The sequence below is a fragment of the Streptomyces sp. DSM 120436 genome (assembly GCF_055778765.1).
In genome coordinates, this window is record NZ_JBSKBS010000001.1 from 1 (window position 1) to 55,552 (window position 55,552).

Here is a 55,552-nt window from a genome sequence, read left to right on the forward strand (position 1 = left end):
CGCGCCCCGTCCCTTCCCCTCCCCCGGCCTGTCCGCGTCCGTGCGGGCAGGCCCTCGCGCATTCCCGGTCATCACGGAGCACGGTGTGTGTACCGCGGTCCAGGGTGGGCAGGCGCATCCGCAGCGCAGCAGTACCGTGCGCAGCCTCTCGTGCGGGCGCCGGCGGCGGCCGGGGCCGCCGGGACGACCGGGCCACCCACGAGCACCGACAGGGCGGTGACATGACTTCCGCGGCATCGTTCCCCCCGGGGAGGCAGGACACCTTGGTCATCAGCGGTCGCATGGACGCGGACCGGGCGCTGCTCACCCCGCGCGGGGAACTGGTCCGCGGCTGCGACCGGACACTGGCCGAGAAGCTGGCCCAGCTGCCCGCCGGCACGGCGCGGGTCGACCTGGACATGAGCGGCGTGCACTTCATGGACACCGCGGGGCTGGAGTTCCTGGAGGTGCTGCGCGACCACGCCCGCCGGCGTGCCATGCCGGTCACCACGGCCCGCTGGAGCGGCCAGCCGCGCCGCATCCTGGAGCTGGCCGGGCTGGACACCACGGACCCGCTGCGCTCCCCCGCCCCGCGCCCGTCGCCCGCGGGGTCGGCGGTGGCGCTGGAACGCCAGGAACGGCTGCACCTGCTCCAGGAGGAGATCGAGCAGCTGCGGCAGGCCATCGCCTCCCGCCCGGTCATCGACCAGGCGCGCGGCATCCTGATGGCGACGCACGGCTGCACCTCGGACGAGGCCTGGCACATCCTGCGGGAGGCGTCCCAGCTGTCCAACACCAAGCTGCGCGTCGTCGCCGAGTCGCTGACGGCCTGCGCGGAGGCGGAGGGCACTCCCCCGCCCCCGGAGGTGCGCACGGCGCTGGCCCGCGCCCTCGCCCGCCGCGCGGCACGGTGACATCGCCGCACGCGGGGTACCCGTGTCGCCGGACGGACGGGACCCGCGACAGGAAGGCGGCACGATGAGCGAGCACACTCCGTCCCAGGCCGAGGGCGACCGGGACGACAGCGAATGGACCACCCCCGACGTGGTGCACACCACGCCCTCGCAGGCGGAAGGGGAACGCGACCCGTCGGACGCGCCGACGCAGTCCGACGACAACGCCGTGGAGGGGGCCCCCGGAGCCGGATGACCCCGGCTCGGGGGCGGCCGGTCCCGGGGGGACCGTGAGGGGTGGGGCGGGTGGGACTCGAACCCACGGCCGACGGATTATGAGTCCGTTGCTCTAACCGGCTGAGCTACCGCCCCATGGCGGCGTGTCGCGTACATGTGTGCGCGCCGTCTGCCGCAGCATAGCCGCTCATACGATCTCCTGCTTCGGATGGTCGGCTGCGTACGGCCCTGTTGACCATGAAGACCGCGCCGCGCCGCGCGCGGTTCCCCCGGACATGAAAAAGGACCCCTACGGGGTCCTCGTTCAGCATGCTCCCCCGACTGGACTCGAACCAGTAACCTGCCGGTTAACAGCCGGCTGCTCTGCCAATTGAGCTACGGAGGACCGAGCTCCCCCGACTGGACTCGAACCAGTAACCTGCCGGTTAACAGCCGGCTGCTCTGCCAATTGAGCTACGGAGGAATGCCTCGTTCTGCATCGAACGCACCTGCCTGGGTATCCGCCAGGGGGCGCGCGCTCGCTGCGACACATACATTAGCGCAAGCAGGGGGGTGCTCCGCCAATCGGTACTCCCCGGCCCGTCGCCGCGCCGGATACCCATGCAGACTGGAACAACGGGAAGGGTGGCCGCCAATGCGTTACCGGCTCACGTTCGTCGCCGGAGCAGCCCTTGGTTACGTGCTGGGCACGAAAGCCGGGCACGAGCGCTACGAGCAGATGAAGAGGTCCGCGCTGCGGCTGGCGCAGAACCCCGCGGTCCGCAACACCGCCGAGACCGCGGCCCAGCAGAGCCGTGAGTTCGCCGACAAGGCCTACCACGTGGTGAGCGACAAGGTCGGCGACCGCATGCCCGACTCCGTCGCCCAGCGCGTCCACGCCCTGCGCGAGCGCTCCGCCCACGGCCCGGCCGAGGACGACTGGGGCACGAGCAACACCTGACGCACACCTCACCCCTCCCCATGCGGCAAAATCGCCGTATGGGGATAGTCGCCGGGCTGGACAGTGCGCCCGATTTCACTCGCATCGTCGTCTGCGACACGGACACCGGGGCCGTGCTCAGGCAGGGGTACGCCCCGCACCCGGTGCAGGGTCCCGACGGTGGCCGCTCCCCGGACGTCGACCCGCAGGCCTGGCTGCTGTCGCTCGGCGAGGCCGCGGGCGGCGGGCTGCTGGAAGGCGTGCAGGCCATCGGCGTGTCGGCACAGGCGGGCGCGCTGGTCCCGCTGGACGCGCAGGGCGGCACGGTCCGCCCGGCGATGACCGGGGGCGACAAGCGCGCCCAGGTCGCGGCGGCCGACCTGGTCGACGCGTTCGGCGGGCGGGAGGCGTGGGCGCAGGCCGTGGGCTGCGTGCCGGGCGCCGCGCAGCCGGTGACCAAGCTGCGCTGGATGGCCCGTACCGAACCGGAGAACGCCGCCCGGACGGCCGTGCTGCTGCAGGCGCACGACTGGCTGGTGTGGCAGCTGCTGGGCCGGCCGGTGCGCCGGACCACCGACCGGGGCGGCGCCTCCGGCACCGGCTACTGGGCGGCGGCCACCGGCGGTTACCGGCCCGACCTGGTGGAGCTGGCGCTCGGGCACCAGGCGATGCTGCCCGAGGTGATCGGCCCGGCGGACGCGGCCGGCACCACCCCCGAGGGGCTGATGATCTCCGCCGGCACGGCGGACACGATGGCGGCGGCGTTCGGCCTCGGCATCGGGCTCGGCGACGCGGTGGTGTCGCTGGGCGCGTCCGGCTCGGTGATGGCCGTGCACCCCGAGGCGCTCGTCGACCGCACCGGCATGATCACCTCGCTGGCCGACGCCACCGGCATGCACCTGCCCGTCGTCACCACGCTGAACGCGGTGCGGGCGCTGCGCGGCACCGCGGAACTGCTCGGGCTGCCGGACCTGGAGAGCCTGTCCGACCTGGCGATGAAGTCGACGCCGGGTGCGCACGGGCTGGTGCTGCTGCCGTACCTGGAGGGCGAGCGCACCCCGAACCTGCCGCACACCGCCGGGACCCTGGCCGGGCTGCGGCGGGAGTCGATGAAGCCGGAGCACCTGGCGCGGGCGGCGTTCGAGGGGATGCTGTGCGGCCTCGCGGACGCGCTGGACGTGCTGCGCGGCCGGGGGGTGGAGGTGCGGCGGGTGTTCCTGCTCGGCCCCGCCGCCGAACTGCCCGCCGTGCAGGCGGCGGCGCCCGCGCTGTTCGGCGCGCAGGTCGTCGTGGTGCAGCCCGCGGACTACGCGGCGACGGGCGCGGCCCGGCAGGCGGCCTGGGCGCTCGGGGTGTCGCAGGGCGCCCTCGACCCGCGGACCCCGCCGGTCTGGCCGGGTCCGGTGGCGCAGGTGCTGGACCCGGGCGAGGAGCTGGCGGTGGGTCAGGCCGTGCGCCAGCAGTACGTGGCGGTGCGCGAGCAGACCCACCCGGGGGCGTTCTCGCTCTAGGCGGCCGCGCGGAGGGGCGGCGCGCCGGGGACCGTAAATGGGTTGAGGCAACGCCGGTGGAGTGTCCGACGATAGGGGCCACGGGCAACCGCACGGCCCCGCCGTCCACTCCGAGAGAAGCAGCGTGCTCATACGACTTCTGCGTGACCGTTTACGCCCCTACACCAGACCCCTCGCTCTCCTGGTGGCCCTGCAGTTGCTGCAGACCTGCGCCACGCTCTACCTGCCCACGCTGAACGCGGACATCATCGACAACGGCGTCGTCCGAGGTGACACGGGTTACATCCTGGGCCACGGCGGCCTGATGACCGGCATCTCGCTGGCGCAGGTCGTCTGCAACGTCGGCGCCGTGTACTACGGGGCCCGGACCGCGGCGGCCCTGGGTCGGGACGTGCGCGCCGCGGTCTTCGACCGGGTGCAGTCCTTCTCCGCCCGCGAGGTGGGGCACTTCGGCGCGCCGTCGCTGATCACCCGGACGACGAACGACGTCCAGCAGATCCAGATGCTCGCCCTGATGACGTTCACCCTGATGGTGTCGGCGCCGATCATGTGCGTGGGCGGCGTGGTGCTGGCGCTCGGACTCGACGTGCCGCTGTCCGGGGTGCTGGTCGCGGTGGTGCCGGTGCTGGGCGTCTGCGTGACGCTGCTCGTGCGCCGGCTGCGGCCGCTGTTCCGCACCGTGCAGGAGCGGCTGGACACGGTGAACCGGGTGCTGCGCGAGCAGATCACCGGCAACCGGGTCATCCGCGCGTTCGTGCGGGACGCCCACGAGCAGCGGCGGTTCCACGGGGCCAACACCGAGCTGACCGACGTGTCGCTGCGCACCGGCAATCTGCTCGCGCTGATGTTCCCGGTGGTCATGACGGTGGTGAACCTGTCGTCGATCGCGGTGGTGTGGTTCGGCGCGCACCGCATCGACAGCGGCGGGATGCAGATCGGCGACCTGACGGCGTTCCTCGCCTACCTGATGCAGATCGTCATGTCCGTGATGATGGCCACCTTCATGCTCATGATGGTGCCGCGCGCCGAGGTGTGCGCCGAGCGCATCCAGGAGGTGCTGGACACCTCCTCGAGCGTGGTGCCGCCCTCCGCGCCCGTCACCGAGCTGCGCCGGCACGGGCATCTGGAGATCCGGGGCGCGGGCTTTTGCTACCCGGGCGCCGAGGAGCCGGTGCTGCGGGCGGTCGACCTGGTGGCACGGCCCGGCGAGGTCACCGCCGTGATCGGCTCCACCGGCAGCGGCAAGTCCACGCTGCTGGGGCTGGTGCCGCGGCTGTTCGACGCGACCGGCGGCGAGGTGCTGGTCGGCGGGGTGCCGGTGACGGACATCGACCCGGCGCTGCTCGCCCGTACCGTCGGACTGGTGCCGCAGAAGCCGTACCTGTTCGCGGGCACGGTGGCGACCAATCTGCGCTACGGCAACCCGGACGCCACGGACGAGGAGCTGTGGCACGCGCTGGAGGTGGCGCAGGGCAGGGACTTCGTGGAGCGGCTGGAGGGCGGGCTCGACGCGCCGGTCGCGCAGGGCGGGACGAACGTCTCCGGCGGCCAGCGCCAGCGTCTGGCGATCGCCCGGACGCTGGTACGGCGCCCGGAGATCTACCTCTTCGACGACTCCTTCTCCGCGCTCGACTACGCCACCGACGCGGCCCTGCGCGCGGCGCTCGCGCGGGAGACGGCCGAGGCGACGGTGGTGATCGTCGCCCAGCGGGTGGCGACCATCCGCGACGCCGACCGGATCGTGGTGCTGGAGGAGGGCCGGGTCGTCGGCACCGGGCGGCACCACGAACTGATGGCGGACAACGAGACCTACCGGGAGATCGTGCTCTCCCAGCTGACGGAAGCGGAGGCGGCCTGATGGCGGGGCCAGGGGGCCGGACGGCGGCCGGGACCGACCCCGGCCGGCGGTCGATCGACTTCACGGGGTCCGGCAAGCGGCTGCTCGCCCGCTTCGGACCGGAACGCCTCACCCTGTACGGGCTGCTGGCCTGTGTCGTGGTGAGCGTGGCGCTCAGCGTGGTCGGGCCGAAGATCCTGGGCCGGGCCACCGACCTGGTGTTCGCGGGCATCGTCGGCCGCGACATGCCGGAGAGCGCCACCAAGGAGCAGGTGCTGGAGTCGATGCGGGAGCGCGGCGACGGCGACGTCGCCGACATGCTCCGTTCCACGGACTTCACACCGGGTCAGGGCATCGACTTCACCGCGGTGGGGAACGTCCTGCTGCTCGCGCTGGCGGTGTTCGGTGCGGCCGGGCTGCTGATGGCGGTGGCGACCCGGCTGGTGAACCGGGCCGTGAACCGCACCATGTTCCGGATGCGCGAGGACGTGCAGACGAAGCTGTCGCGGCTGCCGCTGTCGTACTTCGACCAGCGGCAGCGCGGGGAGGTGCTGAGCCGGGCGACGAACGACATCGACAACATCGGGCAGACGCTCCAGCAGTCGATGGGCCAGCTGATCAACTCGCTGCTCACCATCCTCGGCGTGCTCGCGATGATGTTCTACGTCTCCTGGATCCTGGCGCTGGTCGCCCTGGTGACGGTGCCGCTGTCGTTCGTCGTCGCCACCCGGGTCGGCAAGCGGTCGCAGCCGCACTTCGTGCAGCAGTGGCGCTCCACCGGCACGCTCAACGCGCACGTCGAGGAGATGTACACCGGGCACGCCCTGGTGAAGGTGTTCGGACGGCAGGAGGAGTCGGCCGGCACGTTCGCCGAGGAGAACGAGGCGCTCTACGAGGCCGGGTTCAGGGCGCAGTTCACCAGCGGGATCATGCAGCCGCTGATGATGTTCGTGTCGAACCTCAACTACGTGCTGGTCGCGGTCGTCGGCGGCCTGCGGGTCGCCTCCGGGGCGCTGTCCATCGGGGACGTGCAGGCGTTCATCCAGTACTCGCGGCAGTTCTCGATGCCGCTGACGCAGGTCGCGTCGATGGCGAACCTGGTGCAGTCGGGCGTCGCCTCCGCCGAGCGGGTCTTCGAGGTGCTCGACGCCGAGGAGCAGCAGGCCGACCCGTCGCCCGCCGAGCGGCCGGAGCGACTGCGCGGACGGGTGGCGCTGGAGCACGTGTCGTTCCGCTACGACCCGGAGAAGCCGCTGATCGAGGACCTGTCGCTGACGGTCGAGCCGGGCCGCACGGTGGCCATCGTCGGACCGACCGGCGCCGGCAAGACCACGCTGGTCAACCTGTTGATGCGGTTCTACGAGGTGTCCGGCGGGCGGATCACCCTGGACGGCGTGGACATCGCGCGGATGACGCGGGACGAGCTGCGCTCCGGGATCGGCATGGTGCTGCAGGACACGTGGCTGTTCGGCGGCACCATCGCGGAGAACATCGCGTACGGCGCGTCCCGTGAGGTCACCCGGGAGGAGATCGAGGAGGCGGCCCGGGCGGCGCACGCCGACCGGTTCGTCCGCACCCTGCCCGACGGGTACGACACCGTCATCGACGACGAGGGCAGCGGGGTCAGCGCGGGCGAGAAGCAGCTCGTCACGATCGCGCGGGCGTTCCTGTCCGACCCGGTGATCCTGGTCCTGGACGAGGCGACGAGTTCCGTGGACACCCGTACCGAGGTGCTGATCCAGAAGGCGATGGCCGAGCTGGCGCACGGGCGGACGTCCTTCGTCATCGCCCACCGGCTGTCGACGATCCGCGACGCGGACACCATCCTGGTGATGGAGAACGGCGCGATCGTCGAACAGGGCGCGCACGACAAGCTGCTGGCGGCGGACGGCGCGTACGCCCGGCTGTACCAGGCACAGTTCGCGCAGGCGGTCGCCGAGGTCGACTGACGCCCGGGTGCCGGAGGGACCGTGAGCCGGTCCCTCCGGCACCCGGGCGATCAGTCGAGGTACCCGCGCAGCTGGTCCGCGTAGGCGTGGTCCCGGAGCTTGCTGAGCGTCTTGGACTCGATCTGGCGTATGCGTTCCCGCGTCACGCCGAAGAGGCGGCCGATCTCCTCCAGCGTGCGGGGCCGCCCGTCGACCAGTCCGTAGCGCAGCTGCACCACCTCGCGCTCGCGCTCCCCCAGCGTGGACAGCACCGCCTCCAGGTGCTGCCGCAGCAGCAGGAACGCCGCCGACTCCACGGGGCTGGCGGCGTCCCCGTCCTCGATGAGGTCGCCGAGCGCGACGTCGTCCTCCTCGCCCACGGGCGCGTGCAGCGACACCGGCTCCTGGGCCAGCCGCAGCACCTCGCCCACCCGCTCGGGCGGCAGGTCCAGGTGGGCGGCGACCTCCTGCGGCGTCGGCTCGTGGCCGCGCTCCTGGAGCATCCGCCGCTGCACGCGCACCACGCGGTTGATCAGCTCCACGACGTGCACCGGCACGCGGATGGTGCGGGCCTGGTCGGCGAGCGCCCGGGACATGGCCTGCCGGATCCACCAGGTCGCGTACGTGGAGAACTTGAAGCCGCGCGCGTAGTCGAACTTCTCCACGGCCCGGATCAGGCCGAGGTTGCCCTCCTGGACCAGGTCGAGCATGGTCAGCCCGCGGCCCACGTACCGCTTGGCCACGGAGACGACCAGCCGCAGGTTCGCCTCGATCAGGCGGCGCTTGGCCATGCGGCCCGAGACGACGAGCCGGTCCAGGTCGTGCGCGAGCCGGCTGTCCAGGTCGGGGGTGAGGCGCAGCTTCTCCTCGGCGAACAGGCCGGCCTCGACCCGGCGGGCGAGTTCCACCTCCTCGGCGGCGGTGAGCAGCGGGATGCGGCCGATCTCCCGCAGGTACTGGCGGAACAGGTCGGAGGAGGGGGCCCCGGTCTCGGGCCGCACCTGCGGACCGACCGGCTCGGCCGGCTCCACGACGTCCGGCGGCCCGGTCTCGGCGGGGTCCTCCGCGGACCGGGGCTCCACCGGCGCGAGCGGCTCCGGCCCGGTCTCGGGGCGGAGCCCGGCGCGGCTCTGCGCGGGCATCGCGACCAGCAGATCCGCGTCCGGCGCGGCGCCGGCTACGTCGGTGCCGGTCTGGGCGAGGGGCTGGGCGAGGGTCTGGGTCTGCACGGGGGCGACCTCCAGGATGATCGCTGCCTGGGGGTGGGGCAGCGGTACGTCAGGGGCGGAGTCGACGGCCTCGCCGCTGTCCGTCCCGTACCGGGGACGGAACCGCGGGGGTGTGCGACCCGTCACCGACGGGCCGGCCGCGCTCCGAGGACTCAGGCACCGCCTCCAGTGTGGCGTACGGCACATCGTCCCCACGAGGGGCGTGCGGTGACTTTTTGCGTCCACGCCGTCACCCCCCGGTCATCCCGGAGGCCGACGGCCCTGACACGCGGGCGCGTTCGCGGAGGAACGCGGGGACTACAGGGCCGCCGCGCCGTGTTCGCGCAGGGCCTGGTCGTACTGCTGGAGGACCCACAACTCGTTCTGCACGGCGGCGAGTTCGCTCGGATCGCCGTGGTTGGCGAGGCGGGTGAGGCGGCTGGTGATGTCGCGGATGCGGCGTTCGACGGCGCGGCGGCGGACGGTGACGAGCTGGGCGCCCGCGTAGGTCTCGTCGACGTCCTTGACGCCCCGGTGCAGCATGATCGCCTCGACCGCCAGCTCCGTGACCATGGCGCGGACCGTGTCGTCGGGGGCCGCGTCGCGGACCCGGATCAGATACTCCTGCGGGTCCTGGACGCCGTGCTCGGCGCCGCCCGCATCGAGGATCGCCTGGCGCACGGCCGCGTAGGGCGGGGCGGTGAACTCGTCGACGCCGTACGCGTCGAAGGCGGGCGAGACCAGCTCCGGGCGCTGGAGGGCGAGCTTGAGCAGTTCGCGCTCGGTGGCGAAGACCGGGTTGCGGAGGTTCAGGGCGGGGCCGCGCGGGGCGGCCGGCGCGGCGGCGTACTGCTGCGGGGGGCCGCCGGCGGGACGGCCGCGCTCCGGGGCCGGGCCCTTGCCGCCGCGGTCGCGGGCCCAGCGGGCGAGCTGGGCGACCCGCTTCACGACGAACTGCGTGTCGAGGATGCCGAGCATCCCGGCGAGCTGGACGGCGACCTCGTGCTGGGCACCGCTGTTCTTGATCCGGGCGACGACCGGGGCGGCCTCGTCCAGGGCGGCGGCGCGGCCGGCCGGGGTGTCCAGGTCGTAGCGGCCGACGATCTGGCGGAGCGCGAACTCGAACAGCGGGGTGCGCGGCTCGACCAGGTCGGCGACCGCCTCGTCGCCCTTGGCGAGCCGCAGGTCGCAGGGGTCCATGCCGTCGGGCGCGATGGCGATGTACGTCTCGGCGGCGAACTTCTGGTCGTCCTCGAAGGCGCGCAGGGCGGCCTTCTGCCCGGCCGCGTCGCCGTCGAAGGTGAAGATGACGCGCGCCGAGCCGTTGTCCATCAGCAGGCGGCGCAGGATCTTGATGTGGTCGCCGCCGAAGGCGGTGCCGCAGGTGGCGATGGCCGTCGTCACGCCCGCGAGGTGGCAGGCCATGACGTCGGTGTAGCCCTCGACGACGACCGCGCGGGAGGACTTCGCGATGTCCTTCTTCGCCAGGTCGATGCCGTAGAGGACCTGGGACTTCTTGTAGATCGCCGTCTCGGGCGTGTTCAGGTACTTGGGGCCGTTGTCCGCGTCGTGGAGCTTGCGGGCGCCGAAGCCGACGACGTCACCGCCGATGTCGCGGATGGGCCACATCAGCCGGCCGCGGAAGCGGTCGATGGGACCTCGGCGGCCCTCCTGGGCGAGCCCGGAGAGCACCAGCTCCTTGTCGCTGAAGCCCTTGCCGCGCAGGAAGCGGGTGAGGTGGTCCCAGCCCTGGGGGCTGTAGCCGACGCCGAAGTGCACGGCGGCGGCCTGGTCGAAGCCGCGCTCGGCGAGGAAGAGACGGCCGGTCTCCGCCTCGGGGCTGGTCGCGAGCTGCTCCGCGTACCACTCGGCGGCCAGCTTGTGCGCCTCGACCAGCCGGATGCGTTCCCCGCGCTGGTGGGCCGGGTTGTACCCGCCCTCCTCGTAGCGCAGGGTGATGCCGGCCTGACCGGCCAGGCGCTCGACCGCCTCCGAGAAGGAGAGGTGGTCGATCTTCATCACGAAGGTGAGGGTGTCGCCGCCCTCCTGGCAGCCGAAGCAGTGGAAGAGTCCCTTGCTCGGGCTGACCTGGAAGGACGGCGACTTCTCGTCGTGGAACGGGCAGAGGCCCTTCAGGTTCCCGCCGCCCGCGTTGCGCAGCTGGAGGTACTCGGACACCACGGCGTCGATCGGGACCGCGTCCCGTACCGCCTTCACGTCCTCGTCATTGATCCGTCCTGCCACGCGTAGATTCTACGGGTGCGCCATGACATCCCCGGGGCGTGGAGCGCCCCGGAAGGGGACCGGCGCTGTGACATGCGCGGCACGCCCTCACCGGGCGGAGGCTCGACGCCCTCGCGGGCGGTGCGGTGCCGGATGCCCCGCTCGCGCAGCCGTCGTCGTCGCGGGTCGGTCAGGGGCGGGCGCGGGCGGCCGGGGCGTTCAGGCAGAGGGCGATGTTCCGGACCGCGGCGGTGAGTTCCTCGATCACCCGGGCTGCCTGCTCCGCGTTGTGGAAGGCCGGGTTCCCGGCCAGGGACTGGTGCAGTTCCTCCGCCGCCCGGAGGGCCGGATCGACGGCCTCGGCGGGGGGAGGGGCAGGAACGGGCGCGGACGCCTCGGCCGTGGCGGGCGGGAGCGGAGTCTGCGGGGCGGTCCGGGACGGCACGGCCGGGTCCGCCCCGGCGGCGCCGGACGCCACGGGTCCGCCGGAGGGGCCGGGGGCCGGCCGGGGCGCGGGTCCGGGGGCGGCCGGAGCCGGGGGGCCGGCCGGCGCCGTGCCGTCCTCCCTTTCCCTCGGGCCTTCTCCGGGGGACCCCTCGGACTCCCGCCGGTACTCCCTGAGCGGGGTGCGGAAGACGCCGGAGACACCGGTCACGGAGAAGCAGCCCTCCTGTCCCGGCCGCGACGGCGCCGCCGGGACAGGAGGGGCGGCGGGGGCGGGGGCGGACGGGGACGGGCGGGAGTCCTGGGGGAGCCGCTCGACGTGCGGGGCGCGATCGCGGTCCGGCGCGCTGCGCGTCCGGGGCAGCACGATGTGCTCGAAACCCGGGAACGCCAGGCTGGTGGAGCGCGTGGCGGGGCGCGCGTCGTACTCGGTCTGCCACTCCGCGCGGTAGCAGTCGACCTGGTCGGCGCAGGCGGCGCGGGCGTGGAAGACCGCCGTGTCCTCCCCCAGGTTCGGGTACCAGAGGTTCGGCCCGGGGAAGCGCACGGTGCGCATCCGCGGCCTGATCGGCTCGGCGCACCCCATGCAGCAGCCCTCCGGGACCATGAGGGGGATGCCGGCGTTCTGTTCCGGCCGGCGGGGACCGCCCTCCCAGCGGTACTCCCCGTGGTGGCAGGGCGGCAGTTCACCACAGGCGCGGCAGACCGCGTAGTGCTCCGGGAGGACCTGCCAGTCGTGGCTGGCGGGAGCGCACCAGTGCTTCGGCGTGGAGCGGGGCAGGTTCTCGTCGCGCAGCACGAGGACCACCGGGCGCTTGTAGAACTCGGACCGCTCGGGGGCCGGTTTGGCCGCCCGGTTGTTGGCCCGCAGCAGTCCGTTGGCGTGCCACCACAGTTCCACGTGGTCGCGCCAGGCCTTCTCGTAGCAGTCCGGCCACCGGTCGCCCGGGTAGCCGTTGATCTCCAGGATCCGCCATGCCTGACGGTCCAGTACCACGATGGAGCCGGCCCGCAGTCGCATGTACGTGCCGTCGTCGCCCTCGTCCGGCCAGTCGTGCCGGCCGATACGAGTGGGCTGGTCTGGGAGCCACCTGCGAACCTGCATGTCATGCTCCTCGGTACGAAACGTCACAGTTTCAACTGGGGCAGTTGACGACATTCTGAACAATCAGGACGTTTACCTCGGTGTAGACACGCGCGCCGTCGGGGTAAGTCGTCCGGAAGCGCCCTTCCGCATACCGGCCCCTTCCGGAAACACCACCGGACCGGGGCTTTTCACGCCCCGAGTCACTCCCCGGGCCGGCCCTGGAGCACGCGGACCACCCGTCCGGCGGCCGTCCGGCGGTCCGCGGCACGTCCGGCACGTCCGGCACGGACGAACGCCGCACCGGCGCGGGCTCGTCATGGTCGCGGGAGGACCCGTGCGGGTGGATTCCGGCCTCCCGCCGCCGTTCCAGCGCCTGGGCGGCGGCGGTGTCCTGCCGGCCCCGCGAACGCATGCTCCGCTCATCGGCCGTACCGTCCCGGCGCATTCAGGCCTTCCGGCCTCAACTCCCTCTCTCCGCAGAAGACTTGCGCTGTAACGGGACCGTCGGCGAACCCGCCGGGCGGATCGTGACCCCCTAGGCGAGCAGGCTCTCCAGCGGCACGTGCGGATCCGCCAGCGCCTCCGTGTCCACCGCCTCCCGGGACCGGATCAGCCGCTGGACCGTGTCCGTGACCTCCCACACGTTCACGTTCATCCCGGCCAGCACGCGTCCCTCGCGCACCCAGAACGCGATGAACTCCCGCTTGCCCGCGTCGCCCCGGACGACCACCTGGTCGTAGGACCCGGGCGGCGCCCAGCCGGAGTACTCCATGCCGAGGTCGTACTGGTCGGTGAAGAAGTACGGGACACGGTCGTAGACCTCGTCGCGGCCGAGCATGGCGCGGGCCGCCGCCGGGCCGCCGTTGAGCGCGTTGGCCCAGTGCTCCACCCGCAGCCGGGTGCCGGACAGGCCGTGCGGGAAGGACGCGACGTCGCCGGCCGCGTAGATGTCCGGGTCGGACGTGCACAGCCGTTCGTCGACGAGGACGCCCCCGCCGGACGCCGCGTCGGCGATCACCAGGCCCGCCGCCTCCGCGAGGGAGGTCCGCGGGGCCGCGCCGATCGCGGCGAGCACGGCGTGCGCCGGGTGCTCCTCGCCGTCGTCGGTGCGGGCGGCGAGGACCATGCCGTCCTGGCCGGTGATCTCGGTGAGCGTGGCGCCGAAGTGGAAGCGCACGCCGTGCTCGCTGTGCAGCTCGGCGAAGAGCTGCCCCAGTTCGGGGCCGAGGACCGAGTGCAGCGGGGCCTGCCCCCGGTGGACGACGGTGACCTCCGCGCCGTAACTCCGGGCCGCCGCCGCGACCTCCAGGCCGATCCAGCCCGCGCCGGCGATCACCAGGTGGCCGTTGTCCCGGCCGAGGGCGGTGAGGACGCCCTTGAGGCGCTCGGAGTGGGCGAGGCGGCGCAGGTGGTGGACGCCCGCCAGGTCGGTGCCCGGGACGTCGAGCCGGCGGGGCTCGGCGCCGGTGGCGAGCAGCAGCTTGTCGTAGCGGACGGTGGTGCCGTCCTCGCCGAAGCGGACGGTCTTCGCGGCGCGGTCCACGGCGGCGACGGTCTGCCCCAGGTGCAGTTCGACGTCGTGCCGCGCGTACCAGCCGGGCTCGTGCACGAAGACGCTGTCGCGCTCCGCCGGGCCGAGGAGGTACCCCTTGGACAGCGGCGGACGCTCGTAGGGGCGGTCGTGCTCGTCGCAGATCAGTATCACGCGGCCGGTGAAGCCCTCCGCTCTCAGCGTCTCGGCCGCCTTCGCGCCCGCCAGGCCGCCTCCGACGATGACGAAAGTCTGATCCGCGTCGACCACGTGATGCCTCCTTCGAGCGTTGCCATCAGCGAGCCTCCCGCAAGCGGAAGGCCGCGGGAAGGGGGAGTGACCCGATCAGGCCACCTGTTTCACGTCCGGCCGGTGAGCCGGGCGTGCAGGAAGCGGGCCGAGGCGTCCGTCAGGGACGCGATCTGGTCCACGACGACCCGCTTGCGGGCGCGGTCGTCCGGCGCCCGGTCGAACAGGCTGCGGAACTGCGGGTCCAGCCCGTCGGGTGCGCGGGCGGTCAGCGCCTGCGCCAGCTCCAGCACGACGACGCGCTGGTCGGCGCGGAGCCGCTCCTGCTCGGCGCGCTGCATGACGTACCGGTCGGCGACCGCCTTGAGGACCGCGCACTCCATGCGCGTGGAGCGCGGGACGACCAGCTCGGCCCCGTACCGGGTGAGGCGGCCGCCGCCCCAGGCCTGCCGGGTGGCGCTCTCGGCGGCGAGGCAGAAACGGCCGATGAGCTGGCTGGTGGCGTCCTTGAGGCGGGCCTGGGCGACGGCGGTGCCGTCGTAGCCGTGCGGCCACCACTCCTGGGCGAGCAGCCGGTCGAGGGCCTCGGCGAGCTCGGCGGGGTCGGTGTCCGCCGGGACGTACCGGCGGGCGGCGACCGCGAAGACGGCCTCCCGCTCCGGGTCGGCGTGCAGGCAGTTGGGGTCGATGTGCCCCGCGTGCAGGCCGTCCTCCACGTCGTGGACCGAGTACGCCACGTCGTCCGCCCAGTCCATGACCTGCGCCTCGAAGCAGGTGCGGGTGCCCGGGGCGTCCTTGCGGAGCCACTCGAAGACCGGCCGGTCGTCGTCGTAGACGCCGAACTTCACCGACGCCGGGTCGGTGGGGTGGGCGCCGCGCGGCCAGGGGTACTTGGTGGCCGCGTCGAGGGCCGCCCGGGTGAGGTTGAGGCCGACGGAGCCCTCGGGGGTGAACCGCTTGGGCTCGATGCGGGTGAGCAGCCGCAGCGACTGCGCGTTGCCCTCGAAGCCGCCGCAGTCCTCGGCGAACTCGTTCAGCGCCTGTTCGCCGTTGTGCCCGAACGGCGGGTGGCCGAGGTCGTGGGAGAGGCAGGCGGCCTCCACCAGGTCGGGGTCGCAGCCGAGGGCGGCGCCCAGCTCCCGGCCCACCTGGGCGCATTCGAGGGAGTGGGTGAGGCGGGTGCGGGGGCTGGCGTCCCACACCTGGCTGTGCGCGCCGGGGGTGACGACCTGCGTCTTGCCGGCGAGGCGGCGCAGCGCGGCGGAGTGCAGCACGCGCGCCCGGTCGCGCTGGAAGGCCGTGCGGCCCGGCCGCTTGTCGGGCTCGGCGGCCCAGCGTTCGACGGCCGACGGGTCGTACCCGGCGGGCGGGAGGTGGTGCGCGGACGGGTCGGGCGTGCCGGACGTGATGCCTTCCATGATCCGACAGTAGCCCCGGCCGGTGACATCCCGGACACCGGTGGTCGTGTCACGCGAGGGTGAGGGCGGTCCCTCCGGCGGCCGGGGCCGCGGTGCGCAGCGCCCGGTCGTAGCGGTGGAGGAGCAGGCGGGCCAGCGCGGGGTGGGCGCCGAGCGGGCCGGCGACGGCGCCGGGCGCCTCCTTTGCGCACGCGGCGGCGAACCGGCCGGGCGCGGTGAAGCAGGAGGCGACGGCGACCCGGGTGCGGCCGCGGGCGGCGAGGGCGCGCACCGCCTCGGGCACGGTGGGCGCGGCGGCGGAGGCGTAGGCGGGGACGACGGGCACGCCGAGCCGGGCGGCGAGCAGCCCGGCGATGCGCTCGGTGTCGGCGCGGGAGGCGGGCGCGCGGGACCCGGCGGCGGCCAGCACCACGGCGCCGGTGCGGCGGTCCTCCGCGTCCCGGGGGGCCTGCCAGCCCGCCTCGGTGAGCCGTGCGTGCAGGGCGTCCACGAGCAGGGAGTGCGCTCCGAGCGGGCCGGCGACCCGGGTGGGCAGCGGCGCCGCCGCAGCGGCGCCGGGGATGTCCCGGGTGACGTGGTGGCCGCGACCGAACAACAGCGGGACGAGCACGGCGGACCCGGCGCCGTTCGCGGCCAGCTCGTCGAGGGCGTCGGGCAGCAGGGGGGCGTTCAGCTCGATGTGGCCGAGGCGCACCGGCAGGCCGGGGCGCAGCGCGCGGACCCGTTCCAGGAGCCGCCGCACGGTGGCCGGGGCGCGCGGGTCGCGGCTGCCGTGGGCCACCACGACGAGGGCGGGGGACGGGGCGGCCGGGCGGGGCCGGGCGCCGGGGTGGGTCGGATACGCCGTCATGCGGCGAGCGTGACCGCAGGAGGTTGCCCTGCCGTTGCGCCGGGGTCACGCGTGTTTGCGGGGTGTTCACGCGGGGGCGGGGGGTGGTGTGAGGCGACGGCTCCCTCTCGTGGCACCGTGAGCCCGGTCACACGGCGCGAACCGCGGGCCCCGGCGGGGCGTCTACCGGATCAGCGACCGACCCGGGGGAGGCCGTCCGATGCGCCGTTTCGCGTTTCACCGCCCGCGGCTGCCGCGCACCCGCGCGGGGCAGCGGCGGCTGGTGCGGGCCGTGGTGGCGGTGTGCGTGCTGGCACTGCTGCCGGCGACCTGGCTGCGGCTGAGCACCGGCGACCGGCTGCGCACCGTCGCCGACGTGCCGCACACCGAGGTGGCCGTGGTGTTCGGCGCGGGGCTGTGGGACGGGGAGCCGTCGCCGTACCTCGCGCACCGGCTGGACGCGGCGGCGGAGCTGTACCGCGCGGGGCGGATCCAGGTGGTGCTGGTCACCGGCGACAACAGCCGGGAGGAGTACGACGAGCCGGACGCGATGCGCGCCTACCTGACCCGGCACGGGGTGCCCGACGCGCGGATCGTGAGCGACTACGCGGGCTTCGACACCTGGGACTCCTGCGTCCGCGCCCGGAAGATCTTCGGCGTGGACCGGGCGGTGCTGATCAGCCAGGGCTTCCACATCCGGCGGGCGGTGGCGCTGTGCGAGGCGGCGGGCGTCGCGTCGTACGGCGTCGGCGTGGCCGACCGCCACGACGTCACCTGGTACTACGGCGGCGCCCGGGAGGTCCTCGCGGCCGGGAAGGCGGCCCTGGACGCGGTGTTCCGGCCGGACCCGCACTTCCTCGGGCCCGAGGAGCCGGGGGTGCGGCGGGCGCTGGCGGACGCCCGAGGGTCCGGCGGGCCGGACTGACGACCCGAGCGCGCATACTCGAGTATGCTCCTATCCATGGCGGATACGACGCGCATCACGGTGACCCTCCCGACCGAGCAGGTCGCCGAGCTGAAAAAGCTCACCGACAACGTCTCCGGCTACGTCGCCGAAGCTGTGGCGCGTCAGCTGCGGCACCAGCTGCTCGGGGCCGATCTGCTGTCCCATCAGGAGGAGTACGGCGCCTTCACCGAGGAGGAACTGGCGGAGGCCCGCTCCCGGATCTTCGGGGACACCGAGGCCGGCGGCTCGGCGAGCGCGGCGTGAGCGGGCACGTCGAGACGGTCGTCCTGGACTCCGAGGGCCTCTCCGCCTGGATCGCACAGGACCGCAGGACCGCCGCGATGTTCCAGGTGTTCCACGCGGCGGGTGCCGACTTCGTCGTCGGGGCCAACACCATCGTCGAGGTGAGTCACGCGCGGGTGAACACGGCCCGGCTGCGGTGGGCGCTGTCCCGCGTCAGGGTCGAGCCGGTGACCGAGCAGGCGGCGAAAGCCGCGGCGGGGCTGCTCAAGGCCACCGGCCTGCACGGACACAAGTACGCGATCGACGCGACGGTGGCCGAGATGGCGCTGCGCCAGCCGGGCCCGGTGGTCATACTGACGTCCGACCTCGACGACATGGCGCGGCTGTGCGGCGACCGTGTCCGGCTCGTCGGCGTCTGAGCGGGACGCGTCCACGCCTCACCGCGCGCCCCGGCCGGCGGAGAGGGCGCCGTGCCCGGGGTGTAACAGCGGCCGGTGCGGTGCGTAACACCGGCGGCGCAGCCTGGTCCGTATGCGAAGCACCGTGACGCCCACGCACTGCCCCTACTGCGCGCTGCAGTGCGGCATGAACCTGACGCCGGCCGCCGACGGGCGGAGCGTCGAGGTGAGCGAGCGCACGGACTTCCCGGTGAACCGGGGGGCGCTGTGCGGGAAGGGGCGGACCGCTCCGGCCGTGCTGTCCCCGGCCGTGCGGCTGACCTCGCCGCTGGTGCGGTCGGCGGCGGGCACGCTGGAGCCGGCCTCCTGGGAGGAGGCGCTGGACCGGGTCGCCGAGGGGATCGGAAGCGCTCGCGCGCACCACGGCGCGGACGCGGTCGGGGTGTTCGGCGGGGGCGGGCTCACCAACGAGAAGGCGTACTCCCTGGGGAAGTTCGCGCGGGTGGTGCTGGGCACCTCGCAGATCGACTACAACGGACGGTTCTGCATGTCGTCAGCCGCCGCCGCGGGAGGCAGGGCGTTCGGCCTCGACCGGGGCCTGCCGTTCCCGCTGGAGGACATCCCGAGGACCGGCTGTGTGATCCTCGTCGGCGCCAACCCCGCCGAGACCATGCCCCCGGCCCTGCGCTACTTCACCGAGCTGAAGGAGAACGGCGGCACCCTGATCGTCGTCGACCCGCGCCGCACCCGCACCGCCGAGCAGGCCGACCTGCACCTGGCGCCGCGCCCCGGCACCGACCTCGCGCTGGCCCTGGGCCTGCTGCACCTGGTCGTCGCCGAGGGGCGCACCGACGAGGAGTACATCCGGGAGCGCACGGCCGGCTGGGAGGAGACCCGGGCCGCCGCGATGGCGCACTGGCCGGAGTACGTGGAACGGATCACCGGCGTGCCCGTGCCGCGGCTCCGTGAGGCCGTACGGCTGTTCTGCGAGCCCGAGTCCGCGATGGTGCTCACCGCGCGGGGCCCGGAGCAGCAGTCCAAGGGCACCGACACGGTGAGCGCGTGGATCAACCTGGCCCTGGCGACCGGCCGGCCCGGCCGCCCGCTGTCCGGGTACGGCTGCCTGACCGGGCAGGGCAACGGGCAGGGCGGGCGCGAACACGGCCAGAAGGCGGACCAGTTGCCCGGCTACCGCAAGCTGACCGACCCGGCGGCGCGGGCGCACGTGGCGGAGGTCTGGGGCGTCGCCCCGGACAGCCTGCCCGGGCCGGGCCGCAGCGCGTACGAGCTGCTGGACGCGCTGGGCACGGACATCCGCGCGCTGCTGCTGATGGGCTCCAACCCGGTGGTGTCGGCGCCGCGCGCCGCGCACGTCGAGGAGCGCGTCCGCTCGCTGGACTTCCTGGCGGTGTGCGACGTGGTGCTGTCGGAGACGGCCGAACTCGCCGACGTCGTGCTGCCGGTGACGCAGTGGGCGGAGGAGACGGGCACCACCACCAGCCTGGAGGGCAGGGTGCTGCTGCGCCGCCGGGCCGTCACCCCGCCGGCGGGCGTGCGCGGCGACCTGGAGGTGCTGCACGAGCTCGCCGCGCGGCTGGGCGGCGAGGGCAGCCCGGAGAAGCGCTTCCCGACCGACCCCGAGGAGGTCTTCGAGGAGCTGCGCCGGGCCAGCGCGGGCGGCCCCGCGGACTACTCGGGGATCACCTACCGGCGGCTGGCCGAGGGCAGCGGCGTGTTCTGGCCGTGCCCCTCCCCCGAGGCTCGGGGCGAGGACGCCGGGACCGTCCATCCCGGCACCCCCCGCCTCTTCCTGGACCGGTTCGCCACCGAGGACGGCCGGGCACGGTTCGTCCCGGTGTCGCACCGGGCGATCGCCGAGGAGCCCGACGAGGAGTACCCGGTGCTGCTCACCACCGGGCGGGTCGTGGCGCAGTACCAGTCCGGCGCGCAGACACGGCGCGTGGACGAGCTGAACGCCGCCGCGCCCGGCCCGTTCGTGGAGCTGCACCCCCGGCTCGCGCAGCGGCTCGGCGCCCGCGAGGGCGACCCGGTGGCCGTGGTGTCCCGGCGCGGCCGGGCGGTCGCCCCGGCCCGGATCACCACCGCGATCCGCCCCGACACGGTGTTCATGCCGTTCCACTGGGCCGGTGAGGGCCGCGCCAACACCCTCACCAACCCGGCCCTGGACCCGACGTCCCGGATGCCGGAGTTCAAGGCGTGCGCGGTACGGCTCGAGGCGGTGCGTCCCTGAGCGCACCGCCTCGTGAGCGCCGTGAGCGCCGTGCGGGCGGCCGGCCCACGCCCACCGTGCTCCGGGCGGTCCCTGGGGCGCGGGACGTCCCGGCCGAAGCGGCTGTCCCCGTCGGCCCCGCCCGGCGTCCGCGTCCCGCCCGCACCCGGCGCCCCGAGGGGCGCCCTCGCCCGGTCAGCCCTTCGCAGCCCCGCCCGGCCCAATGCGGCCGCACGCCGCTCGCCCGCTCACGTCCGCGTCGGTGACCTGCTGAAACGCGGGACGGGCCCAGGGCTGCCGGGGTCGCCCGACACCCGTTCAGCCGCTGCCCTGACGCCCTCTCAGGGAGCGGTGGCGGCCCGGGGCGACTTACCTCGGAGGGGCAGGGACGCGGTCGACGGCGGCACATGGGGGTGCCGCGGGCCGGGTCCCCTCCGTGAGCTCGAGGGAGCATCGATGCGACGTACCGCCCGGCTGCTGACCGGCACGACCGGCACCGCGCTCGCCGTGGCCACCGCGGGGCTGCTCGCCGTCCCCGCGTACGCCGGGGAGGCCCCCGGCCCGTCGACCGCCGGCCTGCGCATGTACCCGTCGTCCGTCGCCCCGGGCGCACTGGTCTCCGCGAACACCGCGGCGTGCGGTGAGGAGGGGACGGCGGCGGGCGACGCCTCCGCGGTCGGCGCCGGCCGGTTCACGCTGGCGCCGAGCACGCACCAGGGGGAGGCGATCGGGCAGTTCCAGGTGCCGCCGAGCGCGCAGCCGGGGACGTACGAGATCGTCGTCGCCTGCGCCGGGGGCGGGCGCCGGGTGACCGGGGACCTCGTGGTGACGCTGACGCCCGAGGCGGAGCAGGTGGTTCCCCGGGGAAGCGTGAAGACGGGGGTCGGTGGCGCGCTGGGCCCCGACCCCGTGCAGACCGCGGCCGGCGTGACGGCCCTCGCCGTCGCCGCCGCGGGCGGTACCTGGTTCCTGCATCGCCGGGCGAGAGGCGACGGGATCTGACGGGCGTCCTCCGCTGCCCGTCCCCCAGGTACCGCACGTCCCCTCCCCCTCCGGGCCCGACGCCCCTCGCGGCCCGGAGGGGGGCACGGGGCCGACTCGAGGTGAGGTCACCCCATGCGCCGCAGGTTCCGCCGGCCCCGGAGGCCGGGCAACGCGGCGATGGCCGCCGTCACGGTGTGCGCCCTGTGCACGGGGGCCGTGCTGCTGCGGGACGGCGGGGGCGGCGCCCCGCCGCAGCCGTCCGCCGCGCAGGCGCACTCCGCACGCGACGCGCACGGCCCGGCGCGGTCCGCGGCCCCCGCGCTGCCGCCGTCGCCGCCCGACCGGGTGCGCATCCCGGCGATCGGCGTGGACGCGCCGCTGACCGGCCTGGGGCTGACCCCGGCCGGCTCCCTCGACGTGCCGCCCGCCGACCGCCCGGACCTGGCCGGCTGGTACGAGGCCGGCACCACCCCCGGCGAGCGGGGCACGGCGATCGTCGCGGGCCACGTCGACAACGCCGACGGCCCGGCCGTCTTCTACTCGCTCGGCGCCCTGCGCAAGGGCAGCACGGTCGAGGTGGCCCGGCGCGACGGCACGGTCGCCGTGTTCACGGTGGACGCCGTCGAGGCGTACGACGCCCGGGACTTCCCCGACGAGAAGGTCTACGGCCCGGCCGACCGCCCGGAGCTCCGCGTCATCACCTGCGGCGCCGGCTACTCCCCCGCCACCGGCTACCGCGGCAACGTGGTCGTCTACGCCCACCTGACGGGGACCCGCTGACGGGAGCCGGTCCCGCGGGCAGCCGCCGCCCCGGGGTCCGGCCCCATGAGGCCGGCCGCCGCCCGGACCACGAGGTCCGTGGCGTCCGCCCCCTCAAGGTGCTCCGCGCCCCGTGTCAGAACACGGGGGACGACCGCCGCCGGGGAAGCGGGCGGAGCCGGCCGGTCAGCTCTGCCAGAGGAACGCGCCTTCCGCGCACGGCACACACGCGAAGGCGTACCCGCAGCCGCCACCGCCGAAGTTCATCGCGGTCCCCTCGTCACGGCCCTCCTCGAGCTGGGCGACGAAGCTCATCGCCCGCGCGCACGACGGGCACGCCGGCGTCTCGTCGCCCTGGAGCCACGCGGGAGCGCCGCCCAGGCCGCCGAGGACGTCCCGCACGGGACGGCCGCTCGCCCGCGCCCAGGCGTCCCGTGCCTCGGAGTAGGAGACCGCGTCGACCGCCGTGCGGTCGACGCCGCAGGTCTCCGGCAGCAGGGTCTCGCCCTCCTCCGGCACCGGGGCGGGCGTGAGTCCGGCGCGGGGGAACACCAGCGCCCGGTTGCCGCCCGCCGCCGGATCCCACTCGTCGCACAGCCCCGGGTCGTTCTGGCACATGAAGACGGAGACGACGTACGCGTCCCCCTCGGCGCCGGGGGCGTCCGCCGGCACCTGCGCGAGGAACTGCATCGGCCCCTCGCACTCCGCACACCGCGGCCAGGTGAACCCGGCCGGGACCAGCGGCACGCCGCCGGTGCGGGTCACCGGCGCGTCGTCGTCGACCGGACCGGCGTACGTCATCAAGGTGGTGGTCACGGTCGGGAAGCCTAGAGCAGCCCTCCGTGTCCCGTCCGCCGGGGCCTACGCCACCCACTGCTCGTACGCCAGGTTCGCCACCAGGGCGAAGACCACCGTCAGCAGGACCACGCGGACGAAGCCGCTGCCGCGCTTCAGGGCCGTGTGGGCGCCGAGCGTGCCGCCCGCCAGGTTGAAGACCGCCATCAGGGCCGCGAGCTGCCACAGGACCGCGCCCTGCCAGGCGAAGGTGGCGAGGGCGCCCGCGTTGGTGCAGCAGTTGACGATCTTGGCGGTGGCCGAGGCGGTGACCAGGTCGAGGTGGAGCAGGGCGGTGAGCGCCAGGACGAGGAACGTCCCGGTGCCGGGGCCGATCAGGCCGTCGTAGAAGCCGATGCCGAGGCCGGCCAGGCCGATCGCGGCGAGGATCTGCCGGCGGGTGGCCGGGCCCGACGCGGGGGCGGTGCCGAAGGCGGGCCGCAGGATGACGAAGGCGGCCACCGCGAGCAGCACCACCATGATGACCGGCTTGAGCACCTCGGTGCTCATCCCGGCCGCGAGGAACGCACCGCCGGACGACCCGGCGAGGGCGGCCAGCCCGATCCGCACCGCTGTCCGCACGTCCACCGGCGCCTTGCGGGCGTACGTCACCGCCGCGCCCGTGGTGCCCACGATCGCGACCGCCTTGTTGGTGCCCAGCGCGTGCGCGGCCGGGGTGCCGGCGGGCAGGCCGAGCAGCAGCGCCGGCAGGAGCAGCAGCCCGCCGCCGCCCACCACGGCGTCGATCCAGCCGGCGACGAGCGCGGCCACGCAGAGCAGGACGACCGTGGTCAGCGAGATGTCGGGCATGGCCGCGAGCCTACGAAGGCGAAAGATGCCCCGTCCATCAAGATGAGCGTTTGTTGAGGTTGGCCTCCTCACACCCGCCCCGCGGCCGCCCGCGGAAGCCTCACACCCGCCCCGCGGCCGCCCCCGGAAGCCTCACACCCGGCGCCCGCGCCCACTGAGGGCAGCGTTCCGCGCGGGAAACAGCGGGGATGCCACCGGGTAACACCCGCCCCGCACGCTCGGGACATGACCTCGAACGAGCGTGTGGTGGTGATCGGCTCCGGCCTCGCGGGCGTACGTCTCGCCCGGCGGCTCGGCGAGCTGGGCACGCCCGTGACGCTGATCGGCGAGGAGGAGCACCCGCCGTACAACCGGGTGCTGCTCGCCGAGGTGCTCGCCGGGCGCTACCGGCCCGAGGTGATCGCCCTGCCCGCCCCCGCGGAGCTGGTCCGCGCCCGGGTCACCGGCATCGACCGGGACCGGCGGACCGTCGTCCACGCGGACGGCTCGGAGACCGCCTACGGGCGGCTGGTGCTGGCCACCGGCTCCAACCCCGTCCTGCCGCCGCTGCGCGGCCTGTTCACGGAGGACCGCGAGCTGCCCCGGGGCGTGCACGCCTTCCGCACCCTGGACGACTGCCTGGGCCTGTCCGCCGAGGTGCGGCCGGGCGTGCGGGCGGTGGTGATCGGCGGCGGGCTGCTCGGCGTGTCCGCGGCCCGCGCGCTGGCCGTGCGCGGCGCGCGGGTGGTCCTCGCCCAGCAGTCCGAGCGGCTCATGGAGCGCCAGCTCGACCCGGCCGCCTCCGCGCTGGTCCGGCGCCATCTGACCGGGCTCGGCGTGGAGGTGCACACCGAGTGCCGGGTGCGGGACGTGCGCTGCGTCGGCGGCGCGGTCCGCTCGGTGGAGCTGGCCGACGGCTACGCCCTGGACGCCGACCTGGTGGTGCCGGCCTGCGGGGTGCGCCCGAGGGTCTCCCTCGCCCGGACCGCCGGGCTGGACGTGGCCGAGGGCGTCGTCGTGGACGACGAGCTGCGCACCTCCGACCCGTACGTCCACGCGGTCGGCGACTGCGCCCAGCACGCCGGCACCGTGTACGGGCTGGCCGCGCCGGCCCTGGAACAGGCCGACGCGCTCGCCGCGCTGCTCGCCGGGGACGCCGCCGCCCGCTACACCGGCACCCGCTCGCTCACCCGGCTCACCCTGACCGGCCCGGACAGCCCCTTCGACCTGGCCGCGTTCGGCGATACCGAGGGCCTGCCGGGCGACGACGTCGTACGGCTCGCCGACGCCACCCGCGGCACCTACCGCAAGGTCGTGGTCCGCGGCGACCGCCTGGTCGGCGGCGTGCTGGTCGGCGAACTCGGCACCGTCGGCGCCCTCGCGCGCGCCTGGGAGGGAGCGGAGCCGCTCCCGCCCGACGGCGGGCCCCCGCTCCACCTGCTCACCCACGACGGAGGCTCCTGATGCCCACGGACACCCCGACCATCGTGCTCGTCGGCCACGGCATGGTCGGCCAGCGCTTCCTGGAGGCGCTCGCCGAGCGCGGCCTGACCGCCACGCACCGCGTGGTCGTGCTGTGCGAGGAGCCGCGTCCGGCCTACGACCGCGTGCAGCTCACCTCGTACTTCTCGGGCCGGACGCCCGAGGACCTGTCGCTGACGGACCCGGCGTTCCTCGCGGACCACGGCATCGAGCTGCACGTCGGCGACCCGGCCGAGCGCGTGGACCGCGAGGCGCGCACGGTGACCGCCCGCTCCGGGCTGGTCGTCGGCTACGACGTGCTGGTGCTGGCGACCGGCTCCTACCCGTTCGTGCCGCCGGTGCCGAACAAGGACGCCGAGGGCTGCTTCGTCTACCGCACCGTCGAGGACCTGCTCGCCATCGAGGGGTACGCGCGGAGCCGGGCGAGGACGGGCGCGGTGGTCGGCGGCGGTCTGCTGGGGCTCGAGGCGGCCGGCGCACTCAAGGGCCTCGGACTCACCTCGCACATCGTGGAGTTCGCACCGCGGCTGATGCCGGCGCAGGTCGACGAGGGCGGCGGCGCGGCGCTGCTGCGCACCGTCGAGGACAGGGGACTGGCCGTCCGCACCGGCGTCGGCACCCAGGAGATCGTGGTCGACGAGACGGGCGCCGTCACCGGCATGAAGCTGTCCGACGGCTCCGAGATCGCCACCGACCTGGTGGTGTTCTCCGCCGGCGTCCGCCCCCGCGACCAGCTCGCCCGCGACTGCGGCCTGGCGGTCGGCGAGCGCGGCGGGATCGCCGTGGACGAGCAGTGCCGCACGGTCACCGACCCGCGCGTGTTCGCGGTCGGAGAGTGCGCGCTGGCCGCCGACGGCCGGGTGTACGGCCTGGTCGCACCGGGCTACGAGCAGGCGGAGACGGCCGCCGCGGCCATCGCCGGGGACGTGTCCTCCTTCACCGGCGCCGACCTGTCGACCAAGCTGAAGCTGCTCGGCGTGGACGTGGCGTCCTTCGGCGACGCGCACGGCACCGCGGAGGGCTGCCTGGACGTCGTGTACTCCGACTCCCGCGCGGGCCTGTACAAGAAGCTGGTGATCGGCCGGGACGGCACGCTGCTCGGCGGCATCCTGGTCGGCGACGCGGAGGCGTACGGCACGCTGCGGGCGTTCACCGGCTCGGTGCCGCCTCTCGCGCCGGAGACGCTGGTGCTGCCCGCCGGCGCCGGGGCCCCGGCCGCGCTCGGCCCGTCCGCGCTGCCGGACGACGCGGTGGTCTGCTCCTGCCACAACGTCACCAAGGGCGCCGTCCGCGGCGCGGTCGCCGACCACCGGTGCACCACCGTTCCCGAGGTGAAGAAGTGCACCAGGGCCGGTACGGGCTGCGGCAGTTGCGTGAAGGTGCTGGGTCAGCTCCTGGACGCCGAGCTGGAGGCGAACGGCGTCGAGGTCGACAAGGGCCTGTGCGGCTGCTTCTCCCGGACCCGCGAGGAGCTGTACGAGATCGTCCTCGCCCTGCGCATCACCTCCCACCGCGAACTGCTGGACCGGTACGGCCGCGAGGAGGCGCGCGGCGGCGACGGCTGCGAGGTGTGCAAGCCGGCCGTCGGCTCGATCGTCGCGTCCCTCGCGCCGACGATCGGCGCGAGCACCTATGTGCTGGACGGTGAGCAGGCGGCCCTCCAGGACACCAACGACCACTTCCTGGCCAACCTCCAGAGGAACGGCTCGTACTCGGTGGTGCCGCGCATCCCCGGCGGGGAGATCGCGCCGGAGAGACTGATCGTGATCGGGGAGATCGCCCGCGACTTCGGGCTCTACACGAAGATCACCGGCGGCCAGCGGATCGACATGTTCGGCGCGCGGGTCGAGCAGCTCCCCCTGATCTGGACCCGGCTGGTCGACGCCGGCTTCGAGTCGGGCCACGCCTACGGCAAGTCGCTGCGCACGGTGAAGTCCTGCGTCGGACAGACCTGGTGCCGCTACGGCGTCCAGGACTCCGTACGCATGGCGATCGACCTGGAACTGCGCTACCGGGGCCTGCGCTCCCCGCACAAGCTGAAGTCGGCGGTGTCCGGCTGCCAGCGCGAGTGCGCGGAGGCCCGGTCGAAGGACTTCGGCGTCATCGCCACCGCCCACGGCTGGAACCTCTACGTCGGCGGGAACGGCGGCGCCACCCCGCGCCACGCCGACCTGCTCGCGCAGGACCTCTCCGACGACGGGCTGGTCCGCCTGATCGACCGGTTCCTGATGTTCTACATCCGCACCGCGGACCCCCTCGAGCGCACCTCCGCCTGGCTGGAGCGCGTCCCCGGCGGCCTGGACCACGTACGGGACGTGGTGGTGCACGACTCGCTGGGCATCTGCGACGAACTGGAGGAGCTGATGGCCGCGCACGTCGCGCACTACCGCGACGAGTGGGCGGAGACCGTCGACGACCCGGAGAAGCTGGCCCGGTTCGTGTCCTTCGTGAACGCCCCGGACACCCCCGACCCGGTGGTCTCCTTCGTCCCCGAACGCGACCAGATCAAGCCCGACCTGCCCCTGCTGAACATCGGCCCGCGTCCCGCCGACGACGTCCTGGAAGGAAGCGCACAGCGATGACCCTGGCACTCGAGACGACCACCGGCCTGACCGTACGGCTCCGCCTGGCGGACGGCTGGTTCGAGGTCTGCCGCCTCGACCGGCTGGTCCCCGGCCGGGGCGTGGCCGCCCTGCTGCCCGACGGCCGGCAGGCCGCGGTGTTCACCGACCGCGCGGGCCGGCTGTACGCCATCGACAACCGCGACCCGTTCACGGGCGCGGCGGTCCTCTCCCGCGGCCTCACCGGCACCCACCGGGGCCGCCCGTTCGTCGCCTCCCCGCTCCTGAAGCAGCGCTTCGACCTGGAGACGGGCCGGTGCCTGGACGACGACACGGTCCGCGTGACGGCGTACGAGGTGGAGGCGGCCTGACGCCCGGACGGCTGTCGGCCTCCTGTCGGGTCGGGCCCGCCCCGTTCAGCGGGGCGGGCGGATGGGGTCACACCGGTTCCGTCGGCGTTCCCGGTTCCACCCGTCCGTCGACGACGTTCACCGTGGTGGCCGTCCCGCTGGAGGGGTACGGGCGGACGGACGGGCCGACCGGGCGGCCGTAGCGGAGAGCTACCCTCCGGTCACGTCACGTTCGCATCACGGGTGCTCCGTATCCCCGCCCCGTCCCCCGCGCCCCAGTAACTTCGGCAGTCTCGCACCGAGCACATGCTTTCGTCCGCACCTGGGGGGGCTCCTCATCATGATCCCGTTCCGCACCTCGGCCGCCGCGCTGCTCACCGCCGTCGCCCTGGCCGCCGTGCCGGCCACCGCCGTGGCCCACGACGGCAATCACCCGTTCGAGAACTGCACCGAGGCGTACGACAACGGGTACAAGAACATCCCCGAGGGGGACGAGCACTACGGCAAGCACCTCGACCGGGACGGCGACGGCGTCGGCTGCGACCAGCCGCCCGCGGACTTCGTGCCGCGCGACGAGAGCGACGACGACGCCGGGGCGGGCGCGGGCGCCGGGACCGACGGCGCCGAGGAGGGGAACGGCGGCGGCACCGACCTCGCCGAGACCGGCGGCAGCGACACCACCCCGTACATCGCGGCGGGCGGCGCGGCCGTCGTCCTCCTCGGCGGCGGCCTGGTGATCGCCGCCCGCAGGCGCCGCGAGGACCGCTGACACCTGCTCCCCTGAAGTGTTCACGCTTTTCGGTGAGGGTGTCGTTCATGGAGAGCGGCGACGAACGCGGTCCGTCTCCGGGCGCCGCGGGGTCACACCCCCGGCGCCCGGGGGCTCACAGCGACAGCAGCAGGGACCCCTCCTTGCCCTGCCGGCGGCGCACGTGCCCGCGCCAGCCCGCCACCGGCGCCATGAGCGTCCAGGCCGCGAGCCCGGCGACCGCCCCGCCGAGCCGTCCCTCCGGGTCCACCTCGTCCGCCCGCTCCATCGGCACCACGCCCTCCGGGTCGCGGACCACGTCGAGCCGCTCCCCCACCTGCGGACTCCACCCGCTCCCGTTGTAGGTCAGCCGCTCCTCCAGCTCCCGGCCGTCCTCGCCGCGCAGCGTGTACCGGTGGTTCTTGCCGTCCGTCCCCGCCGCGCTGTCCGCGACGATCACCACGCTCTCGCGCACACCCCGCACGTCCAGCGCCAGTTCGGGCGCGTACTGGACGGCCCCGACGAGGACGAACAGGCCGGGCGCCAGGGACAGCAGGGCGATCCAGCCCGCGCGGTGCAGCCACACCAGCAGCCCGGCGAACGTCAGACAGAGCAGCACGCCCACGACGATGGGCACGGCCACCCAGCGCAGCGCCAGGTAGGACACCCCGGCGGTGACCAGCGCGGCGGCCCATCCGCACAGCGTCACCCCCACCGTGCGCCGCACCGACCGCCACGGGGAGACGCCTTCCCCGCCCGGACTCCCGACCGCGCCGTCCGGGGTTCCGACCCCGCTGCCTCGTATCACCGGTGACACCGCTGCACCCTCCGCTCCCCCGCCGTGGCGGCGCTCGTCCGGCCCAGGACACTATCGGTTCCGCACCGGACGCTCGACGGGTGGCCGAAACCGGGCGGCGGCCACCCTCCAGACACGGGCTCTCGGCCCCCGAAGGAGTGAACGATCGCTTCCGTTCGTGGCGTTGCGCCACGACCCCGTCACATCACGTTCACATCACAGGTCGCTCGTAACCCTCTGCAGCGCCCCTGAACTGCCAGTAGCTTCATCACGCCGCACCCCGGCCATCCGCACCCGCACCACCGGACAGGGGGGCATTTATCATGCACCTGACACGTCACACCCTCATATTTCTCGCCACCCTCACCCTGGCCGCCCTCCCCGCCACCGCGTCGGCCCACGACGGGGACCACCCGTTCGCGAGCTGCCCGGAGGCGTACGACCACGGCTACGCGAGGATCTCCAGCGGGGACGACCACTACGGTCCCGAGCTGGACCCCGACGGCGACGGCATCGCCTGCGACGAACCGCCCGCCGGCTTCGTCCCGCGCGACGACACCGAGATCGACGGGGACACGACTCCCGTGGCCGACACCACCCGGGCCGCCACGAGCGACGGATCCGCCGGGCCGGACGACGACGTCACGACCTACGTGACCGTGGGCGTCGGTGCCGTGGTCCTCGCCGGAGGCACCGTGCTCCTCGCCTCCCGCCTGCGCCGCGGCCGCGGCTGACCGTCCCACCGGGCGCGTTCCGCGTACGCGTACGACGGGAGGGGCGGCGCCCCCGCACGGGTGCCGCCCCTCCTTCGTGATCCGGTGCCGTCGCCGATCGGTGAGGGTGGTCGGGTGACAGACGACGGCCCCGGGGTCCAGCGCGCCCCGGAGGGCTCAGCGGTGGTCGCTGCCCGCCGAGGTGACGGCCGCGCGGCCGGCCTCGAGACGGGCCACCGGGATGCGGAACGGGGAGCAGGAGACGTAGTCCAGTCCCACCTCGTGGAAGAAGTGCACCGACTCCGGGTCACCGCCGTGCTCGCCGCAGACGCCGAGCTTCAGGTCGGGCCGGGTGGCGCGGCCCGCCGCGGCGGCGGACTTCACCAGGGACCCCACGCCGTCCTTGTCGATCGTCTCGAACGGCGACACCCCGAAGATGCCCTTCTCCAGGTAGGCCGTGAAGAAGCTGGCCTCCACGTCGTCCCGGGAGAAGCCCCACACCGTCTGGGTGAGGTCGTTGGTGCCGAAGGAGAAGAACTCGGCGGCCTCCGCGATCTGGCCGGCGGTCAGCGCGGCGCGCGGCAGCTCGATCATCGTGCCGATCGCCAGCCTGAGCCGCGTGCCGGTGGACTCCTCGACCTCCGCGATGACCCGGTCGGCCTCCTCGCGGACGATCTCCAGCTCCTGGACCGTGCCGACCAGCGGGATCATGATCTCCGCGCGCGGGTCGCCCTTGGCGCTCCGGCGCTCGGCCGCGGCCTCCGCGATGGCCCGCACCTGCATGGTGAACAGGCCCGGGATGACCAGGCCGAGGCGGACCCCGCGCAGGCCCAGCATCGGGTTCTGCTCGTGCAGCCGGTGCACGGCCTGGAGCAGCCGCAGCTCGTTCTCGTGCGGCTCCTGCCGGGACTCGGCGAGGGCGACGCGGACCGACAGCTCGGTGATGTCGGGCAGGAACTCGTGCAGCGGCGGGTCGAGCAGGCGGATGGTGACGGGCAGCCCGTCCATCGCCTCGAACAGCTCGACGAAGTCCTGCTTCTGCAGCGGCAGCAGCGCCTTCAGCGACTCCTCGCGCTCGGTCTCGGTGTCGGCCAGGATCAGCCGTTCCACCAGCTCGCGCCGGTCGCCGAGGAACATGTGCTCGGTGCGGCACAGGCCGATGCCCTGGGCGCCGAAGCGGCGGGCGCGCAGCGCGTCCTCGGCGTTGTCGGCGTTGGCGCGCACCCGCAGCCGGCGCTTGCGGTCGGCGAAGGCCATCATCCGGTGCACGGCCTCGACGAGTTCGTCGGCGTCGTCGGCGCCCGGGTGCATCCGGCCCTCGAAGTACTCCACGACCGGCGACGGCACGACCGGGACCTCGCCCAGGTAGACCTTGCCGCTGGAGCCGTCGATGGAGACGATGTCGCCCTCCTCGACGACGTGCCCGCCGGGCACGGTCATCCGGCGGCGCTTGGTGTCGACCTCCAGCTCCTCGGCGCCGCAGACGCAGGTCTTGCCCATGCCGCGGGCGACGACGGCCGCGTGGGAGGTCTTGCCGCCGCGCGAGGTGAGGATGCCCTCGGCGGCGATCATGCCGTCCAGGTCGTCGGGGTTGGTCTCGCGGCGGATCAGGATGACCTTCTCGCCGGAGCGGGACCACTTCACGGCGGTGTAGGAGTCGAAGACCGCCTTGCCGACCGCGGCGCCCGGGGAGGCGGCGATGCCGCGTCCGACCTGCTCGACCCTGGCGTTCTCGTCGAAGCGCGGGAACATCAGCTGGGCGAGCTGGGCGCCGTTGACGCGGGTGAGCGCCTCGGCCTCGTCGATCAGGCCCTGGTCCACGAGCTGCGTGGCGATGCGGAAGGCCGCGCCCGCGGTGCGCTTGCCGACGCGGGTCTGCAGCATCCACAGCCGGCCGCGTTCGATGGTGAACTCGATGTCGCAGAGATCCTTGTAGTGGTTCTCCAGGGTCTCCATGATCTGCAGGAGCTGGTCGTAGGACTTCTTGTCGATCTGCTCCAGCTCCGCGAGCGGGATGGTGTTGCGGATGCCCGCGACGACGTCCTCGCCCTGTGCGTTCTGCAGGTAGTCGCCGTAGACGCCCTGGTGGCCGGAGGCGGGGTCGCGGGTGAAGGCGACGCCGGTGCCGGAGTCGGGGCCGAGGTTGCCGAAGACCATCGAGCAGACGTTGACGGCGGTGCCCAGGTCGTGCGGGATGCGCTCCTGGCGGCGGTAGAGCTTGGCCCTCTCGCCGTTCCAGGAGTCGAAGACGGCCTTGATGGCGAGGTCCATCTGCTCGCGCGGGTCCTGCGGGAAGTCCCGGCCGCACTCGGTCTTGACGATCTTCTTGAACCTGGTGACGAGCTTCTTGAGGTCGGCGGCCTCCAGTTCGGTGTCGACCGTGACCTTCTTGGCGGCCTTGGCCGCCTCGAGCGCGTCCTCGAACAGCTCGCCGTCCACGCCGAGGACGGTCTTGCCGAACATCTGGATCAGGCGCCGGTAGGAGTCCCACGCGAACCGGTCGTCGCCGGCCTGCTGGGCCAGGCCCCGCACGGACGCGTCGGACAGACCGATGTTGAGGACGGTGTCCATCATGCCCGGCATGGAGAACTTGGCGCCGGAACGGACCGACACGAGGAGGGGGTCGTCGGCCTGGCCGAGCTTCTTGCCCATCTTCCGCTCGAGCGCCTCGAGGTGCGCACTCACCTCGTCACGCAGTGCCGCGGGCTCCTCCCCGCTGTCCAGGTAGACCTTGCAGGCCTCCGTGGTGATGGTGAAGCCGGGTGGCACGGGGAGACCGAGGTTGGTCATCTCGGCGAGGTTGGCCCCCTTGCCGCCGAGCAGGTCCTTGAGGTCCTTGTTGCCCTCGGTGAAGTCGTAGACGAACTTCACGCTCTCAACGCTCGTGCCCGACCGAACGCCATGGTGATCTTTGTTTTCCGACACGGGTCTCGACTCCTCGAGGACGCGGTGGCTGCCCTGACGGCGAGGAATGTACCCAGATCAAAGGCGTCTGGGTACGTCCACTTGTGGGTCGTGCGCCTGTCACCGGCCGAGCGCCAGCGGATCGAAAGTCAAAGCTTGGCAAGCCGTCGGAGCCCGGTGTTTTCACTTCTTGAACGCGGAGCTCCTCCAACGACCGATCGAAATGCTCATCTGAGCATTGTGCACCACGTTTGATTTCGCCCGATGAACGATCATCGAATGGCACTGAGTGCCACCCTTTGAGAAGTGCAGCGTCCCATGATCTGCTCATCTGAGCGTAATCCCTATCAGGGGTGGTGAGAATCACGCTGCCATACGGTGCCGGGTTCCACCATGCGGACCGTCGGGATGAACGCTCGGGCCCGGCCGCCCGTACGGAAGGGAGGCGGATCCGGACCCCCACGCCGGGTCCGCCCCTCCCGCCTCACCGGTCTCGGTACGGAAGGAACCTCCGGGTTGCCCGTCTTCACTCGCGTCCTCACGCGCTTGCGCGCCCTCCGTGTTCTCCCGCGCCCGCAGGACGTCCGTCTCCTCGCGCGCCTGCGCCGCGCACGCGACGCACACCCCTCCGCCGACCGCGCCCTGCGTCTCACGGTGCACGTCCTCGCCACCGTCCTGGTGCTCGGCGCCCTGCTGATGCCGAACACCGCGCCGGGCCTGCGCCCCGACCGCTTCACCCGGATCCCCGCCGAGGCGATCGTCGGGGCGGCCTCGCTGCTCGCCCTGCCGCGCCGGCCGCGCGTGGTCCTCGCCGCGCTCTGCGGCACGGGCCTCGGCCTGCTGACCGTGCTCAACCTGCTGGACATCGGCTTCAGCGAGTACCTGGGCCGCGGCTTCAACCTGGTCCTCGACTGGGGCCTGCTGGACGACGCCCTGTCCTACGTGCGGGACTCCATGGGCGGCTTCGTCGCCACCGCCGCCGCCGTCGGCGCGGTCCTGCTCGCCGTGCTCGTGGTGGTCGTCATGGCGCTGGCCACGGTGCGGCTCGGCGACCTGCTGGCCCGGCACCGCTCCCGCGCGAGCCGGGGCGCCCTGATCGCGGGCGCCGTGTGGATCACCTGCGCCTCGCTGGGCCTGCAGATCTCGGGGCTGCCGGTCGCCTCCGACCGTGCGGCGGACACCCTGCGCGGGCAGACCCGGCGGGTGGTGGACACCCTGCGCGACGAGGCGGCCTTCGCGAAGGAGGCCCGGACGGACGCCTTCGGCGCCACCCCGCCGCGTCTGCTCCTGCCGGACCTGCGCGGCAAGGACGTCGTCATCGCGTTCATCGAGAGCTACGGCCGGGTGGCCGTCGAGGACCCGCTGATCGCGCCCGGTGTCACCCGCACCCTCGACGCCCGGGGCGCCGCGCTCACCGCGGCCGGCTACCGGGCGCGCAGCGGATGGCTGACCTCGTCGACGTACGGCGGGAGCAGCTGGCTCGGGCACTCCACGACCCTGTCCGGCCTGTGGATCGACAACCAGCAGCGGTACCGCACCGCGACCCACAGCGACCGCCTCACCCTCACCGCGGCCTTCCGGAAGTCCGGCGCGTGGGACACCGTCGGCATCATGCCGGGCGTGCAGAAGGCCTGGCCGGAGGCGAAGTGGTACGGCCTGGACACGGTGTACGACGCCTTCGGGATGGGCTACGAGGGGCCGAAGTTCAGCTGGTCCACCATGCCGGACCAGTACGCCCTGGAGGCGTTCCAGCGCCTGGAGCACGGCAGGGAGCGGGACCGGCCGCTGATGGCGGAGGTCATCCTCACCTCCAGCCACCAGCCGTGGGCGCCGGTCCCGGAGATGGTCGACTGGGAGGACCTGGGCGACGGCTCGGTCTTCGACGCGATCGAGGCGGAGGGACGGGAGGCGTCCGAGGTGATGGCCGACTCCGCGGAGTCCCGCACGGAGTACGGCCGGTCCGTGTCGTACTCGGTGACCGCCCTCACCGCGTGGCTGGAGCGCTACGGCACCGACGACACCGTGCTGGTCTTCCTCGGCGACCACCAGCCCATCGCCCGGGTCACCGGACACACCAGGAACCGGGACGTGCCGGTGACGGTCGTCGCCAAGGACCCCGAGGTGCTGGAGAAGATCGACGGCTGGAACTGGACGCCCGGCCTCCGGCCCGCCGACGACGCCCCCGTGTGGCGGATGGACGCCTTCCGCGACCGCTTCCTGACCGCCTACGGGTCGGTGCCCCGGCCCACCACGGGCTGATCAGCCGCCGGAGGTGTCCAGCTCGGCGTCCTCGCCGACGCCCGCGCAGTCGTGCGGGTCGTTCAGCCAGCCGTCCGGCAGCACCACGCGGTTGTTGCCGGACGTACGGCCGCGGGGGCCGTCGGCGCCTGCCGGCCAGGGCTGGTCCAGGTCCAGCTCGTCGAGCCCGGCCCGCAGCTCCTCCAGCGTGGAGGTGACGGCGAGCCGCCGGCGCATCTCGGAGCCGACCGCGAAGCCCTTCAGGTACCAGGCGACGTGCTTGCGGAAGTCGATCACGCCGCGCGACTCGCCCGCCCGTCCCCCACCACCGCCCTCAGCGGTGGCCCTCCGGGCCTCCCCACCTGTCCCGATCCACTCGTCGAGCAGCGTGGCGTGCCGCATCATCACGTCGGCCACCTCGCGCAGGGTGGGCCGCACGTAGGCGTCCGGGCGGCCCTCGAAGGCGGCGACCAGGTCGGCGAACAGCCACGGCCGGCCGAGGCAGCCGCGCCCGACGACCACGCCGTCGCAGCCGGTCTCGCGGACCATGCGCAGGGCGTCGTCGGCGGACCAGATGTCCCCGTTGCCGAGCACCGGGATCTCGGGGACGTGCTCCTTGAGCCGGGCGATCGCCTCCCAGTCGGCGGTGCCGCCGTAGTGCTGGGCGGCGGTGCGGCCGTGCAGCGCGATGGCGGTGACGCCCTCCTCGACGGCGATCCGGCCGGCGTCCAGGTAGGTCAGGTGGTCGTCGTCGATGCCCTTGCGCATCTTCATCGTGACCGGCAGGTCCCCGGCGCCGGCGACGGCCTCGCGCAGGATGGCGCGCAGCAGGTTCCGCTTGAAGGGGAGCGCCGAGCCGCCGCCCTTGCGGGTCACCTTGGGCACCGGGCAGCCGAAGTTGAGGTCGATGTGGTCGGCGAGGTCCTCCTCCGCGATCATGCGGACGGCCTTGCCGACGGTGGCCGGGTCGACGCCGTAGAGCTGGAGGGAGCGCGGCTGCTCGGCGGCGTCGAACCGGATGAGCTGCATGGTCTTCTCGTTGCGCTCGACCAGCGCCCGGGTGGTGATCATCTCGCTGACGAACAGCCCCTTGCCGCCGCTGAACTCCCGGCACAGGGTGCGGAAGGGCGCGTTGGTGATCCCGGCCATCGGGGCGAGCACGACGGGCGGTTGCACGGCGTGCGGGCCGATGGACAGGGGCGCGGTCACGGGCGTGCTCGGGGTCGGCGAGGGCGTGGGCATTCCCCCATTGTCCCGCATGCCGTGCGGTGCCGGGCACGCCGGCGGGTCACGGGCCCCACAGACCGGGCCCGTGTGCCCGCCTGCGCCGGCACGACGGCGGTCACAGCCCTGGAACCGTGCCGGGTCAGCGGCGCCCGCGCCGCCGGAGCCGGGGCGGCGGGATGTCCACCGGCTGGGTGGTCAGGTACCAGGAGCCACCGGCGTTCTCCGGGATGATCAGGAAGCCGGGGCGGGGCAGACGCAGCGTACGGCGCCCGTCGCCCAGGCCGGACACGCCATGGCCCCAGCCACCGGGGGTGTTGTTGGGCCATGCCGGTGGACGGCAGTCGCAGGCGGGCCAGGAGCGCAGGCACTGGCACAGGTGACGGACGTGCCGAGCGGCATCGGTCTGGAACTGGATGGTGAGCAACGTCGGGCCGCCGTTGTGGCGGAGCACCTCGTCACCGTGGCCGCGGTGTTCGGGGGCGAGCGCGGTCGCGGCCGGCAGCGGGAGGACGCGGGTCGACCAGCGGTGGTCGTTCATGCCACTGGCGGTGGTGACGCGCAGGTGCGTGGCTTCCGCAGGCAGGTGTTGACGGCCGTGGTACCCACCGATGACCGAGATCGGGTGATCGCCGGTGTCGGTCACGTCCTCGGTGCGCGTCACGGTGCCGAGGAAGAAGTCACCCCCGCCGGTGACATCGACCTCCACCAGGGCAGGACGGCCGGGCTCGGGACGGTCGATGAGCACCTCGGTCCTCCCGTCGCCGAAGCCCGTCGCCACATGGCGTTCACCGACGTCGGCGAGCGGTCGCGGACGGCTGAGGTCGGCGGTCGGCGGAAGGGCGTCGATCGGGAGGCCGGCCATCGCGCCGGGCGTCGAGGCGGACCATGGCGGCGCGGCCGTCCCGCAGTGCGGTCAGCGCGTCGGTTTCCGTGCGCGCCGCACTGGCCCGGTCGTACGCCTCCAACGCTGCCCGCTACTCCTTCAGAGCGGCCGGGGCGGCGTCTGTGCCGCCGGCTTCGAACTCCAAGGCGACCGCCTGCTCCCCGAAGGCGGTCACCGACTCCTGTACCGCTGCGGGCAGTTCCCCTGCGGCGGGTCGGCGCCCGAGCACCACCGGACAAAGCCCGCCCAGCCCGAGACCGAGCAGGAAGCTCACCGCACAGCCGATCACGCCCGGCATCCTCACACACGCCTCCAGCCGCTCACCTGCCCGGTTCCGGCCCCGGGCGAGACACCCGGGGCCGACCGCACGGACACCGCCGGCGCGACGTGGTTCCCACTCCATGCCGTCCCGAAAGCGGGGCAGAAGAATGCTGCAGCCGTCACCGGACGCCGGAGGAGTCATGCCCCAGCTCGACACCAGCAAGGTCAGCCGCTGGGACCTGCACGGCCGTGCGCACACCGTGCGTGTCCACCGCACCGGGGTGCAGCGCATCCTCAGGTGTGACACGTGCGGCTGGCGCCGGGGCGCACCGTTCCTGCCCTGGCTGAAGGCGCAGGAACACCTGGAGCGGGCGCACCAGGCGACCGTGGACCCGACCGCGGCCTGACCGGCCCGCGCGGTCAGGCGCGCAGCCCCCGCACCAGCAGGTTCACGGCCGCCTCGAAGTCGGCGTCCGCCTCCGGGGCGCCCCACTCCCCCGCGTGGACCGGGTCGTGGAAGCGGCCGGTGGCCTGGAAGACGGCGCGGGCGCTGGCCGCGGGGTCGTCGCTGTGGAAGACGCCGGCGGCCACCCCGTCGGCGACGATCCCCGTCAGCTGCCCGGTCAGCTCGTCAATGTGCTCGGCGACCGCCCCGACCTGCTCGCCGGCCAGCACGCTGTAGGTGGCGAACAGCTCGGGATCGTCGCCCGCCTTGCGGCGCTTGGCGGCGAAGAGGGCGGCGAGCCAGTCCCGCAGCCGGGACTCGGGGTCGCGGGAGCCGTCGCCGGCTATCCCGCCCAGCGCCTCGGACGTACGGTCCAGCCACCGCTTGGTGACCGCCTCGCGCAGCGCCGCCTTGGTGCGGAAGTGCCGGTAGACGCTGCCGTGGCTGACGCCGAGGGCGCGGGCCACGTCCACCACGGTGGCCTTCGCCGGGCCGTGCCGGCGCAGCACCTCCTCGGTCGCCTCCAGGATGCGCTCGGCGGTCAGGGTCTCGGTCGCTGCCATGTACTAGACCGTACCCGGCGCCGGGATCACTCCTCGGTGCCGAGGTGTGCCATCTGCGGCTCCGGGTAGCGGGCGCCCGCCGCGGCGCCGGGCGGCACCGCCCGCTCGATCGCCGCGAGGTCGTCCGCGTCGAGCGTGACGTCCAGCGCGCCCAGCGACTCCGTCAGCCGCTCCCGGGTGCGGGCGCCGACCAGCGGCACGATGTCCTCGCCGCGCGACAGCACCCAGGCGATGGCGAGCTGTGCGACCGTGACGCCCTTGCGGGCCGCGATCTCGCGCAGCGCGTCGACGAGGCCCAGGTTGTGCCGGAGGTTGTCGCCCTGGAAGCGGGGCGAGCGGGCCCGGAAGTCGTCCGCGGCGAGCTGCCGGCCGGCGGTGAAGTGGCCGGAGATCAGACCGCGCGAGAGCACCCCGTACGCCGTGACGGAGATGCCCAGTTCGCGGGTGGTGGGCAGGATCTGGTCCTCCACGGCACGGGAGATCAGCGAGTACTCGATCTGGAGGTCCGTGATCGGCGCGGTGGCGGCGGCCCGGCGGACGGCGTCGGCGCCGACCTCGCTGAGGCCGATGTGCCGTACGTGACCCTTCTCGACGAGTTCCGCGATGGCGCCGACGGTCTCCTCGATCGGCACGTGGGGATCGGCGCGGGAGATGCGGTAGACGTCGATGTGGTCGACGCCCAGGCGCTGGAGCGAGTACGCGGCGAAGTTCCGCACCGCGGCCGGGCGGCCGTCGATCGGGCCCCAGCCGCCGTCCGGGTCGCGCAGGGTGCCGAACTTGACGCTGGTGAGGGCCTGCTCGCGCAGGCCGGCGGGGGCGGTGCGCAGCGCCTCGCCGATCAGCAGCTCGTTGTGGCCCATGCCGTAGAAGTCGCCGGTGTCGAGCAGGGTGACGCCGGCGTCCAGGGCGGCGTGGATCGTGGCGATCGCCTCCGTCCGGTCCGCCGCGCCGTACAGCGCGGACATGCCCATGCAGCCGAGTCCCAGGGCGGACACCCGGGGGCCGGTCGTTCCGAGAGGTCGTGTGTGCATCGTCATGCGTCCACGATGACATGACGAATGACAGATTTCAATATCTGTCATTCCTTTATCTGTCAGTCGATGTCCGCCACCCGGCGTCCCGCGCCCCCCGGACGGCCCGGCGGCACCCCCCGGAAACGCCGAACGCCGGGCCCCGGAGATCCGGGACCCGGCGTTCGCACCGGCTGACGAGGGGTCAGCAGCCGACCAGGCGGGCGGCCAGGTAGCCCTCGATCTGGTCGAGGGAGACCCGCTCCTGCTTCATGGTGTCGCGCTCGCGCACGGTCACCGCGTTGTCGTCCAGGGTGTCGAAGTCGACGGTCACGCAGAACGGCGTGCCGATCTCGTCCTGGCGGCGGTAGCGGCGGCCGATGGCGCCGGCGTCGTCGAACTCGATGTTCCAGTTCTGCCGCAGCGCCTGGGCGAGACCCTTGGCCTTCGGGGACAGCTCCGGGTTGCGGGACAGCGGCAGCACCGCGACCTTCACCGGCGCGAGACGGTGGTCGAGCCGCAGTACGGTCCGCTTCTCCAGCTTGCCCTTGGCGTTGGGCGCCTCGTCCTCGACGTAGGCGTCGAGCAGGAAGGCGAGCATGGCCCGGCCGACACCGGCCGCCGGCTCGATGACGTACGGCGTCCAGCGCTCGCCGGCCTCCTGGTCGAAGTAGGAGAGGTCCTGGCCGGACGCCTTGGAGTGCGCGCCGAGGTCGAAGTCGGTGCGGTTGGCGACGCCCTCCAGCTCGCCCCACTCGCTGCCGCCGAACTGGAAGCGGTACTCGATGTCAGCGGTGCGCTTGGAATAGTGGGAGAGCTTCTCCTTCGGGTGCTCGTACCACCGCATGTTCTCCTCGCGCAGGCCGAGACCGGTGTACCAGTTCCAGCGCTGCTCCATCCAGTATTCCTGCCACTTCTCGTCCTCGCCCGGCTTGACGAAGAACTCCATCTCCATCTGCTCGAACTCGCGGGTCCGGAAGATGAAGTTGCCGGGCGTGATCTCGTTGCGGAAGGACTTGCCCATCTGGGCGATGCCGAACGGCGGCTTGCGGCGCGACGTGGTCTGCACCTGGGCGAAGTTGGTGAAGATGCCCTGGGCGGTCTCGGGGCGCAGGTAGGCGACGGAGCCGGAGTCCTGCGTCGGGCCGAGGTGGGTGGAGAGCAGGCCCGAGAACTGCTTGGGCTCGGTGAAGGTGCCCTTGTTGCCGCAGTTGGGGCAGTTGAGGTCGGCCAGGCCGTTCTCCGGGGCCTTCCCCTTCTTCTCCTCGTACGCCTCCTCCAGGTGGTCCGCGCGGAACCGCTTGTGGCAGGAGGTGCACTCGGTGAGCGGATCGGTGAAGGTCGCGACGTGGCCGGAGGCGACCCACACCTCGGGGGCCAGGATGACGGACGAGTCGATGCCGACCACGTCCTCACGCGACGTCACCATGTAGCGCCACCACTGGCGCTTCAGGTTCTCCTTGAGCTCGACACCCAGCGGCCCGTAGTCCCAGGCGGCCCGCTGGCCGCCGTAGATCTCACTGCAGGGGAATACGAAGCCACGGCGCTTGCTCAGGCTGACGATGGTGTCGATCTTGTCGGCGGCCACGGTGCTCTCTTCATTACGACGACGGGCGACGAAGCGGAGATGCTTCCAGCGAATGCCTCAGGTTACCGGCGGGGACGGCCCCTCGACCAAATCGGTCCCCCCATGCGGACCTTGGAGGGCTTGTTGACAACGGTTTCCATATTTGTTGAAAATGACTGTCATGAACGTACGACGTCACATATCCGCGGTCGCGCTCGCCGCGGTCGCCGCCCTCGGCTCCGGCGCCCTGACCGCCTGCTCCTCCGACAGCGCCGCCGCGGGCGGCACCGAGAAGTTCGACGTCGTCGCGTCGTTCTATCCGATGGCCTTCCTCGCCGAGCGGATCGGCGGCGAACACGTCCACGTCACCAGTCTCACCCAGCCCGGCCAGGAGCCGCACGACCTGGAGATCAGCGCCCGGCAGACCGCGCAGCTCGAGGAGTCGGACGCGGCCCTCTACGTCAAGGGCCTCCAGCCCTCCGTCGACGAGGCCATCGGCCAGTCCCCCATCGCCACGAAGATCGACGCGGCCGAGCTGACCTCCCTGGAGCCGCACGGCGCGGGCCACGACGAGGAGCACGGGGACGAGCACGCCCACGAGGACGAGCACGCCCACGAGGAAGAGCACGCCCACGAGGAAGAGCACGGCCACGACCACGACCACGAGGGCGGCGACCCCCACATCTGGCTCGACCCGGTGAAGTACGCCGAGGTCGCCGAGGGCGTCGGCGAGGCCTTCCAGAAGGCCGACCCGGACCACGCCGCCGACTACCGGGCGAACACCGCGGCCCTGGTCGAGGACCTCGAGGCGCTCGACGAGAAGTTCCGCACCGGCCTCGCGAACCGGAAGACCGACGTCTTCGTCACCACCCACGCCGCCTTCGGCCACCTCGCCGAGCGCTACGGACTGACCGAGGAGGCCATCAGCGGCCTGGACCCGGACTCCGAGCCCAGCGGAGCGCGCGTGAAGGAGCTGCAGAAGATCGCCCAGGAGGACGGCGTCACCACCGTCTTCTACGAGACCCTGGTCAGCGACCGCGCCGCCAAGACCCTCGCCGCCGACACCGGCCTCAGGACCGATGTCCTCGACCCGGTCGAGGGCATCACCGACGGCTCCCGCGGCGAGGACTACTTCCAGCTCATGGAGGCCAACCTCACCGCCCTGCGCACCGCGCTGGGCGCCCGGTGACCCCCGACGACGCGACACCGGAGGACCGCATGACCGCCGAGCCCGTCATCGCCTTGCGGGGGGTGCGCGCCGAGCTGGGCGCGCGCCCCGTGCTGCGCGGCATCGACCTCGCCGTGCGCCGCGGCGAGGTCGTCGCCCTGCTCGGCGCCAACGGCTCCGGCAAGTCCACCGCCGTGCGCACGGTCATCGGCCAGGTGCCGGTCACCGCCGGCGAGATCGAGCTGTTCGGCACCCCGCGGCGCCGGTTCCGCGACTGGGCGCGGGTGGGCTACGTCCCGCAGCGCACCACGGCCGCCGGCGGAGTGCCCGCCACGGTCACCGAGGTCGTCTCGTCCGGCCGCCTCGCCCGCACCCGCTTCGGCCTCTTCCGCAAGACCGACCGCGAGGCCGTACGGGAGGCCCTGGCCCTCGTCGGCATGGCGGACCGCGCCAAGGACTCCGTCGACGCCCTCTCCGGCGGCCAGCACCAGCGGGTCCTGATCGCCCGCGCCCTCGCCGCCGAGCCGGAACTGCTGATCATGGACGAGCCGATGGCGGGCGTGGACCTGGCCAGCCAGGAGGTCCTCGCCGAGACGCTGCGCACGCAGGTCGGCCGGGGCGCCACGGTCCTCCTCGTCCTGCACGAACTGGGCCCGCTGGAGCCCCTGATCGACCGGGCGGTCGTGCTCCGCGACGGCTGCGTGCTGCACGACGGCCCGCCGCCCAAGGCGGTCGGCCAGCACGCCCTGCCCGGCCACGACCACGTACACCCGCACGCACCGGCGGACGCCGGACCGATCCGCACGGGACTGCTGAGCTGATGGAGATCCTCGACTACGCCTTCATGCAGCGGGCGCTGCTCGCCGCCGTCCTGGTCGGCGTCACCGCCCCCGCGGTCGGCGTCTACCTCGTCCAGCGCCGCCAGGCGCTCATGGGCGACGGCATCGGCCACGTGGCGATGACCGGCGTGGGCCTCGGCTTCCTGCTGTCCTGGTCCCCGGTGTGGACGGCGGCCGTGGTGTCCGTCCTCGGCGCCGTCCTCATGGAACTGGTCCGCTGGCACGCCAAGGCACGCGGCGACATCGCCCTCGCGATGCTCTTCTACGGCGGCATGGCCGGCGGCGTGATGTTCATCAACCTCGCGCCCGGCGGCTCCACCTCGAACCTCTCGTCGTTCCTGTTCGGCTCGCTGTCCACGGTCTCCCCGTCCGACGTGACCGCGATCTGCGTGCTGGCCGCGTTCGTGGTGCTGGTCACCGTGGGCCTGCGGCGGCAGCTCTTCGCGGTCAGCCAGGACGAGGAGTTCGCGCGGGTGACGGGCCTGCCGGTGCGGTTCCTGAACCTGCTCACCGCGGTCATCGCCGCGGTCACGGTGTCGGTGGCGATGCGGGTGGTGGGCCTGCTGCTGGTGAGCGCCCTCATGGTGGTGCCGGTCGCGGCGGCCCAGCAGCTCACCCGGAGCTTCGCCGCCACGTTCGCCGTCGCCGTCGCGATCGGCGTCAGCGTGGCCGTCGGCGGCACCGTCACCTCGTACTACCAGGACGTGCCGCCCGGCGCGACGATCGTGCTGCTGACCATCGGCGCCTTCGTCCTGCTGACCGCGCTGGCCGCCCCGCTGGCCCGGCGCCGCGCCCGGGCCCGGGCCGCCGCACGGCCCGGCGCCGACCCCACGGAGTGCGCGATCCCCGCCAGTCGTCCGGCGGACGGCAAGGTCGGCGCCTGACTCCCGGCGACCGGACTGGCACAATGGCCCCGGCAGCAGCCAGACGTGAGGAGGCTTTCCGGTGACGACCGCAGGACCGCCCGTGAAGGGCCGCGCCACCCGGCAGCGCGCCGCCGTGGCGGCTTGCCTTCAGGAGGTCGACGAGTTCCGCAGTGCGCAGGAACTGCACGACATGCTCAAGCACAAGGGCGACTCGGTCGGACTCACCACGGTCTACCGCACGCTGCAGTCCCTCGCCGACGCCGGTGAGGTCGACGTCCTGCGCACCGCCGACGGCGAGTCCGTCTACCGCCGATGCTCCACCGACGACCACCACCACCACCTGGTCTGCCGCACCTGCGGCAAGGCCGTCGAGGTCGAGGGCCCGGCCGTGGAGAAGTGGGCGGAGGCCATCGCCGCCGAGCACGGCTACGTCAACGTGGCGCACACGGTGGAGATCTTCGGCACCTGCGCCGACTGCGCGGCCGCCTGAGGCCAGGCCCAGGGCGCGCCGGGGCGCGCTCAGGTTCCACCGCCCGCGTCGTCCTGCCGTGGCAGGACGACGCGGCACACGGCGGCGGGCAGCAGCACCACCGCACCGATCACGACCAGCGCCCGTCCCGCGCCCAGCGGCACCAGCAGCCAGGCGCCCAGCGCGCCCCCGGCGAAGATCCCGCACACGGTCGCCGTCCACCGCGCCCGCGCCAGCCGCCGGGGGCCACGCCCGGCGCACGCCGGCTCAGGGCCGGCGGCCCTCCATGGCCTGCAGCTCCTCGTTGGGGATGGCCCCGCCGAACCGCCGGTCGCGGGACGCGAACTCCACGCACGCCCGCCACAGGTCACGCCGGTCGAAGTCCGGCCACAGCACGTCCTGGAACACCAGCTCCGCGTAGGCGCTCTGCCACAGCAGGTAGTTGGAGGTGCGCTGCTCGCCGCTCGGCCGCAGGAACAGGTCCACGTCCGGCATGTCCGGGTAGTACAGGTACCGCTGGAGCGTCTTCTCGTTGACCTTCGACGGGTCGAGCCGGCCGGCCCTCACGTCCTCGGCGAGCGCCTGCGCGGCGTCGGCGATCTCGGCCCGGCCGCCGTAGTTCATGCAGAAGTACAGCGTCAGCCGGTCGTTGTCCTTGGTCTGCTCCTGGGCGACCTGGAGCTCCTTGGCCACGGACTTCCACAGCTTGGGCATGCGGCCCACCCAGCGGACCCGCACGCCCAGCTCGTCGAGCTGGTCCCGGCTCTTGCGGATGAAGTCCCGGTTGAAGTTCATCAGGAAGCGCACCTCGTCCGGGGACCGCTTCCAGTTCTCGGTGGAGAAGGCGTACAGCGAGATGGCGCCCACGCCCATCTCGATGCCGCCCTGGAGCACGTCGAGCACCCGCTCGGCGCCCACCTTGTGCCCCTCGGTACGCGGCAGGCCCCGCTGCTTCGCCCAGCGGCCGTTGCCGTCCATGACGATCGCCACATGCTGGGGAACCAGTTCCCCGGGGAGCCTCGGGGGCCGCGCGCCGGAGGGGTGCGGTTCCGGGGTCCTGTACTCCCGGCGTTGCCGCCCCAGGAATCCGCGTACGGCCATGTGTCTCTCGTCTCCTCGTGCTGATCTGTCACTGCTTCTCGACGTACCGGAGCGAGCGCAGCCCGCGCTCCAGGTGCCAGTGGAGGTAGGCGGACACCAGCCCGCTCGCCTCCCGGACGTGGCGTGCCTCGCACGCGTCCGCGGTGTCCCAGTCTCCCGTAAGCAGCGCACCCAGGAGTTCCAGGGCCTGCGGGGAGGGTACGACGCTCCCGGGGACGCGGCAGTCGGCGCAGACGGTTCCGCCCGACGCGACCGAGAAGAACCGGTTCGGTCCCGGCATGCCGCACCTCGCGCAGTCCGTGAAGCTGGGCGCGTACCCGTTGACCGCGAGGGAGCGCAGCAGGAACGCGTCGAGCACCAGGTGCGGGGCGTGCTCGCCCCGGGCGAGGGTGCGCAGTCCGCCGACCAGCAGCAGGTACTGCTGCACGGCCGGCTCGCCCTCGTGGTCGGTGAACCGCTCGGCGGTCTCCAGCATGGCCGTGCCGGCGGTGTAGCGCGCGTAGTCGGTGACGATGCCGCCGCCGTACGGCGCGATCGTCTCGCTCTGCGTGCACAGCGGCAGCCCGCGTCCGACCAGCTCGCTGCCCTTGGCGAAGAACTGCACGTCCACGTGCGAGAACGGTTCCAGGCGGGCGCCGAACTTGGACTTGGTCCGGCGCACGCCCCTCGCCACGGCGCGCACCCGCCCGTGACCGCGGGTGAGCAGGGTGATGATCCGGTCCGCCTCACCCAGTTTCTGGGTGCGCAGCACGATGCCGTCGTCGCGGAACAGACTCATGACAGCCATTGTCGCGCACGTTCACGACACCTCGCCGCGGCTCCTGGCGTTGGCGTGCGCGGTGCCCGCGCGCAGCCGCTCCCCGGGGGTCGCGTGCCGCACGACCAGGGGGTCGGCGGCCCACTCCCGGCCACCGCCGTAGGGTCTGAGCCGGACGTACGGGCCCTCGTACCCCATGACGACGCCGAGCCGCCCGGCGCGGGTGTCCACGACGTACGCGCCGACGGGCGGCCTCACCGCATCACCGCCGCCGCGATCCGCCGCGCGGTCTCCACCGAACACCGTCCCAGTTCGATGAGCGGACAGGGCGCCTCCCGCGCGAGACTCACCGGGTCGAGCCCCAGTGACGGCAGGGAAATTCCGGCCTTCTCGAAAGCCGCCCGCAATTCCTTCACCACTTCCTCCGCTTCCTCGACGCAGTGCGCCGCGTGTCGTGCCGTCACGCTGATGCCCTTCCCTTTCGGATTTCACTCTTCGCGACACAAGAGTGACACTCCGCGATTAAAGTCGGGAGGGGGCCACGTCCTACAAGTGCGGGGCTGCACAAAGGGGTTAAGCATGGCCAATGGTTCGCGGCAGGCGGCGTGGGAGTTCTTCGGGGCGGAACTGAAGCGACGCCGGGAGGACGCCGGGTTCACGCAGGCCGAGCTGGGGACACGGGTGTTCGTCTCGGGCGGCTACATCGGACAGTTCGAACAGGCGATCCGCAAGCCGCAGGTGGACGTGGCCCGGCGGATCGACGCGGCCCTGCAAACCGACGGTATTTTCGAGCGGTTGTGCAGGAAGCTGATCGACGACCGTCGGTATGCGGAATATTTCGCCGCGGCGGCGGAGCTCGAGGCGCTGGCGACAGAAATCTGCGAGTTCGCGCCGGCTCTGGTCCCGGGGCTGCTGCAAACCCCGGATTACGCAAGGGCGGTGACCCTTGCCATGAACCGGTTCTCACCGGACGAGCACATCGAGGAGAAGGTTGCCGCCCGCATGGAACGGGCGCGGATCCTCACCACCGCCGAACGACCCGTGTACTGGGTGGTCCTTCATGAGAACGTCTTGCGCATCCCGGTCGGTGGAGCCGCCGTGATGGCTGAGCAACTGGCGCATGTGGCCGCACTCGCCCACCGACGGGCCGTGCTGGTCCAGGTGCTGCCCTACACGGCCGGGGCGTATCCCACCATGACCGGACCGCTCAAGCTCATGCAGTTCGAGGACGCCCCGCCCACCGCCTATACAGAGGCGGTGTATTCGGGGAACCTCTTGGACGATCCAGCCGTAGTGAAGCGAGCACGGTCGGCATACGATCTGCTCAGGGCGGACGCACTCGCGTCGGAAGCGTCCCTGGACCTGATCGAGTCGGCGGCGGAGGGTTACGGACGATGCGCGAGTACGACCTGAGCGGAGTCAGCTGGCATAAGAGCACCTACAGCGACGGAAACGGTGGCGACTGCCTCGAAGTCGCCACCGGCATCCCCGGCGTCGTCCCCGTCCGGGACAGCAAGCTGGACGGCGACGGGCCGGTGATCGTCGTCGGGGCGTCCGCCTGGACGGAGTTCATAAGGGGAAACGGGGGATGGGAACAATCCCCCGCCCATCCATGACATGAGGGCCTCCACCGGAGCACCCCTCCGAGAGCTGTGAACACTTCGGCCCGAAGTGTTCACAGCTCTCGACGCCACCCCCAGCCCCCTCCCCCACCACCACGGACCACCAGCCGCCCACTCGCCGTTCGCCGCTGAGCCCACCCGGCGTGCCGACGAGGCGCGAGCGCGTCCGTGAACCCGGGAGTCCTGTGGCCGACGGCCGCCCGCAAGTGCGCCCGGGCCACCCCGTTGCTCCCCGGCCCTCGCGCGCTGGTGCTCGCCGCCACGTCCCGCACCACGATGCCGTGGGCCGCCCGGCCGCCGGCGAACGTCCCCGACGGGACGTGTACTGCCGTTGACCTCTACCATCGCCAGGCATGGCTACCGTGATCGTGACCGTCGGGCTGGCGTTCATCGGCTACCTCGTGACCTACCTGAACGGTCTGCGCCTCGCTCAGAGGCAGGCCCGGCTCGCGCGCGTCAACCAGCAGCTGAGTGATTTCTACGGACCGCTGTTCGCCTTGATGGAAGCCAACAGCCGCACCTACGACACGTTCTCGCAGAAGTACGCCCGCGCCGACGGCCGCGATCCGTTCCACCACGACACGCCCCCGACCGAGCAGGAACTCGCGGAGTGGCGCACCTGGGCCACCACCGTCTTCATCCCCAATATCCAAGCCATGCGTGATGTGGTGGTGACCAAGGCCGACCTGCTCATCGAGGAGGAGATGCCCGAAGCGCTGCTCCAGCTCTGCGCCCACGTCTCGGGCTACGAGATCACGGCAGCACGCTGGGCCCAGGGGAACTACGAGGAGCATCTGTCCCTCATGCCCTTCCCCGGCCGGGAGCTCAGGAAGTACGTCCGTGACCGGTTCGCCCTCCTCAAGAGCGAGCAGGCACGGTTGCTGGGGCGTGGCCCGGCTGTCGGCGGGGGCAGGCGGGCGCGCCTCGCCGGACGGTGAAGGGAGTCCTTCCGCGCGGCAGGGCGGCTCCGGTGCTGCGACCGCACAGGTTGACCGGCTTCAGCACTGCCCTAGGATCCCATGCCCATGGGGGGATCTGTTCGCGGTCGCTCGCGTCTGCGTCGCACCGTTGCCGTGGGAGCGGCCGCACTGGCCGCGATCGGCGTACTGGCCGTTGTGCTCCTGGTTCTGCCGACGATCGTGGTCGACCACGATCTCGCTGGTGGCCACCTCGCCGCAGCCGACCGGTTGAAGGCGGTGAACACCGTGCGCACCACACTTCTCCAGGTGGTGGGGGGCGCCGTCGTGCTGTTCGGCGCCTATGCCACATGGCGGCAGCTGCGCGTCAGTCAGGAGGGGTTGCACGCGACCCGGGAGGGACACGTCACCGATCGCTTCAGTCGGGCCGTGGACCAACTCGGCAGCGACAAGCTGGACGTGCGGATCGGGGGCATCTACGCACTGTGGCGGATCGCGGATCATTCCGTCCGCGATCACGAGGCGGTCGTCTCGATCATGGCTGCGTATCTTCGGACCCACCTGCCGTGGCCTCCGCAGGAGCCAGGCGTCCCACCGGCGGACGCGTCGATCAACTCGATCCGGCCGCTGGAGACCCGTGCCGCGGATGCCCAGGCCGCGCTGACCTGTCTGGGGGTCCTGCGTCAGGAGCCCCGCCCGGAGTGGCTCAACCTGAGCCTGACCGACCTGCGCCGAGCGGACTGTGACGGACTGTGGCTGCGCGGAGTCAATCTGGACGGTGCGTGCCTGGAGGCGGCGAGCGTCTTCCAGGCGAACTTGAGCAAGGCCTCACTGATAGCGGCCAACCTGCGGCACGCCGAGTTCGGAACGTCGATTCTCCACCAGGTCCGCTGTATCGAAGCCGATCTGCGCGGCGCGCGCCTGGTGAAGGCCGACGTGCAGGACGCGGATTTCTCGCGTGCGGATCTTCGGGAAGCGAACCTGCGCAAGGCACGCGCCAGGAATGCCGTGTTCGCGGGCGCGGATCTGCGGATGGCCGACCTGCGGGGCTGCGACCTCAGCAGCGCCGACCTGCGGCAGGCGAAACTGGAGGGCGCGCTGGCGAGCGACCTCACCGCATGGCCGGCCGGCTTCGACACTCAGGGGGCCGGCGTTGTCGTCTCCACCGACCCCGGCGCCGAACCGGACAATGTGCTGCCGGCCGCCGCGATCACCAGGGAGGTCCCGCCGTTGCGGTCCGTCTGACCGACGCGGGGCGGGTCGACTCGAGTGCGTCCGGGCCATCCGCGGTGCCCTCGGCCGCGGAACAGGGCTCAGGACGCCGGGACCGGTGTCCTGGGTACGGTGACCAGGCGCGGGCCGAGATCCGCCAGGGTCCGGCCGAGGCGACCTCGGGAGGCACGGCGTTCGTCCGACCGGACGATGAGCTGCCGATGACGCCGTTGGCGTGACGTTTCGCCTCAGGCGCAACCGCGATGACGGCGAGCGGGCTCCTGTACCGCAGAACCGACACCCTTGGGCGAGGAGACCGACATGACCGCGACCGCCGCTTTCGAGTACGGCCCGAACCATGGCTTCGCCGACCCCTACGCCGTCGAGGACGGCACGGGCTCCACCCGGTGGCCCCCGGCGGCCGGACAGCCGGACAGCGACTACCCGCCGGCCCCGCCGCGCCCGGCCGACCGGATCGGCACCGGCATCGACCCGCGCGACCGGCGCCGGCTGGAGCTCCACGCCGCCCTGACCGCCGCCGGCATCCCGCCCCGGCCCGAGGACCGTGAGGCCATCGAGAGCCTGAGCGCCCTGTCCGGCAGCGTCAACAGCACCGTCCAGCGGTGGCTGCACCACACACTGTGAAACCGGCCGGGCTCACGCCCTCCCCGGCGCCACCAGCCCCGACTCGTACGCCGCGATGACGAGTCGGGCCCCGTCCCGCACCCCGGGCCTGCCCATGGCCCGGCTGGGCGCTGGGGACCGGGTGCATGAGGGTGCTGCCGTCCGCGGAGGGGACGCCCCGAGGGGTGTCCGTCAGCTCGTGCGCACCCTCGACCTCGGCGACCTGCGCGGCGGCGGTCCCCCGTTCGGCGGTGCTCATCCGCCGTCCCGGTGGTGGACGAGCACGAGGCCGGTGGACTCGCCGGCGAGTGGTCCGACGAGCACGGGCGCGGCCGGCCGCGGCCCGGCCACCGCTCAGGGCACGAGGCCCCGTCGCCGTACTGGTGTCCTTGCGTCCCCCATGGGACGGGGCTCCCCTCCGGTCGGGTGTCCGGGTCGGTTCCCGGACTCCCGGCGGAGGGGCGCGGGGCGTCGGACGTGGGATCGGGTTGCGGAGTACGGCGTGGGGCGGCACGGGGGCGTGACTGCTCCCCGGGGAGCGACCGCCCGCAGATCACGCCCGGTCGACCATCCAGGTGCCGTCCTCCTCGTCGTCGACCCGCACCTCCAGCTCGCGCAGGCTCATGCCGGCCTCCCACAGCTCCCGGAAGCGCTTCATCCGGTCGTGCACATGGTCCTGGCGGGCGATCAGCCGGGTCCTGATGTTGACGTCGCGCAGGTCCTGGTCGATCTCGAAGGACACCGCCTCGTCGTAGACGATGAAGTCGTTGGTGGTGCCGCGCAGCAGGTGCGGCGGCAGTTCCGGCAGGACGGCCACGCGCACCTCGATGCGCAGCACCTCCTGCTCCTCGCACAGCCGCAGCAGCCGGTCGTCCAGCTCCCGTGCGCTCTCCAGCAGGAACAGCCGGCGCACCGGCACGCCCTGCTCGATCGCCTCCGCCTGGGCGTGCAGGTAGCGGCTGGCGGGCTCGCTGTTCCAGAACGTCCGGTCGACGGAGGTGCTGGTGGCGCAGATCGACTTCTCCGCGGCCCGGGTGAGGGTGAGCATCCAGTCGTGGTTCTCGCCCGGGCACTCCGCGGTGAGGGTGGTGAGGTCGCTGAGGTGCCCGATCACCCGGTGCATCTCCAGCCGTACGAAGGTGGAGAGGATCGGCAGGCCCGGCGAGAGGACGTCGGCGAAGTTGGCGGCCAGGTCGGACACGGACTCGACGCGCACCAGGGACGGCGTCCGCGGTTCGGGCTCGGCCGGGCGGGGCGGGGGTACCAGGCGCGTCTCGACGAGCTGTTTCATGTCCTCGGTGTGCCGGGCCAGCCCGTGCCGCAGTTCGTCGTAGCGCCGTAAGCCGCCGCGCACGGTGGCGGCGGTCTCGGCCAGCAGGCTCTCCGCCCGCCGGGCCCGCTCCTCGGCCGCCCGGTCGGGGACCAGCACGAGGTGCTGGACGGCGACGGCGGCCACGGCGCACAGCGCGGCGACTCCGAGCTGCCGTGCGGCGCCGTCCTCCGGGCTGAGCAGCGCGGCGACGCCCCAGGCGAGCAGTCCGGTGACCAGGCCCACCAGCAGTCTGCGCCGCCACGGGACGGGGGCGGGCCGCTCGGCCGGTCCCCCGGCCGCCTGGGGGGCGTCCGGGGCGCCGGGCGGTTCCGGTGTGCGGGCCGCGGGGTGTTCGGGTGTGCCCACCGTGCCCGGCGGGCCGGCCGTGTCGTCGGGCTGAGGTGTCTGTGCCGTGCTCATCTCGCTTCTCCCCCCGTTGGGAAACACGTCGGTTCGGGGTGCGGAATGTGCGTGGGGGTCCGGACGAGGCCGCTCACGGCTGGTGGGCGTCTCGCGGGCTGGTGTCCGGGAGTCGTCGGGTGCGCTCAGGGCGCGGGCTCCACCTCCCGGCGCAGGGGCGGGATCGCGTGCAGGGTCAGCTGGTCGCGGACGCGCTGCACCAGGGCGAGCCACTGCCGGGTGAACCCGGGCCGCTCCTCCAGCGCCTCCCACAGCGCGGCCAGCTCGGCGGACACCCGGGCCCGCGGCATCCACAGGTGCAGCAGGTGGTCGACGGCGGGCCGCAACGCCCGTACCGTCGGCGGGAGTTCGCCGTCCGGGGTGGTGCGGGACCAGGACCCCGGCGTAGCGGGGCCGAGGCGGATGCCGTCGAGGACGCGGACCAGGGTGGTGAGCAGCCAGTCGTGCAGGGCCAGGTCGGCGCAGAGCCCGGCCAGGTCGGCGGCGGGGAGGTCCTCGGGGACCCGCAGCCGTACGGTGCGCAGCTCGTCCTCGGCGAGGGTGAACCGCTCCAGGGACGGCGTCTCGCCCGGCGGCGTGGTCAGCGCCACCCAGCGCAGCCGGGTGGGCCGGGACCTGAGCGGTGGCCGCTGGTCGAGCAGCGGGTGCCGCAGCAGCCGGGTGAGCAGTCCCCCGGCGATCAGTCCCACGTCGAGGTCACCGTGGCGTCCGCCGTCGAGCAGGCCGTCGGCGACCGCGTCGCACGGCAGTTTCCCCAGCGGCTCGACCAGGCCGGGCCGCACCAGGTAGTCGCCCCAGGGGCGGCGGTGATCGGGCCCGGAGCCGGGGATGCGGAAGTACGCCGAGGTCTGCAGCACGCGCCCCTCGGTGAGCGCGGCCCGCGCGGCGACCGTGCCGACGGCGCGGACCCGGGCGCCGCCGGCGGTGGGCAGCGGGCAGTCGACGCCGGTGAGGGTGTCCGGGGAGCGGGCGTAGAGGTTGGGCCGCTCGGACACCAGGACCCGTTCGTCGGCGCGCAGCCGCAGCAGTCGGGCGGCGGCGCGGCTGTCGAGGGCCTGCCCGGCGGGGAGCAGGCAGGTGCGGATCTCGCCGCAGGCGAGCACGGCGCGCGGCGCGGTGGTGTCGGGCCGGGCGCCGGGGGCCGCCCTCGTCGTGGCCGGCATCTCAGGTCTCCTCGCAATAGACGTAGGAGACGCGGTCGGCGACCGGGCCGGGGACGGGCACGCCCTCCTTGCCGGACCGCTCGGCGACCTGGCGCAGGGCGTCCTGGTCCACGTCGGTCTGGTCCAGGATGACCCGCACGGCGTGCTCGACGGGCAGGAAGCGGCTGGGCAGCACCGAGCAGGTGCGGTAGGCGGCGAACGGGTCCGCCCGGGGGTTGAGCCGCACCAGCGGCGGCAGGTCCTCCCAGTCGTCGGGGAACGCGCCGGTGTGCGGCCGCGGGTCGAAGACGGCCTCGCCCTGGTGGCGCAGCAGCCCGAGACGGGCGAGCTGCCAGACGGCGGCCAGGAAGGGGCAGGACCACAGGCGCTCCCCGTCGGGCGTCTCGCTCCACAGCTCGACGTCCAGGAAGACGGAGTGGCGGCGGGCGGCGGTCTCGCGGGGCGGCTCCCAGGCGGCGGCCTTCCGCATCGCCTGCGGGGCGCGGGCGGTGGGGCTGCGCACCCCGTTGGCGAGCCAGCCGGTCTGCGCGGCCGGCGGCCGGTGGCCGTAGCTGCCGGGCGGGGGCTCCTCGACGATGCGCCCGGCCACCGCCTCCGCGACGGGTACCTTCCCGCTGACGGCGCAGCCGGACTCGCGGGCCAGGTAGTCGACGGTCAGCCCGGCGTGCTCGGCCTCCGCCAGGAGCATGGGCACGACCTCGGCGGGACCGGCGAAGCGGGTGAAGTAGTCGTCGACGAGGAAGCAGGTGCTGACGCGGGCGCGTCGGCCGCCGGCCCGGTCGGCGGCGAAGGCGCGGGCGGCCTCCGCCCAGGGGCGGACCCGCGCGAAGTGGCGGCGCAGGTGTTCCGGTCCCGCCTCGAAGTCCTCCATGTACAGGTGCCCCAGCTCCAGGGAGAGGTGGGACAGCGGCACCGCCTGGGTGCGGGGTTCGGCGGTGGTCTCGCGGAACACCGCGTCGGTCATGGCAGCCCCCAGTGCGCGTCGTCGGTGAGCCGCCGGGCGATCTCCTCGAGCGCCTCCAGCGTCTCCTTGTTGGCGATCTGGGTGGCGAGGACGTCCTCCTCGGTGATCAGCTGCTCCCGCCATTGCAGGATCGGCTCCAGCGGCACGGTGCCGAGCACCACGCTGTCGCCGATCTGCTGGTCGGAGGCGAGCCGGCGGAGCGCCTTGTTGCAGGACTGCATCCAGGCCGCCTGGGCGGGCGAGCCCTGCGCCCACATCCCCGACTCCGGGTCGGGGACGGCGGCCCGCACGAAGCGGATGTTGCCCTGGAGGACCGTCTCGTCGTGGCCGCGGTCGACGCCGCTGCGGAGGATGCCGTTCTCCTTGTGGACCAGTCCGGCGGCGGCGACGACGTGCTGCCGGGTCCAGCGGTGGAAGACCAGCCAGCGGTAGCCGACGTGACGCATCCGGGGGTGGGCGGTGGCCGCGAGGACCAGGTCGACGGCGTAGCTGCGGCCGGCGCTGAGGTCCACCATGACCAGGTCGAACTCGCTGTTGAGCCGCAGCAGCAGGTCGATGCAGCGCTCCAGCGCCTCCTCGCCGGTGGCGAACTCGCCGCCGCCCGCGTCGCCGGGGTAGAGGACCAGCCGCCCGGACTGGTTCTGCCGGGAGCGCAGCACCGGGTGCTCGGTCTGCCGCCAGATGTCGATGCTGGCCGGTTCGGTGACCTCGCCCTCCAGGTAGGAGTGCAGGCCCCGCTCCTCGGTGCCGCGCAGGGCGCTGGGCACGTCGAACACGGCGGCCGCGGTGGGCGAGCCGAAGTCGAAGTCCACGTAGGCGACGTGGTCGCCGATGAGGGCCCGCTGGTAGGCCAGGTTGGCGCTGGTGACCGAGCGGCCCGTGCCCCCCTTGTCG

General features: G+C 73.3%; 52 protein-coding genes, 3 tRNA genes and 1 pseudogene (1 of these 56 cut by a window edge). 28 read left to right on the forward strand and 28 right to left on the reverse strand.

Going from position 1 to position 55,552, the window contains the following annotated elements; translation table 11 throughout:
* The first annotated feature begins 221 nt into the window (after positions 1-221).
* Together ACWH4W_RS00005 and ACWH4W_RS00010 are read left to right on the forward strand one after the other, a co-directional pair.
* Entirely contained in the window at positions 222-893 is a 672-nt protein-coding gene (locus ACWH4W_RS00005) for an ANTAR domain-containing response regulator (RefSeq protein WP_473073795.1), read from the forward strand.
* Between the two features lie 64 nt (positions 894-957).
* Positions 958-1,128, forward strand: a complete 171-nt coding sequence (locus tag ACWH4W_RS00010; protein ID WP_473073796.1) for a hypothetical protein — start codon at positions 958-960, stop codon at positions 1,126-1,128.
* A 42-nt stretch (positions 1,129-1,170) separates the two neighbouring features.
* Here the strand turns inward: ACWH4W_RS00010 and ACWH4W_RS00015 are convergent.
* The 3 genes from ACWH4W_RS00015 to ACWH4W_RS00025 all read right to left on the reverse strand — a co-directional run bounded on the left by ACWH4W_RS00015 (position 1,171) and on the right by ACWH4W_RS00025 (position 1,572).
* A tRNA-Ile gene (locus tag ACWH4W_RS00015) sits at positions 1,171-1,244 on the reverse strand.
* A gap of 177 nt (positions 1,245-1,421) precedes the next feature.
* A tRNA-Asn gene (locus tag ACWH4W_RS00020) sits at positions 1,422-1,494 on the reverse strand.
* Between the two features lie 5 nt (positions 1,495-1,499).
* Positions 1,500-1,572, reverse strand: a tRNA-Asn gene (locus ACWH4W_RS00025).
* Between the two features lie 171 nt (positions 1,573-1,743).
* Between ACWH4W_RS00025 and ACWH4W_RS00030 the strand changes: the two genes are divergently transcribed.
* From ACWH4W_RS00030 to ACWH4W_RS00045, 4 genes are all read left to right on the forward strand, one after another.
* The gene (locus ACWH4W_RS00030; RefSeq protein WP_473073797.1) at positions 1,744-2,049 is read left to right on the forward strand and encodes a YtxH domain-containing protein; all 306 of its coding nucleotides are present in this window, start codon (positions 1,744-1,746) and stop codon (positions 2,047-2,049) included.
* Between the two features lie 38 nt (positions 2,050-2,087).
* Positions 2,088-3,539 (forward strand): xylulokinase, encoded by a 1,452-nt coding sequence (locus tag ACWH4W_RS00035; protein WP_473073798.1) that lies wholly within the window; start codon positions 2,088-2,090, stop codon positions 3,537-3,539.
* A 124-nt stretch (positions 3,540-3,663) separates the two neighbouring features.
* A complete protein-coding gene (locus tag ACWH4W_RS00040; RefSeq protein ID WP_473073799.1) occupies positions 3,664-5,397 on the forward strand; it encodes an ABC transporter ATP-binding protein in 1,734 nt (577 codons plus the stop codon).
* Positions 5,397-7,325, forward strand: coding sequence for an ABC transporter ATP-binding protein (locus ACWH4W_RS00045; protein ID WP_473073800.1), 1,929 nt, complete (start codon positions 5,397-5,399; stop codon positions 7,323-7,325). Before ACWH4W_RS00040 ends, ACWH4W_RS00045 begins: the two co-directional genes overlap by 1 nt.
* Positions 7,326-7,375: 50 nt before the next feature.
* Here ACWH4W_RS00045 and ACWH4W_RS00050 read toward each other — a convergent pair.
* The 6 genes and pseudogenes from ACWH4W_RS00050 to ACWH4W_RS00075 all read right to left on the reverse strand — a co-directional run bounded on the left by ACWH4W_RS00050 (position 7,376) and on the right by ACWH4W_RS00075 (position 16,314).
* Positions 7,376-8,693 (reverse strand): annotated as a pseudogene (locus ACWH4W_RS00050) (RNA polymerase sigma factor).
* Between the two features lie 137 nt (positions 8,694-8,830).
* Positions 8,831-10,756 carry a DNA primase gene (dnaG, locus tag ACWH4W_RS00055; RefSeq protein WP_473073801.1) on the reverse strand — a complete coding sequence of 642 codons (1,926 nt, stop codon included), beginning with the start codon at positions 10,754-10,756 and terminating at the stop codon, positions 8,831-8,833.
* A gap of 169 nt (positions 10,757-10,925) precedes the next feature.
* Positions 10,926-12,284, reverse strand: coding sequence for a hypothetical protein (locus ACWH4W_RS00060; RefSeq protein WP_473073802.1), 1,359 nt, complete (start codon positions 12,282-12,284; stop codon positions 10,926-10,928).
* A 517-nt stretch (positions 12,285-12,801) separates the two neighbouring features.
* Positions 12,802-14,067, reverse strand: a complete 1,266-nt coding sequence (locus ACWH4W_RS00065; RefSeq protein WP_473073803.1) for an NAD(P)/FAD-dependent oxidoreductase — start codon at positions 14,065-14,067, stop codon at positions 12,802-12,804.
* Positions 14,068-14,156: 89 nt separating this feature from the next.
* Positions 14,157-15,464 (reverse strand): deoxyguanosinetriphosphate triphosphohydrolase, encoded by a 1,308-nt coding sequence (locus ACWH4W_RS00070; protein ID WP_473073804.1) that lies wholly within the window; start codon positions 15,462-15,464, stop codon positions 14,157-14,159.
* Between the two features lie 49 nt (positions 15,465-15,513).
* Complete coding sequence (locus ACWH4W_RS00075) at positions 15,514-16,314, reverse strand: sirohydrochlorin chelatase (RefSeq protein WP_473073805.1); 801 nt, start codon at positions 16,312-16,314, stop codon at positions 15,514-15,516.
* A gap of 199 nt (positions 16,315-16,513) precedes the next feature.
* On the opposite strand from ACWH4W_RS00075, the gene ACWH4W_RS00080 reads away from it, so the two are divergent.
* From ACWH4W_RS00080 to ACWH4W_RS00105, 6 genes are all read left to right on the forward strand, one after another.
* Positions 16,514-17,218, forward strand: coding sequence for a SanA/YdcF family protein (locus ACWH4W_RS00080; RefSeq protein WP_473073806.1), 705 nt, complete (start codon positions 16,514-16,516; stop codon positions 17,216-17,218).
* A 36-nt stretch (positions 17,219-17,254) separates the two neighbouring features.
* A complete protein-coding gene (locus ACWH4W_RS00085) occupies positions 17,255-17,503 on the forward strand; it encodes a hypothetical protein (RefSeq protein ID WP_473073807.1) in 249 nt (82 codons plus the stop codon).
* Positions 17,500-17,901, forward strand: a complete 402-nt coding sequence (locus tag ACWH4W_RS00090; protein WP_473073808.1) for a DNA-binding protein — start codon at positions 17,500-17,502, stop codon at positions 17,899-17,901. Before ACWH4W_RS00085 ends, ACWH4W_RS00090 begins: the two co-directional genes overlap by 4 nt.
* A 112-nt stretch (positions 17,902-18,013) precedes the next feature.
* Entirely contained in the window at positions 18,014-20,131 is a 2,118-nt protein-coding gene (locus ACWH4W_RS00095; protein WP_473073809.1) for a molybdopterin oxidoreductase family protein, read from the forward strand.
* A gap of 435 nt (positions 20,132-20,566) precedes the next feature.
* Positions 20,567-21,112, forward strand: coding sequence for a hypothetical protein (locus ACWH4W_RS00100; protein WP_473073810.1), 546 nt, complete (start codon positions 20,567-20,569; stop codon positions 21,110-21,112).
* A 114-nt stretch (positions 21,113-21,226) separates the two neighbouring features.
* Positions 21,227-21,874 (forward strand): class F sortase, encoded by a 648-nt coding sequence (locus ACWH4W_RS00105; protein ID WP_473073811.1) that lies wholly within the window; start codon positions 21,227-21,229, stop codon positions 21,872-21,874.
* Positions 21,875-22,039: 165 nt separating this feature from the next.
* On the opposite strand, the gene ACWH4W_RS00110 is transcribed toward ACWH4W_RS00105, so the two are convergent.
* A complete protein-coding gene (locus tag ACWH4W_RS00110) occupies positions 22,040-22,669 on the reverse strand; it encodes a hypothetical protein (RefSeq protein ID WP_473073812.1) in 630 nt (209 codons plus the stop codon).
* Between the two features lie 45 nt (positions 22,670-22,714).
* Positions 22,715-23,497 (reverse strand): sulfite exporter TauE/SafE family protein, encoded by a 783-nt coding sequence (locus tag ACWH4W_RS00115; RefSeq protein ID WP_473073813.1) that lies wholly within the window; start codon positions 23,495-23,497, stop codon positions 22,715-22,717.
* Positions 23,498-23,722: 225 nt separating this feature from the next.
* On the opposite strand from ACWH4W_RS00115, the gene ACWH4W_RS00120 reads away from it, so the two are divergent.
* From ACWH4W_RS00120 to ACWH4W_RS00135, 4 genes are all read left to right on the forward strand, one after another.
* Positions 23,723-24,940 (forward strand): NAD(P)/FAD-dependent oxidoreductase, encoded by a 1,218-nt coding sequence (locus tag ACWH4W_RS00120; RefSeq protein ID WP_473073814.1) that lies wholly within the window; start codon positions 23,723-23,725, stop codon positions 24,938-24,940.
* A complete protein-coding gene (nirB, locus tag ACWH4W_RS00125) occupies positions 24,940-27,540 on the forward strand; it encodes a nitrite reductase large subunit NirB (RefSeq protein WP_473073815.1) in 2,601 nt (866 codons plus the stop codon). The genes ACWH4W_RS00120 and nirB overlap by 1 nt, the downstream gene beginning before the upstream one ends.
* The gene (nirD, locus tag ACWH4W_RS00130; RefSeq protein ID WP_473073816.1) at positions 27,537-27,890 is read left to right on the forward strand and encodes a nitrite reductase small subunit NirD; all 354 of its coding nucleotides are present in this window, start codon (positions 27,537-27,539) and stop codon (positions 27,888-27,890) included. The genes nirB and nirD overlap by 4 nt, the downstream gene beginning before the upstream one ends.
* A gap of 319 nt (positions 27,891-28,209) precedes the next feature.
* Positions 28,210-28,638, forward strand: coding sequence for an LAETG motif-containing sortase-dependent surface protein (locus ACWH4W_RS00135; protein ID WP_473073817.1), 429 nt, complete (start codon positions 28,210-28,212; stop codon positions 28,636-28,638).
* A gap of 115 nt (positions 28,639-28,753) precedes the next feature.
* Here ACWH4W_RS00135 and ACWH4W_RS00140 read toward each other — a convergent pair whose 3' ends face one another.
* The gene (locus tag ACWH4W_RS00140; RefSeq protein ID WP_473073818.1) at positions 28,754-29,425 is read right to left on the reverse strand and encodes a hypothetical protein; all 672 of its coding nucleotides are present in this window, start codon (positions 29,423-29,425) and stop codon (positions 28,754-28,756) included.
* 311 nt (positions 29,426-29,736) lie between these two features.
* Here ACWH4W_RS00140 and ACWH4W_RS00145 point away from each other — a divergent pair, with 311 nt between their 5' ends.
* Positions 29,737-30,147, forward strand: coding sequence for an excalibur calcium-binding domain-containing protein (locus ACWH4W_RS00145; RefSeq protein ID WP_473073819.1), 411 nt, complete (start codon positions 29,737-29,739; stop codon positions 30,145-30,147).
* A gap of 156 nt (positions 30,148-30,303) precedes the next feature.
* On the opposite strand, the gene ppdK is transcribed toward ACWH4W_RS00145, so the two are convergent.
* A complete protein-coding gene (ppdK, locus tag ACWH4W_RS00150; RefSeq protein ID WP_473073820.1) occupies positions 30,304-33,051 on the reverse strand; it encodes a pyruvate, phosphate dikinase in 2,748 nt (915 codons plus the stop codon).
* Positions 33,052-33,546: 495 nt separating this feature from the next.
* On the opposite strand from ppdK, the gene ACWH4W_RS00155 reads away from it, so the two are divergent.
* Positions 33,547-35,289 (forward strand): alkaline phosphatase family protein, encoded by a 1,743-nt coding sequence (locus ACWH4W_RS00155; RefSeq protein WP_473073821.1) that lies wholly within the window; start codon positions 33,547-33,549, stop codon positions 35,287-35,289.
* Here the strand turns inward: ACWH4W_RS00155 and dusB are convergent, their stop codons facing one another.
* The 3 genes from dusB to ACWH4W_RS00170 form a co-directional block, all read right to left on the reverse strand.
* Positions 35,290-36,528: a tRNA dihydrouridine synthase DusB gene (dusB, locus tag ACWH4W_RS00160; RefSeq protein ID WP_473073822.1), complete on the reverse strand. Its 1,239-nt coding sequence runs from the start codon at positions 36,526-36,528 to the stop codon at positions 35,290-35,292. It lies immediately after the preceding gene.
* A gap of 106 nt (positions 36,529-36,634) precedes the next feature.
* A complete protein-coding gene (locus ACWH4W_RS00165) occupies positions 36,635-37,357 on the reverse strand; it encodes a hypothetical protein (RefSeq protein WP_473073823.1) in 723 nt (240 codons plus the stop codon).
* A gap of 112 nt (positions 37,358-37,469) precedes the next feature.
* Positions 37,470-37,667: a hypothetical protein gene (locus ACWH4W_RS00170; RefSeq protein WP_473073824.1), complete on the reverse strand. Its 198-nt coding sequence runs from the start codon at positions 37,665-37,667 to the stop codon at positions 37,470-37,472.
* Between the two features lie 172 nt (positions 37,668-37,839).
* On the opposite strand from ACWH4W_RS00170, the gene ACWH4W_RS00175 reads away from it, so the two are divergent.
* Positions 37,840-38,046 (forward strand): hypothetical protein, encoded by a 207-nt coding sequence (locus tag ACWH4W_RS00175; protein WP_473073825.1) that lies wholly within the window; start codon positions 37,840-37,842, stop codon positions 38,044-38,046.
* Positions 38,047-38,059: 13 nt separating this feature from the next.
* Here the strand turns inward: ACWH4W_RS00175 and ACWH4W_RS00180 are convergent, their stop codons facing one another.
* The 3 genes from ACWH4W_RS00180 to ACWH4W_RS00190 all read right to left on the reverse strand — a co-directional run bounded on the left by ACWH4W_RS00180 (position 38,060) and on the right by ACWH4W_RS00190 (position 41,245).
* Positions 38,060-38,647: a TetR/AcrR family transcriptional regulator gene (locus ACWH4W_RS00180; RefSeq protein WP_473073826.1), complete on the reverse strand. Its 588-nt coding sequence runs from the start codon at positions 38,645-38,647 to the stop codon at positions 38,060-38,062.
* 26 nt (positions 38,648-38,673) lie between these two features.
* Complete coding sequence (locus ACWH4W_RS00185; protein ID WP_473073827.1) at positions 38,674-39,684, reverse strand: aldo/keto reductase; 1,011 nt, start codon at positions 39,682-39,684, stop codon at positions 38,674-38,676.
* Between the two features lie 178 nt (positions 39,685-39,862).
* Positions 39,863-41,245 (reverse strand): glycine--tRNA ligase, encoded by a 1,383-nt coding sequence (locus tag ACWH4W_RS00190; RefSeq protein WP_473073828.1) that lies wholly within the window; start codon positions 41,243-41,245, stop codon positions 39,863-39,865.
* A 160-nt stretch (positions 41,246-41,405) separates the two neighbouring features.
* Between ACWH4W_RS00190 and ACWH4W_RS00195 the strand changes: the two genes are divergently transcribed.
* The 4 genes from ACWH4W_RS00195 (at position 41,406) to ACWH4W_RS00210 (ending at position 44,587) form a co-directional block, all read left to right on the forward strand.
* Complete coding sequence (locus ACWH4W_RS00195; RefSeq protein ID WP_473073829.1) at positions 41,406-42,413, forward strand: metal ABC transporter substrate-binding protein; 1,008 nt, start codon at positions 41,406-41,408, stop codon at positions 42,411-42,413.
* Positions 42,414-42,442: 29 nt separating this feature from the next.
* Positions 42,443-43,213 (forward strand): metal ABC transporter ATP-binding protein, encoded by a 771-nt coding sequence (locus tag ACWH4W_RS00200; RefSeq protein WP_473073830.1) that lies wholly within the window; start codon positions 42,443-42,445, stop codon positions 43,211-43,213.
* A complete protein-coding gene (locus ACWH4W_RS00205; protein ID WP_473073831.1) occupies positions 43,213-44,115 on the forward strand; it encodes a metal ABC transporter permease in 903 nt (300 codons plus the stop codon). The genes ACWH4W_RS00200 and ACWH4W_RS00205 overlap by 1 nt, the downstream gene beginning before the upstream one ends.
* Before the next feature lie 61 nt (positions 44,116-44,176).
* The gene (locus ACWH4W_RS00210; RefSeq protein ID WP_106414313.1) at positions 44,177-44,587 is read left to right on the forward strand and encodes a Fur family transcriptional regulator; all 411 of its coding nucleotides are present in this window, start codon (positions 44,177-44,179) and stop codon (positions 44,585-44,587) included.
* Between the two features lie 29 nt (positions 44,588-44,616).
* Here the strand turns inward: ACWH4W_RS00210 and ACWH4W_RS00215 are convergent, their stop codons facing one another.
* The 5 genes from ACWH4W_RS00215 to ACWH4W_RS00235 are packed head-to-tail and all read right to left on the reverse strand — an operon-like array spanning position 44,617 to position 46,888.
* A complete protein-coding gene (locus ACWH4W_RS00215; RefSeq protein ID WP_473073832.1) occupies positions 44,617-44,775 on the reverse strand; it encodes a hypothetical protein in 159 nt (52 codons plus the stop codon).
* A 58-nt stretch (positions 44,776-44,833) separates the two neighbouring features.
* Entirely contained in the window at positions 44,834-45,667 is an 834-nt protein-coding gene (locus ACWH4W_RS00220; protein WP_473073833.1) for an isoprenyl transferase, read from the reverse strand.
* A 28-nt stretch (positions 45,668-45,695) separates the two neighbouring features.
* Positions 45,696-46,445, reverse strand: a complete 750-nt coding sequence (gene recO, locus ACWH4W_RS00225) for a DNA repair protein RecO (RefSeq protein ID WP_106416425.1) — start codon at positions 46,443-46,445, stop codon at positions 45,696-45,698.
* Between the two features lie 21 nt (positions 46,446-46,466).
* Complete coding sequence (locus ACWH4W_RS00230) at positions 46,467-46,682, reverse strand: hypothetical protein (RefSeq protein ID WP_473073834.1); 216 nt, start codon at positions 46,680-46,682, stop codon at positions 46,467-46,469.
* A complete protein-coding gene (locus ACWH4W_RS00235) occupies positions 46,679-46,888 on the reverse strand; it encodes a hypothetical protein (protein ID WP_473073835.1) in 210 nt (69 codons plus the stop codon). Before ACWH4W_RS00235 ends, ACWH4W_RS00230 begins: the two co-directional genes overlap by 4 nt.
* 115 nt (positions 46,889-47,003) lie before the next feature.
* On the opposite strand from ACWH4W_RS00235, the gene ACWH4W_RS00240 reads away from it, so the two are divergent.
* The 5 genes from ACWH4W_RS00240 to ACWH4W_RS00260 all read left to right on the forward strand — a co-directional run bounded on the left by ACWH4W_RS00240 (position 47,004) and on the right by ACWH4W_RS00260 (position 50,820).
* Positions 47,004-47,837 carry a helix-turn-helix domain-containing protein gene (locus tag ACWH4W_RS00240; protein ID WP_473073836.1) on the forward strand — a complete coding sequence of 278 codons (834 nt, stop codon included), beginning with the start codon at positions 47,004-47,006 and terminating at the stop codon, positions 47,835-47,837.
* Positions 47,819-48,040 (forward strand): DUF397 domain-containing protein, encoded by a 222-nt coding sequence (locus ACWH4W_RS00245; RefSeq protein ID WP_473073837.1) that lies wholly within the window; start codon positions 47,819-47,821, stop codon positions 48,038-48,040. The genes ACWH4W_RS00240 and ACWH4W_RS00245 overlap by 19 nt, the downstream gene beginning before the upstream one ends.
* Before the next feature lie 359 nt (positions 48,041-48,399).
* A complete protein-coding gene (locus ACWH4W_RS00250; RefSeq protein ID WP_473073838.1) occupies positions 48,400-48,984 on the forward strand; it encodes a hypothetical protein in 585 nt (194 codons plus the stop codon).
* A 135-nt stretch (positions 48,985-49,119) separates the two neighbouring features.
* The gene (locus ACWH4W_RS00255; RefSeq protein ID WP_473073839.1) at positions 49,120-50,208 is read left to right on the forward strand and encodes a pentapeptide repeat-containing protein; all 1,089 of its coding nucleotides are present in this window, start codon (positions 49,120-49,122) and stop codon (positions 50,206-50,208) included.
* A 288-nt stretch (positions 50,209-50,496) separates the two neighbouring features.
* Positions 50,497-50,820 carry a hypothetical protein gene (locus ACWH4W_RS00260; RefSeq protein ID WP_473073840.1) on the forward strand — a complete coding sequence of 108 codons (324 nt, stop codon included), beginning with the start codon at positions 50,497-50,499 and terminating at the stop codon, positions 50,818-50,820.
* Between the two features lie 532 nt (positions 50,821-51,352).
* Here the strand turns inward: ACWH4W_RS00260 and ACWH4W_RS00265 are convergent.
* The 4 genes from ACWH4W_RS00265 to ACWH4W_RS00280 all read right to left on the reverse strand — a co-directional run.
* Positions 51,353-52,531, reverse strand: coding sequence for a hypothetical protein (locus tag ACWH4W_RS00265; protein ID WP_473073841.1), 1,179 nt, complete (start codon positions 52,529-52,531; stop codon positions 51,353-51,355).
* Between the two features lie 125 nt (positions 52,532-52,656).
* Positions 52,657-53,694 carry an SCO2521 family protein gene (locus tag ACWH4W_RS00270; RefSeq protein WP_473073842.1) on the reverse strand — a complete coding sequence of 346 codons (1,038 nt, stop codon included), beginning with the start codon at positions 53,692-53,694 and terminating at the stop codon, positions 52,657-52,659.
* A gap of 1 nt (position 53,695) precedes the next feature.
* On the reverse strand, positions 53,696-54,658 hold the full coding sequence (locus ACWH4W_RS00275; protein WP_473073843.1) for an SCO2522 family protein: 963 nt from the start codon (positions 54,656-54,658) through the stop codon (positions 53,696-53,698).
* Positions 54,655-55,552, reverse strand: partial view of an SCO2523 family variant P-loop protein gene (locus ACWH4W_RS00280; RefSeq protein WP_473073844.1) — the 3' portion only. The gene runs 20 nt beyond the window's last position; the window shows 898 of its 918 coding nt (coding positions 21-918); its start codon lies beyond the right edge, outside the window — the gene reads right to left on this strand; it ends in the stop codon at positions 54,655-54,657. The genes ACWH4W_RS00275 and ACWH4W_RS00280 overlap by 4 nt, the downstream gene beginning before the upstream one ends.

Bases quoted from the DNA above. Each gene is read 5' to 3' on its own strand.
- ACWH4W_RS00005 (WP_473073795.1), top strand. From the start codon at position 222: ATGACTTCCGCGGCATCGTTCCCCCCGGGGAGGCAGGACACCTTGGTC.
- ACWH4W_RS00010 (WP_473073796.1), top strand. From the start codon at position 958: ATGAGCGAGCACACTCCGTCCCAGGCCGAGGGCGACCGGGACGACAGC.
- ACWH4W_RS00030 (WP_473073797.1), top strand. From the start codon at position 1,744: ATGCGTTACCGGCTCACGTTCGTCGCCGGAGCAGCCCTTGGTTACGTG.
- ACWH4W_RS00035 (WP_473073798.1), top strand. From the start codon at position 2,088: ATGGGGATAGTCGCCGGGCTGGACAGTGCGCCCGATTTCACTCGCATC.
- ACWH4W_RS00045 (WP_473073800.1), top strand. From the start codon at position 5,397: ATGGCGGGGCCAGGGGGCCGGACGGCGGCCGGGACCGACCCCGGCCGG.
- ACWH4W_RS00060 (WP_473073802.1), bottom strand. From the start codon at position 12,284: ATGCAGGTTCGCAGGTGGCTCCCAGACCAGCCCACTCGTATCGGCCGG.
- ACWH4W_RS00070 (WP_473073804.1), bottom strand. From the start codon at position 15,464: ATGGAAGGCATCACGTCCGGCACGCCCGACCCGTCCGCGCACCACCTC.
- ACWH4W_RS00075 (WP_473073805.1), bottom strand. From the start codon at position 16,314: ATGACGGCGTATCCGACCCACCCCGGCGCCCGGCCCCGCCCGGCCGCC.
- ACWH4W_RS00080 (WP_473073806.1), top strand. From the start codon at position 16,514: ATGCGCCGTTTCGCGTTTCACCGCCCGCGGCTGCCGCGCACCCGCGCG.
- ACWH4W_RS00085 (WP_473073807.1), top strand. From the start codon at position 17,255: ATGGCGGATACGACGCGCATCACGGTGACCCTCCCGACCGAGCAGGTC.
- ACWH4W_RS00095 (WP_473073809.1), top strand. From the start codon at position 18,014: ATGCGAAGCACCGTGACGCCCACGCACTGCCCCTACTGCGCGCTGCAG.
- ACWH4W_RS00100 (WP_473073810.1), top strand. From the start codon at position 20,567: ATGCGACGTACCGCCCGGCTGCTGACCGGCACGACCGGCACCGCGCTC.
- ACWH4W_RS00105 (WP_473073811.1), top strand. From the start codon at position 21,227: ATGCGCCGCAGGTTCCGCCGGCCCCGGAGGCCGGGCAACGCGGCGATG.
- ACWH4W_RS00115 (WP_473073813.1), bottom strand. From the start codon at position 23,497: ATGCCCGACATCTCGCTGACCACGGTCGTCCTGCTCTGCGTGGCCGCG.
- ACWH4W_RS00120 (WP_473073814.1), top strand. From the start codon at position 23,723: ATGACCTCGAACGAGCGTGTGGTGGTGATCGGCTCCGGCCTCGCGGGC.
- nirB (WP_473073815.1), top strand. From the start codon at position 24,940: ATGCCCACGGACACCCCGACCATCGTGCTCGTCGGCCACGGCATGGTC.
- nirD (WP_473073816.1), top strand. From the start codon at position 27,537: ATGACCCTGGCACTCGAGACGACCACCGGCCTGACCGTACGGCTCCGC.
- ACWH4W_RS00135 (WP_473073817.1), top strand. From the start codon at position 28,210: ATGATCCCGTTCCGCACCTCGGCCGCCGCGCTGCTCACCGCCGTCGCC.
- ACWH4W_RS00145 (WP_473073819.1), top strand. From the start codon at position 29,737: ATGCACCTGACACGTCACACCCTCATATTTCTCGCCACCCTCACCCTG.
- dusB (WP_473073822.1), bottom strand. From the start codon at position 36,528: ATGCGGGACAATGGGGGAATGCCCACGCCCTCGCCGACCCCGAGCACG.
- ACWH4W_RS00165 (WP_473073823.1), bottom strand. From the start codon at position 37,357: ATGGCCGGCCTCCCGATCGACGCCCTTCCGCCGACCGCCGACCTCAGC.
- ACWH4W_RS00175 (WP_473073825.1), top strand. From the start codon at position 37,840: ATGCCCCAGCTCGACACCAGCAAGGTCAGCCGCTGGGACCTGCACGGC.
- ACWH4W_RS00180 (WP_473073826.1), bottom strand. From the start codon at position 38,647: ATGGCAGCGACCGAGACCCTGACCGCCGAGCGCATCCTGGAGGCGACC.
- ACWH4W_RS00185 (WP_473073827.1), bottom strand. From the start codon at position 39,684: ATGACGATGCACACACGACCTCTCGGAACGACCGGCCCCCGGGTGTCC.
- ACWH4W_RS00195 (WP_473073829.1), top strand. From the start codon at position 41,406: ATGAACGTACGACGTCACATATCCGCGGTCGCGCTCGCCGCGGTCGCC.
- ACWH4W_RS00200 (WP_473073830.1), top strand. From the start codon at position 42,443: ATGACCGCCGAGCCCGTCATCGCCTTGCGGGGGGTGCGCGCCGAGCTG.
- ACWH4W_RS00205 (WP_473073831.1), top strand. From the start codon at position 43,213: ATGGAGATCCTCGACTACGCCTTCATGCAGCGGGCGCTGCTCGCCGCC.
- ACWH4W_RS00220 (WP_473073833.1), bottom strand. From the start codon at position 45,667: ATGGCCGTACGCGGATTCCTGGGGCGGCAACGCCGGGAGTACAGGACC.
- recO (WP_106416425.1), bottom strand. From the start codon at position 46,445: ATGAGTCTGTTCCGCGACGACGGCATCGTGCTGCGCACCCAGAAACTG.
- ACWH4W_RS00240 (WP_473073836.1), top strand. From the start codon at position 47,004: ATGGCCAATGGTTCGCGGCAGGCGGCGTGGGAGTTCTTCGGGGCGGAA.
- ACWH4W_RS00245 (WP_473073837.1), top strand. From the start codon at position 47,819: ATGCGCGAGTACGACCTGAGCGGAGTCAGCTGGCATAAGAGCACCTAC.
- ACWH4W_RS00250 (WP_473073838.1), top strand. From the start codon at position 48,400: ATGGCTACCGTGATCGTGACCGTCGGGCTGGCGTTCATCGGCTACCTC.
- ACWH4W_RS00260 (WP_473073840.1), top strand. From the start codon at position 50,497: ATGACCGCGACCGCCGCTTTCGAGTACGGCCCGAACCATGGCTTCGCC.
- ACWH4W_RS00265 (WP_473073841.1), bottom strand. From the start codon at position 52,531: ATGAGCACGGCACAGACACCTCAGCCCGACGACACGGCCGGCCCGCCG.
- ACWH4W_RS00270 (WP_473073842.1), bottom strand. From the start codon at position 53,694: ATGCCGGCCACGACGAGGGCGGCCCCCGGCGCCCGGCCCGACACCACC.
- ACWH4W_RS00275 (WP_473073843.1), bottom strand. From the start codon at position 54,658: ATGACCGACGCGGTGTTCCGCGAGACCACCGCCGAACCCCGCACCCAG.